This is a genomic window from Kitasatospora sp. NBC_01250, assembly GCF_036226465.1.
Classification (GTDB): Bacteria; Actinomycetota; Actinomycetes; order Streptomycetales; family Streptomycetaceae; genus Kitasatospora.
The window spans coordinates 1942749-2000419 of sequence record NZ_CP108476.1 but is presented as its reverse complement, the minus strand read 5'-3'; the positions used below and the strand labels follow the sequence as shown (position 1 = coordinate 2000419).

The window sequence follows — 57671 nt, the reverse complement described above, 5'->3', positions numbered from 1 at the left end:
TGGCCGTGGTGCTCTTCGCGGCCTACCTGAGCTGGACCGCGGGCCGGCTGGACCGGCTGCACGCGCGGATCGACGCCGCCCGCGCGGCGCTGGACGCCCAACTGCTGCGCCGCGCCTCGGTGGCGCAGGAGCTGGCCACGTCCTCGCTGCTCGACCCGGCCACCTCGATCGTGCTCTACGAGGCCTCGCACGCCGCGCGGCAGGCCGACGAGGAGCACCGGGAGGTGGCGGAGAGCGAGCTGAGCCAGGCGCTGCGCGCGGTCTTCGCCGAGCCCGAGCAACTGGCCGAGCTGCGGGCCGCGCCCGGCGGCGAGGAGGCGGTGCGCGATCTGACCTCGGCGGTGCGCCGGGTACCGATGGCCCGCCGGTTCCACAACGACGCGGTGCGCGCGGCGCGCGCGGTGCGCACGCACCGGCTCGTGCGGTACTTCCGCCTGGCCGGCCGGGCGCCGTTCCCGCTCGCCTTCGAAATGGACGACGAGCCTCCGGCGGCCCTGGTACCGCAGGGGACGGTGGCCTAGACCGGGGCTCGGCGGGGCACCGTACCCTGGCCGCGGGCTGCTCGGAAACGGACTGATTGTCGTATCGATTTGGTGTGCCTGGACTCGGTGGCGCATCGATCACGTACCCGAACGGCCTACCATAGGGCGATAGCACACCGGTTCGTCTTCGAGTGAGGTCTCACGTGTCCACCAGCACTCCCGCTTCCGCCGACCAGCCGCAGATCGGTACCGCCCGGGTCAAGCGCGGCATGGCCGAGCAGCTCAAGGGCGGTGTGATCATGGACGTGGTCAACGCCGAGCAGGCCAAGATCGCCGAGGATGCCGGTGCCGTCGCCGTCATGGCCCTGGAGCGGGTCCCGGCCGACATCCGCAAGGACGGCGGCGTGGCCCGGATGTCCGACCCGGACATGATCGACGGCATCATCAACGCGGTCTCCATCCCGGTCATGGCCAAGTCCCGCATCGGCCACTTCGTCGAGGCCCAGGTCCTGCAGGCGCTCGGTGTCGACTACATCGACGAGTCCGAGGTCCTCACCCCGGCCGACGAGGTCAACCACTCCGACAAGTGGGCCTTCACCACCCCCTTCGTCTGTGGCGCCACCAACCTCGGTGAGGCGCTGCGCCGCATCGCCGAGGGCGCGGCCATGATCCGCTCCAAGGGCGAGGCCGGCACCGGCAACGTCGTCGAGGCCGTGCGCCACATGCGCCAGATCAACGCCGACATCCGCCGCCTGACCACCCTGGACGAGAACGAGCTCTACGTCGCGGCCAAGAACCTGCAGGCCCCGTACGAGCTGGTCAAGGAGGTCGCGCAGCTCGGCAAGCTCCCCGTCGTGCTGTTCTCCGCCGGTGGTGTGGCCACCCCGGCCGACGCCGCGCTGATGATGCAGCTGGGCGCCGAGGGCGTCTTCGTCGGCTCCGGCATCTTCAAGTCCGGCGACCCGGCCAAGCGCGCCGCCGCCGTGGTGAAGGCCACCACCTTCTACGACGACCCGAAGGTGATCGCGGACGTCTCCCGCGGCCTGGGCGAGGCCATGGTCGGCATCAATTGCGACACCCTGCCCGAGACCGAGCGCTACGCCAACCGCGGCTGGTAGTCAGCCCGCGCCTGTCGGCCCGCCGCGCACCCCTGGGGTCGCGGCGGGCCGCTCCGTGCGGATGTGGCCGCACCGAACCGCAGTACCGACGTGAAGAGGAATTCCACCGTGTCGAGCAGCACTCCCGTCATCGGCGTCCTGGCCCTGCAGGGCGATGTCCGTGAGCACCTGATCGCGCTCGCCGAGGCGGACGCCCTGGCCCGTCCGGTCCGCCGGGCCGAGGAGCTGGCCGAGGTCGACGCCCTGGTGATACCCGGCGGCGAGTCCACCACGATGTCCAACCTGGCGCTGGCCTTCGGCCTGATGGAGCCGCTGCGCGCCCGGGTGGCGGCGGGGATGCCGGTCTACGGCTCCTGCGCGGGCATGATCATGCTGGCCGAGAAGATCCTGGACGGGCGCGAGGACCAGCAGAGCGTGGGCGGCATCGACATGACGGTGCGCCGCAACGCCTTCGGCCGGCAGAACGAGTCCTTCGAGTCCGCGGTCTCCTTCGCGCACCTGGAGGGCGAGCCGGTGCACGGCGTCTTCATCCGGGCCCCGTGGGTGGAGTCGGTGGGCGCCGGTGTCGAGGTGCTGGCCGAGCTGCCGGCGGCCGACGGCGCCGAGAGCCGGATCGTGGCGGTGCGCCAGGGCAACCTGCTGGCCACCTCCTTCCACCCCGAGCTGACGGGGGACCACCGGGTGCACGCGTTCTTCGTGCGGATGGCCGAGCAGGCGCTGGAAGCGGCGCGGGTCTGACCGGTGACCGGTGCGCCGGTTCGACACCGGTAAGATCTCCCCTGTTTCATTTCCCTTTGGCGACGTAAAGGAGCTGGTGATGTCCGGCCACTCTAAGTGGGCTACCACCAAGCACAAGAAGGCCGTGATCGACGCCAAGCGCGGCAAGCTCTTCGCCAAGATGATCAAGAACATCGAGGTGGCGGCGCGCACCGGCGGCGGTGACCCGGCCGGCAACCCGACGCTCTACGACGCCATCCAGAAGGCCAAGAAGAGCTCGGTCCCGATCGACAACATCAACCGCGCGGTCAAGCGCGGTTCGGGTGCCGAGGCCGGCGGGGCCGACTACTCGACGATCATGTACGAGGGCTACGGCCCCAACGGCGTCGCGGTGCTGATCGAGTGCCTCACCGACAACCGCAACCGCGCCGCCTCCGACGTGCGCGTGGCGATGACCCGCAACGGCGGTTCGATGGCCGACCCGGGCTCGGTGTCGTACCTGTTCAACCGCAAGGGCGTGGTGATCGTCCCGAAGAGCGACGGCGTGGACGAGGACAAGGTCCTGGACATCGTCCTCGAGGCCGGCGCCGAGGAGGTCAACGACCTCGGCGACACCTTCGAGGTGATCTCCGAGGCGACCGACATGGTCGCGGTGCGCACCGCGCTCGTCGACGCCGGTCTCGACTACGACTCGGCCGACGCCAACTTCGTGCCCAGCATGCAGGTCGAGCTGGACGTGGACGGCGCCCGCAAGATCTTCAAGCTGATCGACGCGCTGGAGGACAGCGACGACGTGCAGAACGTCTTCGCCAACTTCGACATCTCCGACGAGGTGGGTGCGCAGCTCGACGCCGAGTGAGCTGAGGGCTCGTCAGCGTGACGTCCACCGGCCCGGCGGTCCTACAGGGACCGCCGGGCCGGTGTCATTGGCGGCGCTGTCGCAGCGGGCGGCTATGGTCTGACCTGGTTGGACCGATGCTGATCCGGTCGGACCGACTCTGGGCCGGCAGGACTGACGGAGGGTGGGAGCGTGCGGGTGCTGGGCGTGGACCCTGGGCTGACCAGGTGCGGCGTCGGCGTGGTCGACGGCGCGCCGGGCCGGCCGCTGCGGATGGTCGGGGTCGGCGTGGTGCGCACCCCGGCCGAGGAGGAGGTCCCGCGCCGGCTGCTGGCGATCGAGGAGGGGCTGGAGAGCTGGCTCGACGCCCACCGGCCCGACATCGTGGCCATCGAGCGGGTCTTCGCCCAGCACAACGTGCGCACCGTGATGGGCACCGCGCAGGCCAGCGCGGTCGCCATGCTCTGCGCCGCCCGGCGCGGCCTGCCGGTGGTGCTGCACACCCCCAGTGAGGTCAAGGCCGCCGTCACCGGCTCGGGCCGGGCCGACAAGGCGCAGGTCACCGCGATGGTGACCAGGCTGCTGCGGCTGGACGCGCCTCCCAAGCCGGCCGACGCCGCGGACGCGCTGGCGCTGTCGATCTGCCACATCTGGCGCGGCGCGGCGAGCGGCAGGATCGCCGCCGCGCTGGCCGCCACAACCACTTCCGCCCGTCAGGTTCCCAAGGAGTACCGCGCGTGATCGCCTTCGTCCAGGGCCCGGTTGCCGCCCTCGCCCCCGGCAGTGCCGTCGTCGAGGTGGGCGGCGTGGGGCTCGCGCTGCAGTGCACCCCGAACACGCTGGCCGCGCTGCGCCTCGGCGAGCCGGCCAGGCTGGCCACCTCGCTGGTGGTCCGGGAGGACTCGCTGACCCTCTACGGCTTCGCGGACGAGGACGAGCGGGCCACCTTCGAGGTGCTGCAGGCCGCCCCCGGGGTCGGACCGCGGCTGGCGCAGGCGATGCTCGGGGTGCACAGCCCCGAGGCGCTGCGGGTCGCGGTGGCCGGCGGGGACGAGCGGGCCCTGATCAAGGTGCCCGGCATCGGCAAGGCCAAGGCGGCCAAGCTGCTGCTGGAGTACAAGGACAAGCTCGGCCACCCGCACGGCACCGTGGTCCCCGCGCAGCAACCGGCCGCCGCCGGCCCCGCGCCGTGGAGCGAGCAGCTGCACGCGGCCCTGGTCGGCCTCGGCTACGCGCCGCGCGAGGCGGACGAGGCGGTGCTCGCGGTCACGCCGGAGGCCGAGGCGCAGCCGCGCACCGACGTCGGTGCGCTGCTCAAGGCCGCGCTGCGCAGCCTGAACCGCACCCGCTGACCGTCCCCTTATCCCCCTGACGACTCGTCACTTTGTCGACTTGGAGCCCGCCCTGATGAGCCCGTACGACTCCGATCCCGAAGGCCGGCTGGTGGCAGCCGCTGCCGACGACGCGGACCAGGCGGTCGAGGCGGCGCTGCGTCCCAAGCTGCTGGACGAGTTCATCGGCCAGGAGCGAGTGCGCGAGCAGCTCTCGCTGGTGCTGCGGGCCGCCCGCAAGCGCGGTGCGGCGCCCGACCACGTGCTGCTCAGTGGCCCGCCCGGGCTCGGCAAGACCACCCTGTCGATGATCATCGCGGCCGAGCTGAACGCGCCGATCCGGATCACCTCGGGCCCGGCCATCCAGCACGCCGGCGACCTGGCCGCGATCCTCTCCTCGCTGACCGAGGGCGAGGTGCTCTTCCTCGACGAGATCCACCGGATGTCGCGGCCCGCCGAGGAGATGCTCTACATGGCGATGGAGGACTTCCGGGTCGACGTGATCGTCGGCAAGGGTCCGGGCGCCACCGCGATCCCGCTGGAGCTGCCGCCCTTCACCCTGGTCGGCGCCACCACCCGGGCCGGACTGCTGCCGCCGCCGCTGCGCGACCGTTTCGGCTTCACCGGGCACATGGAGTTCTACGCGCCCGCCGAGCTGGAGCGGGTGGTGCACCGGTCGGCCGCGCTCCTGGACGTGGAGATCGATCCGGTCGGCGCCGCCGAGATCGCCGGACGCTCCCGGGGCACGCCGCGCATCGCCAACCGGCTGCTGCGCCGGGTGCGCGACTACGCGCAGGTGGAGCACGACGGGCGGATCACCCGGCAGATCGCCGCCAAGGCCCTCGCGGTCTACGAGGTGGACGAGCGTGGTCTGGACCGGTTGGACCGGGCGGTGCTGGACGCGCTGCTGCGGCTGTTCGGCGGCGGCCCGGTGGGCCTGTCCACGCTGGCCGTCGCGGTGGGGGAGGAGTCCGAGACGGTCGAGGAGGTCGCCGAGCCGTTCCTGGTCCGCGAGGGCCTGCTGGCCCGCACCCCGCGCGGGCGGATCGCCACCGCGGCGGCCTGGCAGCACCTGGGCCTGACCCCGCCGCCGCAGTCGCAGTCCGGCCGCTCGGGAGTGCCGGGGCAGCAGAACTTCTTCGCGTCCGAACCGGTCTCCGGACCGGGTGCGCAGGAATCCGCCGAGGACTGACCGTGTCGGGGACTCGCCACCTTCGGCGGCAGGATGCGATGCTTGGCGTTGTCCGATCAGAGCGGGTCTCCTAGACTTCGCCGGACCGTCCCGTCTCACCTGCCGGGTCGACCATCGCCACTGGCCGTTTATCGGATGGCCTGTTTAAGGACCTTGCTGCTGTGCAACTCATCATTCTTCTCCTCCCGATCGCCGCGATCTTCCTGATGTTCCGATCGCAGAAGAAGCGGCAGGCGCAGGCCCAGCAGATGCAGTCGGCCATGGAGCCGGGCTCGGCGGTGCGCACCATCGGCGGCATGTACGCGCAGGTCAAGTCGATCAACGACAGCACCGTGGAGCTGGAGATCGCTCCCGGCGTGGTGGCCCACTTCGCCAAGAGCGCGATCGCCGCGGTGATCGACCCGCAGGAGTACGACGAGATCATCAACGGCCGTCCCGAGGAGGACGAGTCCGTCGAGCTCGCCGATGACGAGTCCGTCGAGGAGATCGACGCCATCGAGGCCGACTCCCTCGAGGACGCGCGCGAGCAGGAGAGCATCAGCCTGGCGAAGGCCGACGGCGACAAGCCCGCAGCCAAGTAGCACGGACGGTCTGCAGCACTTTCACGGTTGTCCGCGGTCAGCGCCGCCTCCTGCCTCAGTGCGGGCTGGCGGCGCTGGGCCAGCGGCATGGGACAGGGAGAAACGAGCAAGGTGGCAGCACCCAAGTCGCGTCCGCGCGACGGTTATCCAGGAAGGGCGCTGGCCCTGATCCTGGTGGTCACCGTCGGACTGGTCGCCCTCATGTTCGGGACAGGCCACAAGACGCCTCGCCTCGGGATCGATCTCGCCGGTGGCACCAGCATCACGCTGACCGCCTCCTCGCAGGACAAGGCCGCGATCAACCAGTCCAACATGGACATCGCGGTCGGGATCATCCAGAAGCGCGTCAACGCTTTCGGTGTCTCCGAGGCCGAGGTTCAGACCCAGGGCAACGACAACATCATCGTTGACATCCCCAAGGGCACGAACAGCGCGCAGGCTGCCAAGCAGGTCGGTACCACGGCCAAGCTGTACTTCCGCCCGGTGCTGGCCGAAGCGCCCACCGGTGTGACCCTGCCCCCCGCCAGCCCGAGCGCGCAGCCGAGCGCCAGCGGTTCGGCCAGCCCGTCGGCCGGTGCCTCCGCCTCCGCCAGCGGTTCGACCGCTGCCAGCGCCAGCGCCGGTTCGCCCAGCGCCGGTGCGGGCACGCCCAGCGCCTCCGCCAGCGCCAGCAAGGCCGGCAAGGCGCTCTCCGAGGGCCTGCTGGCCGCCGACCCGAGCGGTACGCCGAGCGCCGGCGCCTCCGGTGCCGCCACGCCGCCCAGCGGCGCCGCGGCCTCCGGCAGCCCCTCCGCCCCTGCCTCCGCGCTCCCGCCCGTGCCGACCGCCCCGGCCGACATCTCGGCCGCGCTGACCTCGGGCACCGTGCCGCCGGACCTGGCGCAGCAGTTCACCGCGCTGGACTGCTCGAACCCGACCCAGCGGATCGACTACCAGCAGGCCGACCCGACCAAGAACACCGTCGCGTGCTCCTACGACAAGGAGAAGCTCGCCACCGGTGGCAACGGCTGGTACAAGTTCGCGCTCGGCCCGGTCCAGGTCAAGGGCCAGGACGTCACCAAGGCCACGGCCGGCTTCGACACCCAGCAGGCCGCCGGCTGGCAGGTGCAGCTCTCCTTCAACGACGCCGGCTCCAAGGCGTTCGCCTCCACCACCGGTGCCCTGGCCGCCCAGCAGTCGCCGGCCAACCAGTTCGCCATCGTGCTGGACGGCCAGGTCGTCTCGCACCCCATGGTCAGCCAGTCGATCACCGGCGGCAACGCGGTGATCAACGGCAGCTTCAGCCAGGACGACGCCACCAGCCTGGCCAACGTGCTGAGCTTCGGCGCGCTGCCGCTGAGCTTCAACCAGAGCGACGTCACCACCGTCAGCCCGCAGTTGGGCGGTGACCAGCTGCACGCCGGTCTGCTGGCCGGTGCGATCGGCCTGGCGCTGGTCGTCCTCTACTCGCTGATCTACTACCGCGGCCTGGGCCTGGTCTCGATCGCCGGTCTGGTGGTCTCCTCGATCCTGACCTACACGATCATGTGCCTGCTCGGTGCCAGCATCGGCTTCGCGCTGAACCTGCCGGCCGTCTGCGGTGCGATCGTGGCGATCGGTATCACCGCCGACTCCTTCATCGTGTACTTCGAGCGCATCCGCGACGAGGTCCGTGAGGGTGCCCAGCTGCGTCCGGCCGTGCAGCGCGCCTGGCCGCGGGCCCGGCGCACCATCCTGGTCTCCGACTTCGTGTCGCTGCTCTGTGCCGCGGTGCTGTACATCTGCTCGGTCGGCAAGGTCCAGGGCTTCGCGTTCACGCTGGGTCTGACCACGGTGCTCGACGTCGTGGTGATCTTCCTCTTCACCAAGCCGATGATCACGCTGCTGGCCCGCCGCAAGTTCTTCGCCAGCGGCCACCCGTGGTCCGGCCTGGACCCGAAGCGTCTGGGCGCCCGCCCGCCGGTGCGCGGCGGCCGCCGTCGCCCCGCCACCTCCGCCGCCGTCAAGGAGGCCTGACGTCGTGTCACGCTTCAGCAACCTCGGCCACCGTCTCTACCAGGGCGAGGTCAGCTTCGACTTCGTCGGCCGGCGCAAGCTCTGGTACAGCATCTCCGCGGTGATCGCCGCCGCGGCGCTGTTCGGCCTGACCGTGGTCGGCCTCAACCTGAGCATCGAGTTCAAGGGCGGCTCGGTCTACACGGTCAAGAAGCCCGGCCTGACGATCAGCCAGGCGCAGGACTCGGTCAACAAGATCGTCGGTGACTCGACCCCGCAGGTGCAGTCCACCGGTGACGGTCAGATCCGGATCCAGGTCAGCGCCAACGAGAAGATCCCCTCGGCCGAGGTCACCCAGAAGCTCGCCAGTGACCTGTCGATCCCCGAGGCGAACATCAACGCCCAGGTGGTCGGCCCGAGCTGGGGCCACCAGATCTCCCAGAAGGCGCTCACCGGCCTGGTCATCTTCATGATCCTGGTCACCGCCTACCTGGCGATCGCCTTCGAGTGGCGGATGGCGCTGGCCGCCCTGGTCGCGCTGCTCCACGACCTGGTGATCACCATCGGTGTCTACGCCCTGGTCGGCTTCGAGGTCAGCCCGGGTACGGTGATCGGCTTCCTGACGATCCTCGGTTACTCGCTCTACGACACGGTCGTCGTCTTCGACACCGTGCGCGAGAACACCAAGGGCATCGAGAAGCAGAACAAGCTCACCTACAGCGAGGCGGCCAACGCGGGCCTCAACCAGACCCTGGTCCGGTCGATCAACACCACCGTGGTCGCCCTGCTGCCGGTCGCGGCGCTGCTGTTCATCGGTGGCGGCCTGCTCGGCGCCGGCACCCTGAACGACATCTCGCTGGCCCTCTTCATCGGCCTCTCCGCCGGTGCCTACTCCTCGATCTGCGTCGCCACCCCGCTGCTCGCGCAGCTCAAGGAGCAGACCCCGGAGATGCGGGCGCTGGCCAAGCGGGTCGCGCAGCGGCGCTCGGCCGACGCCAAGGCGGCGGCCAAGGCCGCCGAGGCGGGCGAGGCGCCGCTGGACGACGCTGACGACGAGTCGGCGCAGGGTCAGGCGGCCGGCGTCGCGGCGGGTATGGTCGGACAGCGCAACCAGCCGGTCAGTCGCGCCCGCGGCAAGGGCCGACCGTCCGGCAAGCACTGACGACCAAAGGACTCCTGTGACCTCCGCTGACACCGCCTTGACCGAGCTGCTCAACAGCCGGATCAAGGACGTGCCCGACTACCCGAAGCCCGGGGTGCTGTTCAAGGACATCGCCCCGCTGCTGGCCGACGCCGAGGCGTTCGCCGCGCTCACCCGGGCGCTGGCGGACCGGGCGCGGGAGCTGGGCGCGACCAAGGTGGTGGGCCTGGAGGCACGCGGGTTCGTGCTCGCGGCCCCGGCGGCGTTCGCCGCCGGGCTCGGCTTCGTGCCGATCCGCAAGAAGGGCAAGCTGCCCGGCGAGGTCTTCGAGCAGTCCTACGACCTGGAGTACGGCTCGGCCACCCTGGAGGTGCAGTGCGACGCCTTCGCGCCCGGTGAGCGGGTGCTGGTGGTGGACGACGTGCTGGCCACCGGCGGCACCATCGCGGCCTCGCTCGACCTGGTGCAGCGCGCCGGGGCGACGCTGGTGGGCGTGGTGGTGCTGATGGAGCTGGGCTTCCTGGACGGCCGCGAGCGGCTCTCCACCCACCTGGCCGGTGCTCCGCTGGAGACGCTGATCACGGTGTGAGCGGCGCGCTCGGGCACGAGCGCCGGACGGCTTCGGGAGCGGTGACCGCCTGTGCGGTCACCGCTCCCGGCATGTCAGGCACGGGCGGCGGAACACCCGCGGGTCACGCTCGGTACCATGAAGGTTCAACCGGTGCGTACCGAGGAGTGTCTTTGCCCGACGAGGTAGTGCCCACGGCCGCAGCCCAGGACGGCCAGCCGGCCGGCCAACCGCCGGCGGGCGACAAGCCCGCGCCCGCCGGGGCCACTCCGATGCGCCCGGCGGCGTCCCCGTCCGGCCTGGCCCGCGCGGTCACCCCCGCCCTGCGCCAGGCCTCCTCCTCCGGCGGCATGCGGGCCCGCCTGGCCCGCTTCGGCGGTCAGCGCCAAGCGGTGCTCAACCCGGTCCTGGAGCCGCTCTTCCGGACCATCCGGGCGGGCGACCCGAAGGCCGACCCGGCGCTGCTGCGCGACATCGAGCGCGCCTACGCGGTCGCCGAGCGCTGGCACCGCGGCCAGAAGCGCAAGAGCGGCGACCCGTACATCACCCATCCGCTGGCGGTCGCCACCATCCTGGCCGAGCTCGGGATGGACGCGCCGACCCTGATGGCCGGCCTGCTGCACGACACCGTCGAGGACACCGACTACGGCCTGGAGACCCTGCGCCAGGACTTCGGCGACTCGGTCGCCCTGCTGGTCGACGGCGTCACCAAGCTGGACAAGGTCAAGTTCGGCGAGGCCGCGCAAGCGGAAACGGTTCGCAAGATGGTCGTCGCGATGGCCAAGGACCCCCGGGTCCTGGTGATCAAGCTCGCCGACCGGCTGCACAACATGCGCACCATGCGCTACCTCAAGCGGGAGAAGCAGGAGAAGAAGGCCCGCGAGACGCTGGAGATCTACGCCCCGCTGGCGCACCGGCTGGGCATGAACACCATCAAGTGGGAGCTGGAGGACCTGGCCTTCGCCATCCTCTACCCGAAGATGTACGACGAGATCGTGCGCCTGGTGGCCGAGCGCGCCCCCAAGCGGGACGAGTACCTGGCCACCGTGATCGACCAGGTCCAGGGCGACCTGCGCGGCGCCCGGATCTCCGCCTCGGTGACCGGTCGGCCGAAGCACTACTACTCGGTCTACCAGAAGATGATCGTCCGAGGCCGCGACTTCGCCGAGATCTACGACCTGGTGGGCATCCGGGTCCTGGTCGACACCGTCCGCGACTGCTACGCGGCGCTCGGCACCATCCACGCGCGGTGGAACCCGGTCCCCGGCCGGTTCAAGGACTACATCGCGATGCCCAAGTTCAACATGTACCAGTCGCTGCACACCACGGTGATCGGTCCCGGCGGCAAGCCGGTCGAGCTGCAGATCCGCACCTTCGACATGCACCGCCGCGCCGAGTACGGCATCGCCGCGCACTGGAAGTACAAGCAGCGCGCGGTGGCCGGTGCCTCCAAGGTGCGCACCGACACCCCGGCCCAGGTCCGCAAGGACGACAAGGCCGGCGCGGTCAACGAGATGGCCTGGCTGCGCCAGCTGCTGGACTGGCAGAAGGAGACCGAGGACCCGAGCGAGTTCCTCGAGTCGCTGCGCTTCGACCTGTCCAACAACGAGGTCTTCGTCTTCACCCCCAAGGGCGACGTGATAGCGCTGCCCGCGGGCGCCACCCCGGTGGACTTCGCCTTCGCGGTGCACACCGAGGTCGGTTACCGCTGCATAGGGGCCCGGGTCAACGGGCGTCTGGTGCCGCTGGAGTCGACGCTGGAGAACGGCGACCTGGTGGAGGTCTTCACCTCCAAGGCCGAGGGCGCCGGGCCGTCCCGCGACTGGCTCGGCTTCGTCAAGTCGCCGCGCGCCCGGAACAAGATCAAGGCGTGGTTCTCCAAGGAGCGCCGCGAGGAGGCGATCGAGCAGGGCAAGGAGTCGATCGCCCGTGCGATGCGCAAGCAGGGCCTGCCGATCCAGCGGATCCTGACCGGCGACTCGCTGGTCACCCTGGCGCACGAGATGCGCTACCCGGACATCTCCTCGCTCTACGCGGCGATCGGCGAGGGCCACGTCTCGGCGCAGTCGATCGTGCAGAAGCTGGTCCAGGCGCTCGGCGGCGAGGAGGGCGCCACCGAGGAGTTCGCCGAGACCGCCACCGTGCCGACCCAGGACGGCCGCGCGGCGCGCCGTCGGCGGGCCAAGGGCGACCCCGGGGTCATCGTCAAGGGCGTGGACGACGTCTGGGTCAAGCTGTCGCGCTGCTGCACCCCGGTGCCGGGCGACCCGATCGTCGGCTTCGTCACCCGGGGCAACGGCGTCTCGGTGCACCGGGCGGACTGCGTCAACGTGGACTCGCTGACCCAGCAGCCGGAGCGCATGATCGAGGTCGAGTGGGCGCCGACCCAGTCCTCGGTCTTCCTGGTGGCCATCCAGGTGGAGGCGCTGGACCGCTCGCGGCTGCTCTCGGACGTCACCCGGGTGCTCTCCGACCAGCACGTCAACATCCTGTCGGCGGCCGTGCAGACCTCCCGGGACCGGGTGGCGATGAGCCGGTTCACCTTCGAGATGGGCGACCCCAAGCACCTGGGGCACGTGCTCAAGGCGGTGCGCGGGGTGGAGGGCGTCTACGACGTCTACCGGGTCACCTCGGCCCGCAAGTAGTCCATGCGAGAGGGGCCCCGCCGTTCAGTCGAACGGCGGGGCCCCTCCCGTGTCGGCGGCGGATCAGCCGCTGAACTCCTCCAGGCTCTTCAGCGCCTGGTCCAGCAGCGCCTGGCGGCCGGCCAGCTCGTTCTCCAGCTTCTTGGCCTTGGCCTCGTTGCCGGCCGCGCGGGCCTTGTCCAGGTCGGCCTTGAGCTTGTCGACCGCGCCCTGCAGCAGCCCGGTCATGCCGGCCGCGCGGGCCTTGGCCTCCGGGTTGGAGCGCTGCCACTCGGCCTCCTCGGCCTCGCGGATGGCCCGCTCGACCGTGTTCAGCCGGGCGTCCAGCTTCGGCCGGGCGTCGCGCGGCACGTGGCCGATCGCCTCCCAGCGCTCGTTGACCTCGCGCAGCGCCGCCTTGGCCGCCTTGAGGTCGGTGATCGGCAGGATCGCCTCGGCCTCCAGCAGCAGGGCCTCCTTGAGCTTCTGGTTCTCACCCTGCTCGGCGTCGCGCTCGGTGAAGATCGCCGAGCGGGCCTGGAAGAAGACGTCCTGGGCGCCGCGGAACCGCGCCCACAGCTCGTCCTCGGCGTCGCGCTGGGCGCGGCCCGCGGCCTTCCACTGCGCCATCAGGTCGCGGTAGCGGGCGGCGGTGTCACCCCAGTCGGTCGAGTCCGACAGCGACTCGGCCTCGGCGACCAGCCGCTCCTTGACCGCCCGGGCCTGGTCGCGCTCGGCGTCCAGTGCCGCGAAGTGCGCCTTGCGGTGCTTGGAGAAGACCGACCGGGCGTGCGAGAACCGGTGCCACAGCTCGTCGTCGCTCTTGCGGTCCAGCCGCGGCAGGCCCTTCCAGATGTCCACCAGCGCGCGCAGCCGGTCGCCGGCCTCCCGCCACTGGGTGGACTCGGCGAGCTGCTCGGCCTCGGCGACCAGTGCCTCCTTGGCCGTGCGGGTCTCGTCGGCCGCCTTGGCGCGAGCCGCCTTCCGCTCCACCTGGCGCGACTCGATCTCGCCGGCCAGGGTGTCCAGCCGGTGGGCGAGCGCGGCCAGGTCGCCGACCGCGTGCGCCTCGGTCACCTGGGCGCGCAGGTGGTCCAGCGCGGTCTGCGCCTCCTTGGCGGCCAGGTCCGTCTTGCGCACCCGGTGCTCCAGCAGGCCGATCTCGGCCGCCAGACCCTGGTACTTGCGCTCGAAGTAGGCGAGAGCCTCCTCGGGGGAGCCCGCCTGCCAGGAGCCGACGACGCGTTCGCCCTCGGCGGTCCTGACGTAGACGGTCCCCTGCTCGTCGACACGGCCCCACGGGTCGCTGCTCACAGCGCCTCCTCCACATGACGGTTCGCCCACGGCTCGGTGGTGCGGATCCGTCGTCCACAGTTGAATGTGCGGCGGACCGATGGTCCGCCGTCCCCGCCCGCCCGATCGGTTCGGCTGCCGAGGGTGACGGCGAGCGGGTCAGGGCACCCTATACAACAGCAACATAGGCGACCAGGCCCGGTGCTGTCCGCATCCGGGCCGGGCCAATTCACGCGCCGATCGCTTCGGGCTCACGACACCGGTCAGGCCTTGGTCGCGGTCACCGAGTTGAGCACGACGTTCGCGTTCGGCGCACCGTCGCCGCCACCGCCCTGGACACCGCCGGCGGCGATGTTGTTCAGCACGTCCATACCGCCGGTGATCTTGCCGAACGGGGTGTAGCTGGGCGGCAGCTGGGTGTCCTTGTAGACCAGGAAGAACTGGCTGCCGTTGGTGTTCGCGCCCGCGTTGGCCATCGCCACGGTGCCGGCCGGGTAGGTGGCGCCGCTCAGGTTCTCGTCCGTGAACGAGTAGCCGGGGGTGCCGCTGCCGGTGCCGGTGGGGTCGCCGCACTGCAGGACGTAGATGCCCTGGGTGGTCAGGCGGTGGCACTTGGTGTGGTCGAAGTAGTTCTGACCGGCCAGGAAGACAAAGGAGTTGACCGTGTGCGGGGCCTTGGACGGGTCCAGCTCCAGGTTCACGGCGCCGCAGCTGGTGTTCAGCGTGACGTCGTACTTGGCGTTGGTGTCCACCGACATGGCCGGCTCGGTCTTCCACTGCTTGCCGTTCGGCGAGCCCGCCGCCGGGGTGCTGCAGCCCTTGACCGCCACCGGGCTGGCCGCCGGCGCGGTGGCCGGCTGGCTGGGTGCCGACTGCGCGTCGGTCTTCTTGGCGTCGGACTTGAACGCACCGCCCGCCCAGGCACCGCCGGCCGCGAGCACCACCACGGCCAGTGCGGCACCGAGAATGGCGTTGCGGCGCTTGGCCTTGGCCACGGCCTCGGCGCGGTTCTTCTGCTGCCGCTCGTACTTCTCGCGGGCGAGCTGCCGTCGCCGCTGTTCGCTGCTGACCACCGGCCGTGTCTCCTCTATCGCACCGAATGTGGATGTTCGGGGGATCATCGCATCCACCGGCCGCCAAGTGTAGGGACCTTGTCTGTAAGCACGCGGTCAAGTGGCCCGATGGACGTAGCAGGGCGGCCCGCCGAGGGGGGATCTGGTTCGCTACCGACCCCTTACCGCCGGTAGGCTGCACCGGGAGACTCTTCCGCCCGACCTGCAGAGCCACCCGAACGATCCCGCCGACCCCCGCCTGAGAAGGACTGCCGTGTTCATCGCCGGATTTCCCGCCGGAGCGTGGGGCACCAACTGCTACCTCGTGGCGCCGGCCGCCGGCGAGGAGTGCGTGATCGTCGACCCGGGGATGGACGCCACCGAGGGTGTCGAGGCGATGATCCGCGAGCACCGGCTGAAGCCGGTCGCGGTGGTGCTCACCCACGGCCACATCGACCACGTGGCCTCGGTGATGCCGATCTGCGGCGCCAAGGGCGTGCCGGCCTGGATCCACCCCGACGACCGGTTCATGCTGACCGACCCGGAGAAGGCGCTGGGCCGCTCGCTCGGCGCGCAGCTGCTGGGCGAGCTGACCATCGGCGAGCCGGACGACGTGCGGGAGCTGACCGACGGCTCGGTGCTGGAGCTGGCCGGCCTCGAGCTCACCGTCGACCACGCGCCCGGCCATACCAAGGGGTCGGTGACGTTCCGGACGCCTGCCACCGAAGAGATCCCGCCGGTTCTCTTCTCGGGCGACCTGCTCTTCGCCGGCTCCATCGGGCGCACGGACCTGCCCGGCGGCGACCACGACGCGATCATGCGCTCGCTGGCCCGGGTGTGCCTGCCCCTCGACGACGCCACCGTGGTCCTGTCCGGCCACGGCACCCAGACCACCATCGGCCGCGAGCGCGCCACCAACCCCTACCTCAGGCAAGCGGCGGGGGCGATCCCCCAGGCGGGCGGCGCAGCTCCCGCGGCCGTGCGACGAGGAATGTGACGGAAGACCAGTTGAGCACCTTCACCGCCCCCAAGGGCACCTACGACCTGCTGCCGCCCAGCTCCGCGACCTTCCTGGCCGTGCGCCAGGCGCTGGCCGCACCGCTGCGCCGGGCCGGCTACGGCTACATCGAGACCCCGGTCTTCGAGGACGTCAAGCTCTTCTCCCGCGGCGTCGGTGAGTCCACCGACATCGTCACCAAGGAGATGTTCACCCTCACCAAGCGCGGCAAGGAGGACCTCGCGCTGCGTCCCGAGGGCACCGCCTCGGTGGTCCGCGCGGTGCTCGAGGGCAACCTGCACAAGCTCGGCAACCTGCCGGTCAAGGTCTGGTACTCGGGCAACTTCTACCGCTACGAGCGGCCGCAGAAGGGCCGTTACCGGCAGTTCTCCCAGGTCGGCGCCGAGGCGCTGGGCGCCGAGGACCCCGCGCTGGACGCCGAGCTGATCATCCTGGCCGACGACGCGTTCCGCTCGCTGGGCCTGCGCGAGTACCGGCTGCTGCTCAACAGCCTGGGCGACAAGCAGTGTCGCCCGGTCTACCGCGCCGCGCTGCAGGAGTTCCTGCGCGGCCTGGACCTGGACGAGGACACCCGCAACCGGGCGGAGATCAACCCGCTGCGGGTGCTGGACGACAAGCGCGAGGCCGTGCAGGCCCAGCTGACCGGCGCCCCGCTGCTGCGCGACTTCCTCTGCGAGGACTGCAAGGCCTACGACGAGCAGGTCCGCGCGCTGCTGACCGCGGCCGGCGTGGCCTTCGTCGACGACCCCAAGCTGGTCCGCGGGCTGGACTACTACACCCGCACCACCTTCGAGTTCGTCCACAACGGCCTGGGCGCGCAGTCCGCGATCGGCGGCGGTGGCCGCTACGACGGCCTGTCCGAGATGCTCGGCGGCCCCGCGCTGCCCTCGGTCGGCTGGGGCCTGGGCGTGGACCGGATCTACCTCGCGCTGGAGGCCGAGGGCGTCGAGCTCGACGTGCCCGCCACCACCTCGGTGTACGCGGTGGCCCTCGGCGAGGAGGCCAAGAACGTGCTCTTCGCCAAGGTGACCGAGCTGCGCCGGGCCGGGGTGGCCACCGACCTCGCTTTCGGCGTCAAGGGCATCAAGAACGCCATGAAGTCCGCCGACCGCTCCGGGGCCCGCTTCGCCCTGGTCGCCGGTGACCGTGATCTCGCCGAAGGGGTCGTCCAGCTCAAGGACATGACCACCGGCGAGCAGAACCCGGTCGCACTCGAAGCACTCGTCACCACCCTGAAGGAGAAGCAGCTGTGATCCGCACGCACGACGCGGGCACCCTCCGCGCGGAGCACGCCGGAGCGACCGTCACCCTGGCCGGCTGGGTCGCTCGCCGCCGCGACCACGGCGGGGTGGCCTTCATCGACCTGCGCGACGCCTCCGGCACTGTGCAGGTCGTGGTCCGCGACCTGGAGTCGGTGCACGGCCTGCGCGCCGAGTACTGCGTCAAGGTGGTCGGTGACGTCCGGGTCCGCCCCGAGGGCAACGAGAACCCGGACATCCCGACCGGTGCGGTCGAGGTCGTGGTCAGCGCGATCGAGGTGCTCTCCGAGGCCGCGCCGCTGCCCTTCCAGGTCGCCGAGTACGAGCCCGGCACGGTCAACGAGGAGGTCCGGCTGCGCTACCGCTACCTGGACCTGCGCCGTGAGGGCCCGGCCCGCGCGCTGCGGCTGCGCTCGAAGGTGAACAACATCATCCGCCGGGTGATGGAGGAGAACGACTTCCTCGACATCGAGACGCCGTACCTGACCCGCTCCACCCCCGAGGGTGCCCGCGACTTCCTGGTCCCGGTCCGCCTGCAGCCCGGTCACTGGTACGCCCTGCCGCAGTCGCCGCAGCTCTTCAAGCAGCTGCTCATGGTGGCCGGCATGGAGCGGTACTACCAGATCGCCCGCTGCTTCCGCGACGAGGACTTCCGCGCCGACCGGCAGCCGGAGTTCACCCAGCTGGACATCGAGGCCTCGTTCGTCGACCAGGAGGACATCCTGGCCCTCGGCGAGAAGCTGGTCGCCGCCGTCTGGCGCGAGGTGCACGGGTACGAGATCCCCAACCCGCTGCCCCGGATGAGCTACGCGGACGCCATGAGCCGCTACGGCTCCGACAAGCCGGACGTCCGCTTCGGCCAGGAACTCACCGACCTCACCGAGTACTTCAAGGGCACCGAGTTCCGGGTCTTCCAGGCGCCGTACGTCGGCGCCGTGGTGATGCCCGGCGGCGCCTCGCAGCCGCGCAAGGCGCTGGACGCCTGGCAGGACTGGGCCAAGGCGCGCGGCGCCCGCGGCCTGGCCTACGTGATCATCGACGCGGAGACCGGCGAGCTGCGCGGCCCGGTGGCCAAGAACCTCTCGGCCGAGCACCTGGCGGGCCTGGCGGACGCGGTCGGCGCCAAGAACGGCGACGCGGTCTTCTTCGCGGCCGGCAAGGCCACCGCCTCGCAGGAGCTGCTGGGCGCCGCCCGTCTGGAGATCGGCCGCCGCTGCGAGCTGATCGACGAGTCCCAGTGGGCCTTCCTCTGGGTCGTCGACTTCCCGATGTTCGAGCCGATCGAGGACGACAAGGGCGTCTTCCAGGGCTGGCACGCGGTGCACCACCCGTTCACCGCGCCCACCGCCGAGTCGCTGGCGACCTTCGACACCGACCCGGGCAGCGCCCTGTCCAACGCCTACGACCTGGTGCTCAACGGCTCGGAGCTGGGCGGCGGTTCGATCCGTATCCACCAGCGGGACGTGCAGAAGCGGGCCTTCGACGCGATCGGGCTCTCCGAGGAGGAGGCGCAGTCGCAGTTCGGCTTCCTGCTCGACGCCTTCAACTACGGCCCGCCGCCGCACGGCGGGGTGGCCTTCGGCCTGGACCGGATCGTCACGCTGCTGGGCGGCTACGACACGATCCGCGACGTCATCGCCTTCCCGAAGACGTCCACCGGTGGCGACCCGCTGACCGGGGCGCCGACCCCGATCACCCCGGCCCAGCGCCGCGAGGCCGGTGTCGACGCCAAGCCGAAGTCCGAGGCTCCGCAGGAGTCCTGACATCTGATCAGCCATCTCCGGCCGGTGTGCACCTCGCGCACCGGCCGGAGTGCGTTCCACGAAGGGGTGGGCCGTGAAAGTACGCACCAGAGTCGAGGAGCCCGCGGACGCGCCCGCCGTCAGACGGGTGCACATGGCAGCCTTCCCCGGCCCCGAGGAGGCCGACCTGGTGGACGCGCTGCGCCGGGACCCGGCCTGGCTGCCGGGCCTGTCCGTGGTGGCCGTCGACGGCGGCGGGCTGGTGGTGGCGCACGCGCTCCTCACCCGGCTGAGGGTCGGCCGGGGCAAGGGCCTGGCGCTGGCCCCGGTCGCGGTGGCGCCCGAGTGCCAGCGCCGCGGGGTCGGCGAGCGGGTGGTGCGGGCCGCGCTGGAGTTCGCCGAGGAGGCGGGGGAGCGGCTGGTCGTGGTGCTCGGCGACCCCGCCTACTACGGCCGGTTCGGGTTCACCCCGGCGGCCCGGCACGGGGTCACCGGGCCGTTCGAGGTCCCGGAGGAGGTCTTCCAGGTGCTGCCGCTGACGGCCTACGACGGCAACCCGCGCGGGCACTGCGGCTACCCCGAGCCGTTCGAGGCGGCGGCCGTCGGGAGCTGATCCCGAGCTGCGGAGCCCGGCGAGCGGCCCTAATGTGAAAGGTCGTCAGCTCCGCTCCCCGGGAGGCGCCGCCATGTCCGACCAGCCCGCCAGGCAGCCGCGTCTTGCCAAGGCGCCCTATGAGACCGAACTGCTCAGGCTGCAGAACGAGTTGGTGAAGCTGCAGGAGTGGGTGCGGGTCGAGGGGGTGCGCCTCGTGGTGGTCTTCGAGGGGCGCGATGCGGCGGGCAAGGGCGGCGTCATCAAACGGGTGACCGAGTACCTCAACCCGCGCGTGGCCCGGATCGCCGCGCTGCCCGCCCCCACCGAGCGCCAGCGCGGCCAGTGGTACTTCCAGCGCTACGTGGAGCAGCTGCCGGCGAAGGGCGAGATCGTCCTGTTCGACCGCAGCTGGTACAACCGGGCCGGGGTGGAGAAGGTGATGGGCTTCTGCACCGACGAGGAGTACTGGCAGTTCCTGCACCAGTGCCCGACCTTCGAGCGGATGCTCATCGAGGCCGGCATCGAGCTGCGCAAGTACTGGTTCTCGGTCAGCGACACCGAGCAGGAGCGCCGGTTCCAGTCCCGGCTGGACGACCCGATGCGGCGCTGGAAGCTCTCCCCGATGGACACCGAGTCGATCAGCCGGTGGGAGGACTACTCGCGGGCCAAGGACGAGATGTTCGTCTACACCGACATCCCCGAGTCGCCGTGGAACGTGGTGGAGAGCGACGACAAGCGCCGGGCCCGGATCAACATGATCGCCCACCTGCTCTCCACGCTCCCCTACACCGACGTCACCAAGCCGCCCGTCGCCCTGCCCCCGCGCCCGGCCTCCAAGGGCTACCAGCGTCCCCCGCGCGATCTGCAGAAGTACGTCCCGGACCACGCCGCCGCGCTGCGCGAGGTCAAGCTCCCGACGGGCCGGCGCAAGCACAAGCACAAGCACGACTGAGCCTGTCGGTCCACTCGCATAGGGTGGCGGGGTGGACGAACCGGACCTCTTCACCGCAGCCGCCGAGGACCGCCAGGCGCAGGAGCCCGGGCGCGCCCCGCTGGCGGTGCGGATGCGCCCGCGCACCCTGGACGAGGTGGCCGGGCAGCGCCACCTGCTGGCCGACGGCTCACCGCTGCGGCGGCTGGTGGCCGGCTCGCGCGGGCCGGCGGCGACCAGCTCGGTGATCCTCTGGGGGCCGCCCGGCACGGGCAAGACCACCCTCGCGCACGTGATCAGCCAGGCCGTGGAGGGCCGCTTCGTCGAGCTGTCCGCGATCACCGCCGGGGTCAAGGAGGTGCGCGCGGTGATCGAGGGCGCGCGCCGCGCGGTGGGCATGAGCGGCAAGGAGACGGTGCTCTTCCTGGACGAGATCCACCGCTTCTCCAAGGCCCAGCAGGACTCGTTGCTGCCCGCCGTGGAGAACCGCTGGGTCACCCTGATCGCCGCCACCACCGAGAACCCGTACTTCTCGGTGATCTCCCCGCTGCTCTCCCGCTCCCTGCTGCTGACCCTGCAGTCGCTCACCGACGAGGACATCCGCGCCCTGCTGCGCCGCGCGGCGGCCGACGAGCGCGGCCTGGCCGGCAGCGTGGTCCTCGGCCAGGAGGCCGAGGACCACCTGGTGCGCCTGGCCGGCGGCGACGCCCGGCGGGCGCTGACCACGCTGGAGGCGGCGGCCGGGGCCGCGCTGGAGCAGGGCGAGGCCGAGCTCACCCTGGCCACCACCGAGACCGCCGTCAACCAGGCCGCGGTGCGGTACGACAAGGACGGCGACCAGCACTACGACGTGGCCAGTGCGCTGATCAAGTCGATCCGGGGCAGCGACGTGGACGCCACCCTGCACTACCTGGCCCGGATGATCGAGGCGGGGGAGGACCCGCGGTTCATCGCCCGGCGCCTGATGATCTCCGCCAGCGAGGACATCGGCCTGGCCGACCCGACCGCGCTGCCCACCGCCGTCGCGGCGGCCCAGGCGGTGGCGCTGATCGGGTTCCCCGAGGCCCGGATCATCCTCTCCCAGGCCGCCATCGCGCTGGCCCTCGCGCCCAAGTCCAACGCCGCCTACCTGGCCATCGACGCGGCGCTGGCCGACGTGCGCCAGGGCCTGGCCGGCGCCGTTCCGCCGCACCTGCGCGACGGCCACTACGCCGGCGCCGCCAAGCTGGGCCACGCGCAGGGCTACCAGTACCCGCACGACCTGCCCGGCGGCATCGCCGCCCAGCAGTACGCGCCGGACACGGTGCACGGCAAGGCCTACTACCAGCCGACCCGGCACGGCGGCGAGGCCCGGTACGCGGACATCGTGGAGTGGACCAGGGCCCGCCTCAAGGGGGAGCGGCCCAAGCCCTCGGGTGAGTGAGCGGGCGGCCCTGCGGTCATCGGCCCGGTGATCAGCCGGTATACTCGGCCGAAGTGCCTTGTTCCGGGTCCGGCAGCCGTACGGCTGACCGGCCGCACCAGCGGGACAACGGCCCGCGGCTTCCCCTGCGGGAGCCGCCAGGAGCGTCGCGCACCTTCACAGGTGTCGCGGGCGGCCCGTCGCCTTCACCGGATGACGCAGCCGCGCGTGTGCATGCACGTCAGTGCCCGGCCTCGGAGAGCGGCTGACCACCCCTGGTGGTTTTTCTCCGGACCGCGAGAGGCGACCTCCGTCAACACCTGGTGAAGCCGTATTCGCACACTGAAAGAGGTTTGGTTCCATGGCGAACCAGAAGCGTCCCAAGGTCAAGATCGCGCGTGCTCTTGGCGTGCCGCTGACCCCGAAGTCCGTCAAGTACTTCGAGGCCCGCCCGTACCCGCCCGGCCAGCACGGCCGTGGCCGCAAGCAGAACTCGGACTACAAGGTCCGTCTGCTCGAGAAGCAGCGTCTGCGCGCCCAGTACGACCTGAGCGAGAAGCAGATGGCCCGCGCGTTCGACCGCGCGAAGAAGGCCGAGGGCAAGACCGGTGAGGCGCTGGTCGCCGAGCTCGAGACCCGTCTCGACTCGCTGGTGCTGCGTTCGGGCATCGCCCGGACCATCTACCAGGCCCGCCAGATGGTCGTGCACGGTCACATCGAGGTCAACGGCGGCAAGGTCAACAAGCCGTCGTTCCAGATGAAGCCGGGCTACGTCGTCACGGTCAAGGAGAAGTCCAAGGAGAAGGTCCCGTTCCAGGTCGCCCGTGAGGGTGGCTACGCGGGTGAGGGCCAGACCCCGAAGTACCTCGAGGTCAACCTCAAGGCCCTGGCCTTCCGCCTGGACCGCGCCCCGCAGCGTCGTGAGGTCCCCGTGATCTGCGACGAGCAGCTGGTCGTCGAGTACTACTCGCGCTGACCCGCGAGCCCGGTACCCCGGTACCGGGGCGGGAGCCCCCGCGGCCTTCGGGCCGCGGGGGCTTTCGCGTTCCCGGCCCGGCCCCTCGGCCGGCCCGGTACGACCCGCGCGGCCAGCGCTTTATCCGGTCCGACCACGGTCCGCGGCGCGATAGGGTTCCACTCTGAGGAGTGAAGGGAGCACGCGGGTGTCCGTGGGAGAGCTGGCCGGCCTACTGGTTGCCGTGGGCTGGGTCGTGCTGGTCACCCTGCTCGCCGTCGTCCTGGTCCGCCTGTCCAAGGTGTTGCGCGAGGCCACCGTGCTGGTCTCGGCCGTCACCGAGCAGGCCGTCCCGTTGCTCTCCGACGCCAGCGCCGCCGTGCGCAGCGCCCAGGAGCAGCTGGAGCGGGTCGACGACATCACCGCCAACGTGCAGGACGCCGCCGCCAACGCCAACGCGCTCTCCTCCACCGTGGCCGCCACCCTGGGCGGACCGCTGGTCAAGATGGCGGCGTTCAGCTACGGCGTGCGCAAGGCCGTCGGCCGCCAGCAGGCCGGGCTGACCGTGCCCGCGCAGAGCAGCGAGCGCGAGGCGCTGGCCCAGCTGATCCGTGCCGAGGTGCGGGCCGCCACCGCCCCCAGGGGCGGGCTGCTCTCCCGCGTCCGGCGAGCCGTGAAGGGCTGATGCACCGTGGTACGTCGCATCTTCTGGATGACGGTCGGCGCCGGCGCCGCCGTCTGGGCCATGAACAAGGCCAACGAGGCCACCCGCCGGCTCACCCCTGACAGCCTCTCGGGCGCCGCCGCCCGCAGCGCGCTGCACCTGGGCGACACGGCCAAGCGCTTCGCCCTGGAGGTCCGGGCCGGCATGGCCGAGCGCGAGGAGCAGCTGCGGGCCGACCTCGGCCTGGACGGCACCGCGGTGGTCGAGCCACCCGCCCGCCGCGCGGCGCGAGCTATCGAGGCGGCACCGGGCCCAGGCCAGGTCGCCGCCCTGCCCCCGTCGCGCGTCATCACCCCCTATGTCATCGCGTCAACGCCCCGTCAGCTCGAGCAGCGCCGGGACAAGCACCCTTAACCGGAAGGACCACTCATGGAGTCGGCAGAGATCCGCCGCCGCTGGCTGCGCTTCTTCGAGGAGCGCGGCCACACCGTCGTTCCGTCGGCGTCCCTGGTCGCCGACGACCCCACCCTGCTGCTGGTCAACGCCGGCATGGTGCCGTTCAAGCCGTACTTCCTGGGCGAGGTCAAGCCCCAGTTCTCCCGTGCCACCAGTGTCCAGAAGTGCGTGCGCACGCTGGACATCGAGGAGGTCGGCAAGACCACCCGGCACGGCTCGTTCTTCCAGATGTGCGGCAACTTCTCCTTCGGCGACTACTTCAAGGAAGGGGCCATCAAGTTCGCTTGGGAGCTGCTCACTTCCTCCGTCGCGGACGGCGGCTACGGCCTGGAGAAGGAGAAGCTCTGGATCACCGTCTACAAGGACGACGACGAGGCCGAGCAGATCTGGCGGGACGTCATCGGCGTGCCCTCGGAGCGCATCCAGCGCCTGGGCATGAAGGACAACTTCTGGTCGATGGGCGTGCCGGGACCGTGCGGCCCCTGCTCGGAGATCAACTACGACCGCGGCCCCGCCTACGGCGAGGAGGGCGGCCCGGCCGTCAACGGCGAGCGCTACCTGGAGATCTGGAACCTGGTCTTCATGCAGTACGAGCGCGGCCACGGTGACGGCAAGGACGGTTTCGAGATCCTCGGCGACCTGCCGAGCAAGAACATCGACACCGGTCTCGGCCTGGAGCGCCTGGCCGCGATCCTGCAGGGCGTCGACAACCTCTTCGAGATCGACACCAGCCGCCTGATCCTGGACCGGGCCGCCGAGCTGACCGGCCACACCTACGGCGCCGACCACAAGTCCGACGTCTCGCTGCGCGTGGTCACCGACCACATCCGCACCGCCGTGATGCTGATCGGCGACGGCGTCACCCCGGGCAACGAGGGCCGCGGCTACGTGCTGCGCCGCATCCTGCGCCGCGCGATCCGCAACATGCGCCTGCTCGGTGCCACCGCCCCGGTGGCCAAGGAGCTGGTCGACATCACCATCGAGGCGATGTCCCCGCAGTACCCCGTGCTGGAGACGGACCGCAAGCGGATCGACACCGTCGCCGTCGCCGAGGAGTCCGCCTTCCTGCAGACCCTGCGCAGCGGCACCCAGCTGCTGGACGCCGCGGTCACCGAGACCAAGCAGGCCGGCCACGCCGCGCTCAGCGGTGAGCAGGCGTTCAAGCTGCACGACACCTACGGCTTCCCGATCGACCTCACCCTGGAGATGGCCGAGGAGCAGGGTCTGGCCGTCGACGAGGCCGGCTTCCGCCGCCTGATGCAGGAGCAGCGCGACCGCGCCAAGGCCGACGCCAAGGCCAAGAAGATGGGCCACGCGGACGTGGCCGCCTACCGCGAGGTGGCGGACCGGTCCGGCGCCTCCGTCTTCACCGGCTACAACAGCACCGAGGGCGAGGCCACCGTCGTCGGCCTGCTGGTGAACGGCGCCCCGGCGCCGGCCGCCACCGAGGGCGACGAGGTCGAGATCATCCTCGACCGCACCCCCTTCTACGCCGAGGGCGGCGGCCAGCTCGCCGACCACGGCCGGATCCGGCTCGACTCGGGTGCCGTCGTCGAGGTCCGCGACGTCCAGCAGCCGGTGCCCGGGGTGGTCGTGCACTCCGGCGGGGTGCTCTTCGGTGAGGTGGTGCTCGGGGCCTCGGCCTACGCCACCATCGACATCGAGCGCCGCCGCGCGGTCTCCCGCGCCCACAGCGCCACCCACCTGACCCACCAGGCGCTGCGCGACGCGCTCGGCCCCACGGCCGCCCAGGCCGGTTCGGAGAACGCCCCCGGCCGCTTCCGCTTCGACTTCGGCTCGCCGGCCGCCGTCCCCGGCACCGTGCTGACCGACGTCGAGCAGAAGATCAACGAGGTGCTGACCCGCGAACTCGACGTCACCGCCGAGGTGATGACGATGGACGAGGCCCGCAAGCAGGGCGCCATCGCGATGTTCGGCGAGAAGTACGGCGACTCGGTGCGCGTGGTCACCATCGGCGACTTCTCCAAGGAGCTGTGCGGTGGTACGCACGTCGGCAACACCGCCCAGCTGGGCCTGGTGAAGCTGCTCGGCGAGTCCTCGATCGGCTCCGGCGTGCGCCGGGTCGAGGCGCTGGTCGGCGTGGACGCCTACAAGTTCCTGGCCCGTGAGCACACCGTGGTGGCCCAGCTGACCGAACTGGTCAAGGGCCGTCCGGAGGAGCTGCCGGAGAAGATCTCCGGGATGCTCACCAAGCTCAAGGACGCCGAGAAGGAGATCGAGAAGTTCCGCGCCGAGAAGGTGCTGGCCGCGGCTGCCGGTCTGGCCCAGGGCGCCGAGGACGTCCGGGGCGTGGCCCTGGTCGCCGCCCGGGTCGCCGACGGCACCGGCGCGGACGAGCTGCGCAAGCTGGTCCTGGACGTGCGCGGCCGCCTGGGCTCGCGCCCGGCCGTGGTCGCCGCGTTCACCGTGGTGAACGACCGTCCGCTCACCGTGATCGCCACCAACGAGGACGCCCGCTCGCGCGGCGTCAAGGCCGGCGAGCTGGTGCGCGCCGCCGCCAAGACCCTCGGCGGCGGCGGTGGCGGCAAGGACGACGTGGCCCAGGGCGGCGGCACCGACCCGGCCGCCGTCGGCGCGGCCATCGAGGCCGTGCGCGCCCTGGTCGCGGAGCGCGCCGCCTGATGGAGCCGCAACTCCAGGAGCCCAAGCCCTGGCGCCGGGGCCGGCGGATCGCCGTCGACGTCGGTGACGCCCGGATCGGGGTCGCCTCCTGCGACCCCGACGGGCTGATCGCCACGCCCGTGGAGACGGTCCCCGCCGGGGGCCGTTCCCAGGGGCGGCTCAAGGCCATCGTCGAGGAGTACGACGCCATCGAGGTGGTGGTCGGCCTGCCGCGCTCGCTGAGCGGCAAGGAGGGCCCGGCGGCTGCGAAGGTCCGCGGCTACGCGGGCCGGCTGGCCGCGCTGCTCGCCCCGGTGCCGGTGCGGCTGGTGGACGAGCGGATGACCACGGTGACCGCGGCCCAGGGCATGCGCGCCGCGGGCGTGAAGGCCAAGAAGGGCCGGTCGGCGATCGACCAGGCCGCGGCCGTGGTGATCCTGCAGAGTGCCCTGGAGGCTGAACGAGTGAGCGGTCGGCCGCCCGGTGAGAGTGTCGCACCAGTCAGCTGATCACTCTTCCTAATGTGTGCTCAGGGGCCCGCCCGGACGCGTCCGGGCGGGCCTCCTCGCTGACCGGGCAAGGGCACACAAGGGGCAGAGGCGATGGACCAGGACGCGGTGCCCGGGCTGAGCCCGGGTCATCTCGGGGCCCCGGCCTTCGAGCCGGCCCCGGCTCCCGACGACCTGTGCACCGGAGCCGACCCCGCCGACGAGCTGCCCGCCGAACCGCCGTCGAAGCACCCCGACCGCACCGGTCTGGCCTGCGGGCTCACCCTGCTGCTGCTCGCGCTGCTGGCCGGCGGCACGCTGCTGGGCCTGCGGGCCGTGTTCGTCCACTCGGGGCCGACCCGCCCGGCCGACTACGCGGGAGGCGGCCACGGGACCGTGATCCAGATCTCGGTGCCGACCGGCGCCAGCCTCACCCGGATCGGCCAGATCCTGCAGCAGAACCAGGTGGTGGCCAGCGTCAAGGCGTTCACCTCCGCCGCGGCCAACAGCACCGCCAGGATCCAGCCCGGCACCTACGCGCTGCGCCGCCGGATGTCGGCCGGCGCCGCGCTGGGGGTGCTCGGCAACCCGGCCAACGCCAATGCGCTGACCATCCCGGAGGGCCGTCGGGCCAGCCAGGTCTACACCGCCATCGACCAGCGGCTGAACCTGCCGCCCGGCACCGCCCAGCACACCGCCGAGCAGCACCTGGCCGACCTCAACCTGCCGGACTACGCGGGCGGCAACCCGGAGGGTCTCTTCTACCCCTCCACCTACAGCGTGACCGGCGACACCACGGCGCTCGGCCTGCTCCAGCAGATGGTGGCCCGGGCCGGCCACGAGTTCGGCGCCGACGACCTCGACCACCCCGAGATCAGCGGGCTGACCGGTTACCAGGCGCTGGTGGTGGCCAGTCTGGTGCAGGGCGAGTCGGACAACCCGGACGACATGGCGAAGGTGGCCCGGGTCATCTACAACCGGCTGGCCCGCTCGATGCCGCTCCAACTGGACTCCACCATCAACTACGCGCTGGGCCGCACCACCCTGCACACCACGGTGAGCGACACCCAGCTCGACTCGCCGTTCAACACCTACCGGGTGCCCGGCCTGCCGCCGACCCCGATCGACAACCCCGGGCACGACGCGATCCAGGCCGCGCTGAACCCGGCGCCGGGGGACTGGATCTATTTCGTCACAGTGCGCCCCGGCGACACCAGGTTCACCGACAGTGAGCAGCAGCAGCGCAAGAACGTCGACGAGTTCAACGCCTACCAGGCCCGGCACTCCGCCTCCCCCAGCCCCAGCGGTGCCGTTCCGCCCCCACTGAGCGGGCACTGACGGGCCGTCGGCCGCGGCGCTGAGGCGCGGTCGGGGCCTGACGCGGCGATGAGGGAACAGGGAGTACCGTGCGGTACGGTAACGTCTCCCCTCAGCCGTCGCGCTAGCACGCCGGTTCGAGGTACTGCCGGGACGCCGTCCCGGACGGCCGGTCCGATCAACCGTCCGTCTCCGTCGGCCTAAGGGATTTCATGACTGATCTGGGTCGGGGCTACGGCTCCCAGCCGTGGCACGCCACCGAGCCCGGCTACGGTGAGCAGCCGGCGCAGGCCGCCACTGCCGGTGAGTCGGAGTACCTCCCGCAGGATCCGTACGGGCAGCAGAACCACCAGTACCAGGTGCAGGGCCAGGAGCAGTACGGGCAGCAGCAGGCCTACGTGCCGCAGGACCCGTACTCCCAGCAGCAGTGGCAGCAGCAGGCCTTCCAGCAGCAGTACCCGCAGCAGCAGGGCTACCCGCAGCAGGGTGGCTACGTCCAGCAGACCGGCTACCCGCAGCAGGCCGAGTACCAGCAGCAGGGCCACCCGCAGCAGGACGGCGGCTACCAGCAGGTGCCGCAGCAGTACGTCTCGCAGCAGTTCGACACCGGTCAGTTCGCGACCGGGCCGTTCGACACCGGGCAGTTCCCCCAGCAGCAGCAGTTCGCCGGTCAGCAGCAGGGCTTCCAGCAGCAGCCGCCCCAGCAACAGGCCGTCCCCCAGCAGGTCGCCCAGCCCCAGCCCCAGCCGCAGGCCCAGCCCCAGCCCCAGCGGACCGCGCCGCAGCAGGCGCCGCGGCCCGCGGGGCCGGGGCCGGACGGCATCGACTGGGAGGCCGAGGCCGCCGCGCTGGAGGCCGGCGCGCACCCGGGTGCCGCGGCCCGGCAGGCCGCCGAGGGCGAGGAGAGCGCCGAGGGCGAGGGCACCGAGGGCGAGTACGCCGACGATGAGTACGAGGAGTACCCCGAGGACGGCGAGCACACCGAGGACGACTTCGCCGAGGAGGGGCACGAGGGCTTCCTCGGCCCGCAGGACCTCAGCCAGGAGGCCGAGGCCGAGCGCAAGGCCAAGGGCAAGAAGTCCGGACGCCGCAACGGCGGCGCCTGCCTGCTGGTGGCCCTGGTGCTGCTCGGCGGCCTGGGCGGCGCCGGGTGGTGGGGCTACGGCTTCTACCAGAGCACCTTCGGCCCGCCGCCGGACTTCACGGGCGCCGGCACCGGCAAGGTCCAGATCCAGATCCAGGACGGTGCCTCGGCCGGCGACATGGGGCAGGTGCTGCAGAAGGCCGGCGTGGTCAAGAGCGTGGGCGCCTTCAACAACGCCTACACCAAGGCGAACAAGACCATCCAGCCCGGCTACTACTCGATGCAGCTGCAGATGTCAGGCGACGCGGCGGTGGCGCTGATGGTCAGCGAGGCCGGCGGTGACTCGCTGATCGTCCCCGAGGGCAAGAAGTCCTCGGACATCTACGCGATGATCGACACCAAGCTGAAGCTCTCCCCGGGCACCACCGCGAACGCGGCCAAGGCGAACGCGGCCAACCTCGGCCTGCCCGCCTACGCGAACAACAACCCCGAGGGCTTCCTGTGGCCGACCAAGTACTCGGTGGCCCAGGGCATGAAGCCGGAGGACCTGCTCAAGCAGATGGTGAGCAACGCCCTGGCCGAGTACAGCCAGCTCAACCTGGACACGGCGGCCCAGAGCGTCGGCCTGAAGAACGCCTACGACGTGGTCAACGAGGCGAGCATCCTGCAGGCGGAGGGCAACAACGTCGCCGACTTCGGCAAGATGGCCCGGGTCATCAGCAACCGGCTCGCGTCCAACGACATGCACCACGCGCTCGGCATGGACACCACGCTGCAGTACGCGCTGGGCACCAAGACCCTGACCTATGCGCAGATCCACGACGGGTCGAACAAGTACAACAGCTACATCAACCCGGGCCTGCCGCCGACCCCGATCTCCAACCCGGGCGAGGACGCGATCAAGGCGGTGCTCAACCCGACGCCGGGCGACTGGACGTACTTCCTCGCGATGACCCCGACGAACACGGTGTTCTACAACAACAGGGGAGACTTCTCGGCGGGCGTGAAGCAGTACTGCACCGCGCACGGACAGGCCTTCGACGCCAGCGACACCACCTGCAAGTAGCGGGCGCGCGGCGGCCGGTAGGTTGGTCCGGCTCTGTCCGGCAGGAAAGGTGACCAGGCTCGTGACCATCCACCACCGCGCGGCCGTGCTCGGCTCGCCCATCGCGCACTCGCTCTCCCCGGTGCTGCACAACGCCGCCTACCGGGCGTTGGGGCTGGACGCCTGGGAGTACGGCCGCTTCGAACTGGACGAGGCCGGGCTGCCGGGTTTCCTGGCCGGCCTCGAACCGGGCGGCTGGGCCGGCTTCTCGCTGACCATGCCGCTGAAGCGGGCGGTGATCGGGCTGCTGGACGAGGTGAGCGAGACCGCCCTTGCGGTGGACGCGGTGAACACCCTGGTCCTCGAGGCCGACGGCCGGCGCACCGGTGACAACACCGACGTGCCGGGCCTGGTCGCGGCGCTGCGCGAGCGCGGCATCGAGCAGGTGCCCGCGGCGGCGGTGCTGGGCGCCGGTGCCACCGCCTCCTCCGCGCTGGCCGCGCTGGCCCGGCTCGGCGCCGAGCAGGTGACCGTCTACCTGCGCAGCCCGGAGCGGGCGCGGCAGATGCGGGAGCTGGGGGAGCGGCTGGGGGTGGCGGTGCGCACCGCCGACTGGGCGCGCGGCGCCGAGGCGCTGGCCGGCCCGCTGACCGTCTCCACCACCCCGGTGGGCGCCACCGACGGCTTCGCGGACGGGCTCACCGCCACCCCGGGCGCCCTGTTCGACGTGCTCTACCACCCCTGGCCGACCGCGCTCGCCGCCGCCTGCGCCGAGCGCGGTGCCACCGTGCTCGGCGGTCTCGACCTGCTGGTCCATCAGGCGGTGCTGCAGTGCGAGCGGTTCACCGGGATCACCCCGGGGCCGCTGGCGGCGATGCGGGCGGCGGGCGAGGCGGCGCTGGCCGGGCGTTAGGGCCCTCGGGCCTCAGTGCTGCGCGCCCGGCTCCCGGCCGCGCAGCACGGCCACCAGGCCGAGCAGTGAGACCACCGCCCAGACGCCCTCCAGCAGCAGGAACCCCCACTGCGAGGTCAGCGCGGCCTGGGTGGCCAGGATCGCCGAGCCGCACAGGTTCAGCAGCAGGTAGCCGCGCGAGCGCGCGTCGAGCTTGCCCCACTGGGCGAGTGCGAACGGGATCAGGATGAGAATCGAGCCGAAGATCTGCACGGCCTGTTCCATGACGGGGACCCCTCCACGGGTCTGCGTCGTCTTGTCGGTCCGGGTACGGCGCGTCTCGTCCGGTGGCCGCCGGGAAGCGGTCGAACACCATTGTGCCTGATCAAACGCGGGACGGACATGTCCGCTCCCCGGACCGTGGCCCGCGTGCGGGCGAGGTCGTGAAAGGATTCACCGCAGGGCTCGCCGCACGGGCCCGCAGACCGAACCCCGGCCCGGAGCGCCGCGCGAGCGCCGTGAACCGGACCGCTGACGAAGGAGCACCGTTGGGTACGTTGCGCTGGCTCACGGCGGGGGAGTCGCACGGCCCCGCTCTCGTTGCCACCCTGGAGGGCCTGCCCGCGGGCGTGCCCGTGACCACCGCCGCGGTGGCGGATGCGCTGGCCCGGCGCCGGCTGGGCTACGGGCGCGGCGCCCGGATGAAGTTCGAGCAGGACGAGGTGACCTTCCTCGGCGGGGTGCGGCACGGCGAGACCATGGGCAGCCCGGTGGCGATCATGGTGGGCAACACCGAGTGGCCCAAGTGGCAGCAGGTGATGGCGGCCGACCCGGTCGACCCCGACATCCTCGCGGGCCTGGCCCGCAACGAGGCGCTGACCCGCCCCCGCCCCGGCCACGCCGACCTGGCCGGCATGCAGAAGTACTCGATCGACGAGGCCCGCCCGATCCTGGAGCGCGCCAGTGCCCGCGAGACGGCCGCCCGGGTCGCACTCGGCGTGGTGGCCCGCGCGTTCCTCAAGGAGACCTGCGGCATCGAGATCGTCTCGCACGTGGTCGAGCTGGGCGCCGCCAAGGCCCCGGCCGGCGTGCTGCCGCAGCCCGCCGACGAGGCCCGCCTGGACGAGGACCCGGTGCGCTGCCTGGACGCGGCGGCCTCGGAGGCGATGGTCGCCGAGATCGACCAGGCCCACAAGGACGGTGACACGCTCGGCGGCGTGGTCGAGGTGCTGGCCTACGGCGTGCCGGTGGGCCTGGGCTCGCACGTGCACTGGGACCGCCGGCTGGACGCGCGGCTGGCCGCCGCGCTGATGGGCATTCAGGCGATCAAGGGCGTCGAGGTCGGCGACGGCTTCGAGCTGGCCCGGATCCCCGGCTCGCAGGCGCACGACGAGATCGTGCCGACCCCCGAGGGCGTCAAGCGCACCTCCGGGCGCTCCGGCGGCACCGAGGGCGGCCTGTCCACCGGCGAGCTGCTGCGGGTGCGGGCCGCGATGAAGCCGATCGCCACCGTGCCGCGCGCGCTGCGCACCATCGACGTGCGCACCGGCGAGGAGGCCAAGGCGCACCACCAGCGTTCGGACGTCTGCGCGGTGCCGGCCGCCGGCATCGTCGCCGAGGCGATGGTCGCGCTGGTGCTGGCCGACGCGGTCAGCGAGAAGTTCGGCGGGGACCACGTCAGTGAGACCCGGCGCAACGTGCAGGGCTACCTCGACAACCTGATCGTCCGATGAGCGGTGTCATGCCCGCGGGGCCTTCGTCCGGCGGGCCCAGGGCCGTGCTGGTCGGTCCTCCGGGGGCCGGCAAGAGCACCGTGGGCCGACTGCTCGCCGAGCGGCTCGGCTGCGGCTTCCGGGACACCGACGCCGACATCGAGCAGCGGGCCGGCAAGCCGATCCCGGACATCTTCATCGAGGACGGCGAGCCGCACTTCCGCGAGCTGGAGGCCGCCGCGGTCGCCGCCGCGCTGGCCGGCCACGACGGCGTGCTGGCGCTCGGCGGCGGCGCGGTGATGGCGGACGCCACCCGGGCGCTGCTGGCCGGCCGCCCGGTGGTCTACCTGGAGGTGGCGCTGCACGACGCCGTCAAGCGGGTGGGCCTGGACGCGCCGCGCCCGCTGCTCGCGGTCAACCCGCGCCAGCAGTGGCGCGAGCTGATGGAGCGTCGCCGACCGCTCTACCTGGAGGTGGCCGCCGCCACGGTGGCCACCGAGGGGCGCACCCCGGAGCAGGTCGTGGACGCCGTACTGGAATCTCTGGAGTTGAAGGACGCATGAGCAGCACCGACACCGTCACCATCCACGTCGGCGGCTCGGCCGGCCACGCTCCGTACGACGTGCTCGTCGGCCACCAGCTGCTGGGGGAGCTGAGCGGGCTGATCGGCAACCAGGCGCGCCGGGTGGCGATCATCCACCCCGAGGCGCTGTCGGCCACCGGCGAGGCGATCCGCGAGGACCTGGCCGCCGAGGGCTACGAGGCGATCGCGCTGCAGGTGCCGAACGCCGAGGAGGCCAAGAGCGCCGAGGTCGCCGCCTACTGCTGGTCGGTGCTCGGCCAGACCGGGTTCACCCGCTCCGACGTGATCGTGGGCCTGGGCGGCGGCGCCACCACCGACCTGGCCGGCTTCGTGGCCGCCAGCTGGCTGCGCGGCGTGCGCTGGGTCGCGATGCCCACCACGCTGCTGGGCATGGTGGACGCGGCGGTCGGCGGCAAGACCGGCATCAACATCGCCGAGGGCAAGAACCTGGTCGGCGCCTTCCACCCGCCGGTGGGCGTGCTCGCCGACCTGGCCACCCTGGAGACCGTGCCGAAGCACGACTACGTCTCCGGCCTGGCCGAGGTGATCAAGTGCGGCTTCATCGCCGACCCGGTCATCCTCGACCTGGTGGAGGCCGACCCCGCCGGTGCCGCGACCCCCGCCGGGCCGCACACCGTGGAGCTGATCCGGCGCGCCATCCAGGTCAAGGCCGACGTGGTCTCCGGCGACCTCAAGGAGTCGGGCCTGCGCGAGATCCTCAACTACGGGCACACCCTGGCGCACGCCATCGAGCGCAACGAGCGCTACAAGTGGCGGCACGGCGCCGCGGTCTCGGTCGGCATGGTCTTCGCCGCCGAACTGGGCCGGCTGGCCGGGCGGTTGGACGACGCGACGGCCGACCGGCACCGCACCGTGCTGGCCTCGGTGGGCCTGCCGCTGAGCTACCGGGCGGACGCCTGGCCGAAGCTGCTGGACGCCATGAAGGTCGACAAGAAGTCGCGCGGCGACCTGCTGCGCTTCATCGTGCTCGACGGCCTGGGCAAGACCTCCGTGCTGGAGGGCCCGGACCCGTCGCTGCTGGTCGCTGCCTACGCGGAGGTCTCCGGATGAGCCGGGTGCTGGTGCTGAACGGTCCCAACCTGGGGCGCCTGGGCAGCCGGGAGCCGGACGTCTACGGCGCCACCTCCTACGCCGGGCTGGTCGAGCGCTGCACCAAGCTCGGCCGGGAGCTGGGCTTCGAGGTGGAGGTCAAGGAGACCAACTCCGAGCAGCAGATGATCGAGTGGCTGCACTGGGCGGCCGACGAGAAGACCCCCGTGGTGATCAATCCGGGTGCCTTCACGCACTACTCGTACGCGCTGCGCGACGCGGCGGCCCAGCGCACCGCGCCGCTGATCGAGGTGCACATCTCCAACCCGTACGCCCGCGAGGAGTTCCGGCACACCTCGGTGATCGCCGCGATCGCCTCCGGCACCATCGCCGGCTTCGGCCTGGGCTCCTACGAGTTGGCGCTGCGCGCCCTGGCCGAGCAGCTCACCACCCGCTGACGGCGCGCGCCTCGGTTCTGCACGCAGGCCCGGCCCCGGCCCGCAACTGGGCTCGGCGCCGGGCCTGCGTGTAATGTCCCCGCCGGGAGGTGTGTCCGTGACGCAGCAGTACGCAGGGGGAGTGCCCCCGCGCCCGGTCGTGCCGCCGCCGGTGGCGCCGCGCCAGAGCGTGCAGCCGTATCCGGCCACCCAGGGCGCTCCCGTGCCGCCCCCCGCACTGCCTCCGGCGCCGCCGCAGGCCGCCGAGCCGGACACCGTGCCGCTGGTCACCGTCCCGCCCGCGCCGCAGCCCGCCGGTCCGCCGGGCGCCGCGGCGTCGCCCGGCGGCGCGACCGGGCACTTCGTGATGCCCACCGGTGCGCCGGTCCAGCTGCCGGCTGCCGCGCAGCCCCAGCAGGTGGGGCCGCTGGCGGTGCTGCTGATCGGCCCGGCCGGCGCGGGCAAGACCACGGTGGCCCGGCACTGGGCCGAGCGCCGGCCCACCGCCACCGCGCACATCAGCCTGGACGACGTCCGCGAGTGGGTGTGCTCCGGTTTCGCCAACCCGCAGTCCGGCTGGAACAACGCCTCCGAGGCCCAGTACCGGCTGGCCCGCCGCACCTGCGGCTTCGCCTGCCGCAACTACCTGGCCAACGGCATCTCCTGCATCATCGACGACGCGGTCTTCCCGGACCGGCCGGCGATCGGCCTGGGCGGCTGGAAGCGGCACATCGGCCCCGGCATGATCCCGGTGGTGCTGCTGCCCGGTCTGGACTCGGTGCTCGCCCGCAACGCCCGGCGCTCGGGCAACCGGCGGCTGAGCGACGAGGAGGTCGCGCTGATCCACGGCCGGATGGCGGGCTGGTACAACTCCGGGCTGCCGATCATCGACAACTCGCAACTGGACGTCGCCGCCACTGCCGAGGCGCTGGACCGGGTGATCGCGGCCCGGCTGGCCGGCCGGCCGGTGCGCTGAACCGAGGCGCCTGCGCCGCCGACGCCAACTCAACTCCGAGAACCGAGAACTGAGAGCCCCGATGCCCGAAGGCCACATCCTGCACCGGCTCGCCGCCCAGCACCAGGCGGCCTTCGGCGGCCGGCCGGTGGCCGTCGCCAGCCCGCAGGGCCGCTTCGCCGAGGGCGCCCGGCTGGTCGACGGCCACCCGCTGGAGCGTGCCGAGGCCGACGGCAAGCACCTCTTCCTCGGCTTCGGCGAGGCCTGGATCCACATCCACCTGGGCCTGTACGGCGTCGTCACCTTCGGCCCGGCCCCCGCGCCCGCGCCAGTGGGCCTGATCCGGCTGCGGCTGGCGAACGAGGACCAGTACGCCGACCTGCGCGGCCCGACCACCTGCGAACTGCTCACGCCCGCCGAGAAGGGCGCCGTGCACGCGCGCCTGGGCCCGGACCCGCTGCGCGCGGACGCCGAGCCGGACCGCGCCTGGCAGCGGATCGCGCGCAGCCGCAGCACCATAGCGGCGCTGCTGATGGACCAGAAGATCCTGGCGGGGGTGGGCAACGTCTACCGCGCCGAGGTGCTCTTCAGGCACGGCATCGACCCGCACCGGGCCGGTCGCGATCTGGCACCGGCCGAGTGGCAGCTGATCTGGCACGACCTGGTGGAACTGATGCGCGAGGGAGCGGCGGTCGGACGGATCGACACCGTGCGCCCCGAGCACACGCCCGAGGCGATGGGCCGCCCGCCGCGGGTGGACGACCACGGCGGCGAGGTCTACGTCTACCGGCGGGCCGGGCAGCCCTGCCTGGTCTGCGGCACCGAGGTGCGCACCGAGCAGCACGCGGCCCGCAACCTGTTCTGGTGCCCGGGCTGCCAGCAGCGCTGATCCGACGTCAGGAAACCCTGACCGCACGGTGGTTGGCCGCATCCGCCGCTCGCGTGACGGATGCCGGTGCCGCTGCCAGCCGCCGCAGGCAGGCCCGCCGCTGCACCAGCGCGAGCCCCGCGATCACCGTGCCGAGCGCCAGCCAGCCGGCCGGCCCGGCCGTCATCACCGCGCCGGTCAGCAGCAGCGGGCCGACCGACTTCTGCACGGACTGGGACATGCCGGCCACCCCGAGGTAGGAGGCGCGGGCCCGCGGCGGTGCCAGCCGCACCGCCAGCTCCCAGGAGCTCACCGAGCGCATCAGCTCCGCCAGGGTGACCAGCGCCGCCGCCCCGAGCAGCGCGAGCGAGGCGGCCCAGGACCCGCCGCCGGTGGCGACCGCCAGCACCGCGCAGCAGGCGAGCATCGTCACGCCGTACACCGCCACCGCTCCCGCGGCCCGGCGCGCTCCCTCGGCCCGGGCCGAGACCCGCAGTTGGAGGGCCACCACCAGCACGGTGTTGAGCACCAGGAAGGCCGGCACGAAGGCCTGCGGCGCGCGGGTGTGGTGCACCAGCCACAGCGGCAGGCCGACGTTCAGCACGGAGTCGTCGAGGTTCATCGGGACGTCCAGCAGGACGAAGAGCAGGTAGCCGCGGTCGCGCCACGGGCTCGGTGCACGCTCGTCCTGGCGGCCGCCGCCCGTGCCGTCCGGCCGGGCCGCGGTCTGCTCGTGCGCCCGCGGCTCCCGGGTGCGCCGCACCAGCGCCGCGGCCAGCGCGAAGGAGAGCGCGTTGCCCAGGATCAGCGCCCGGTAGGCGTCCCTGGTGCCCACCGCCAGGCCGAGCGCCGCGATCCCGGCGCCCAGCGCGTAGCCGGCGTTGGCCGCGCTGCGGGAGAGCGCCTGGTAGGTGGTGCGCCGCTCGCCCGCGACCCGGGTGGCGAAGAGCATTTCCAGCGTCTTGGCCGCCCGCTCGCCCAGGCAGGTCACGGCGACCACGGGCAGCAGCGTCGCGAAGCCGTCGCAGACCAGCAGCAGGCCCATGGTGCACAGGCGCAGCAGGTGGCAGCCGATCAGCAGTCCGCGCACCGGCAGTCGCCCCGCCAGCCGCCCGGCCAGCGGTGAGCCGGCGATGCCCGCCACCGCGGCGACGCCCAGCAGCAGCCCCACCTGACGGGCGTCCAGGTGGCTGACGACGGTGAAGTACAGCACCGAGGCCGCACCCCACACCCCGGTCCCGGTCCGGTCGAGGAACTGGGTGAGCAGCATGGTCCGCGCGTCCCGGCCGCCCGGTGGCCGGCGCAACTGCGCCACCAGCGTCTGTCCGTTCCCGCTCCGCCGCACGACCGGCCCCCGCTCCGCTCCGGACGCCGCGAAGCCACCGTGGTCGCAGGGGAGCAGGAAGCAGCCTGGCCGATATCAATCTTGATGTCAAGATACTTGATGTCAAGACACTGCTTGGGGCTCCTCAGCAGCGGCCCTCGATCACCTTCGCCACCAGTGACAGCAGCAGCTCCCGCTCCTCGGGGGCCAGCGGCGTCAGCAGCTCCTCGTTCGCCGTGTCGCCGAGCCGCTCCAGCCGGGTCAGCAGCTCGGCGCCGGCCGGGGAGAGTGCGATCGCGTTCTTCCGGGCGTCCCGGGGGTCCCTGTCGCGCAGCACCAGGCCCTTGGTCTGCAGGTCGTTGAGGATGCCCACCACATCCTTCGGGTCGATCCGCACGGTGCGCGAGAGTTCGGCCTGCGCGAGCGGGCCGAACTCGGCCACCGCGCAGAGCACCGCGTGGTGGCCCATCCGCACCCCCTCCTCGCCGAGCGCGTCGGCTACCAGGCGGTGGGCGAGGGCTCCGGCGCGGCCGAGGAACCAGCTCGGGAGGGTCTGCAGGCGGGAGAACGGGGCTTCGGTCATGGAGTCCTTCAGGGGATCCGTCATGAGGTCATCCTAAAGTCGTTGGGGATCCCAATGAAAGCTGCTAGCGTTGGGGTCACCAACGGTTTTCGAGGGGGAGCGAACCATGCGCAAGGTCAGGTTTCACCGCTACGGCGGTGCCGAGGTGCTGCGGCTGGACGAGGTCGCCGCGCCGGTGCCCGGCTCGGGTGAGGTGCTGGTGGCGGTGGAGGCGGCCGGGGTCAGCCTGATGCTGCTGAAGATGCTCGCCGGCGTCGGCGGGAGCCCGCTGTCCGGCTCGCCCGGTGGCGGCTTCGTCGGCCGGATCACCGCGCTCGGTCCGGATGTGACGGAGTATCAGATCGGTGACCGGGTCGGCGGGGTCGCCGCCGAGGTCTACGCCGACCAGCTGCTCGCGGCGCCCGCCCTGATCACGCCGGTGCCCGAGAGCGCGAGCGCCGCCGACGCGCTCTGCCTGGTCCACGGGGGGTTGGTGGCGCTCGCGGCGCTGCGGACCGGTGCGCTGGAGCCGGGGCAGTCCGTCCTGGTGACCAATGCGGCGGGCGGGGTCGGCCACCTGATCGTCCAGCTGGCCAAGCTCCTCGGCGCCGCCCGGGTGGTCGCGGCGGTCGGTGGCCCGGGCAAGGACGACTTCCTGCGCTCGCTCGGCGCGGACGAGGTGGTCCGCTACCAGGACGCGCACTGGGGCGAGCCGGTGGACCTGGTCCTGGAGGGGACGGGCGGTGAGGTGCTGCCGCGCGCGCTGGCCGCACTGGTGCCGTTCGGCCGGCTGGTCACCCTGGCCGGTCACGGCGGCACCCTGGACGCCGGGGCCGTGCTCGGCTCGGCGGCCACGGTCACCGGCCTGTCGATGGGGCAGTTGGCCCGCCACCGGCCCCAGGTGGTCGCCGACTGCCGCGCCGAGCTGTGGCGGCTGCTCGCCGAGGGCCGGCTGCGGCCGGTCAGCCAGGTCCTCCCGCTGGCGCGCGCGGCCGAGGCGGCGGCGCTGCTGGAGTCCAGGCGCAACCTCGGCAAGGTGGTGCTGGCGGTCAATCCCTAGGGCCGGACAGGTGCTGGCGGGCCTCAGCGCCGGCGCGCCATCGGGGCCAGGTAGACCCGCAGCCTGGTCCGGTGCCACCAGGCGCCGGTGGCCCGCCGCTCCGGACGGCTGGTGAACCGGTAGCGGTAGAGCACCGCCCGGACATGGGTCGGCGGTGCGTCGGGGAAGGGGTTGTGCCGCAGCAGCCGCAGGGTCGCCCGGTCGCCCGCCAGCAGCCGCTCGGCGAACGGCCGCAGCCACGGGCGCGCGTAGGCCGGGGAGATCGCCGCGAACCACATCAGCCAGTCCAGCCGCAGGTGGTAGGGCGCGTACTGGCGCGGCCGGTGCCGCACGTCGCCCGGCTTGCCGCGGAACTCGTACGCGCGCCACACCGTGTGCGGCGTCAGCCGCTCCTCGTCGGTGCCCTCGACGACCACCTCGAAGCGGATCCGGCTGATGCTGCCGAAGGCGCCGTAGGTGTTGACCAGGTGCAGCCGGTTGAAGGAGTAGTTCATCAGCTGGCCGCGCGAGAGCAGGTTGCGGGCCGGCCGGTAGCTGAGCCAGACCACCAGCGCGGTCGCGGCCAGCACCACCACCTCGTACCAGAGCGGTGCCCGCGCGGTGGCCGGCCGGCCGGCCCCGGGCAGCCGCAGGGCGCCGAAGGCCAGCGCGATGGTCAGCCAGTTGAGCCAGGCGAAGTTGCCCGAGGCGACCAGCCAGAGCTGGGTGACCACCATCGCCGCGGCCGCCCAGGAGGCGACCGGCTGCGGGGCGAACAGCAGCACCGGCAGGCCGAGCTGGGCCAGGTGGTTGGCGGCCGCCTCCACCCGGTGCAGCGGCATCGGCAGGTGGTGGAAGTACCAGCTCAGCGGTCCGGGCATCGGCTGGGTCTCGTGGTGGTACTTCAGGCAGGTCAGGTCCCGCCAGCAGCGGTCGCCGCGCAGCTTGATCAGCCCGGCGCCGAACTCCACCCGGAACAGCAGCCAGCGGAACAGGAAGAGCACCAGGACGGGCGGGGCGACCTTGTCGTTGCCCAGGAAGACCGCCAGGAACCCGGCCTCCAGCAGCAGCGACTCCCAGCCGAAGGAGTACCAGGTCTGCCCGACGTTGACGATCGACAGGTACAGCAGCCAGAGCAGCGCCCACAGCAGCATGGCGGCCCACAGCGGCACCAGGTCGGCCAGCCCCGCCGCCACGGCGGCGGCGAGCAGCGCCCCGCCCCCGGCGAGGGCGGCGAAGGCGCGGTCCGAGTAGCCGAACTGGAACAGGCTCGGCGCCTCCCGGAAGGGCCGGTGGCGCAGGTAGCGCGGCACCGGCAGCATCCCGTGCTCGCCGATCAGCGCCCGGAACTGCCGGGCCGCCGCCAGGAAACCGACCAGGTAGACGAGGGCCAGCAGGCGCAGCAGCACCAGCCGGCTGAGCGCGTACCCGGGCGCGGTGAACCACTCCACCCGTCCATCTGACCACCCGTGGCCGCGGCACGCCGTCCGGGCGCGGCGCCCGGCCCGCGTGGAACGGCCCAGTAGAACAGGCGCGCCGGGGACGGCCTCCCTAGGCTTCCAGACATGTCCGATGCGCACGCGGCCCGCCGGGAGCGGCTCAGCGAGTACTGCAGCGCCAGTGGGGCGGACGCGGCGCTGATCAGCAAGCCCGCCAACGTCCAGTACCTGACCGGCTGCCCGCCGTGCGGCGCGGCCCTGTTGCTGACCCGGGAGCGCGCACTGCTGGTGCTGCCCGCCGATCTGCCGCCCGACGACAGCGGCGAGCGGCCCGACGAGTCCGGTCTGCCGCGGCTGGCCGCCGCCGCGGGCCAGGACACCACGGCGGCCGCCGCCGCGGCGGCCGCCCGCTTCGGCGTGGCGGAGCTCGTGGTGGAGGAGCACGACCTGACCGTCAGCCGGCACCGCACGATCGCCGAGTCGGCCCCGGGGGTGCGGCTGGCCGACGTCAAGCGCGCGGTCGAGCGGCTGCGGGTGGTCAAGGACGAGCAGGAGCTGGCCGGACTGCGGATCGCCGCCGAGATCGGCGACCAGGCGCTCGGCGAGCTGCTGGAGTCGATCCTGGTCGGCCGCACCGAGCGCCACCTGGCGATGGAGCTGGAGCGCCGGATGATCGACCACGGCGCGGACCGGGCGGGCTACCCGGTCTCGGTGGGCACCGGCAGCCACTCCGGGCGGGCCGACCACCGGCCCACCGACCGCCGGGTCGAGGAGGGCGACTTCCTGACCGTCTCGCTCGGCGCCCAGTACCGCGGCTACTCGGTCTGCACCACCCGCACCTTCGTGATCGGCGCGGCCCCCGCGGCCTGGCAGGTGGAGCTGCACCGGCTGGTCTTCGAGGCCCAGCGGGCCGGGCGCGAGGCGCTGGCCCCGGGGGTGCCGGGCAGCGAGCCGGACCGTGCGGCGCGCGAGGTGCTGCGGGCCGGCGGGTACCAGGAGGAGCGGCCGCAACCGTTCGGGCACGGCGTGGGCCTCGAAGTCCGGGAGGCGCCGCAGCTGGGGCCCGCCGAGATGGGTAAACTGGACAACCGCGTGCCGGTCACCGTCGGTCCAGGGGTACACCTCCCGGGCCGCGGCGGAGTCCGGATCGAGGACACGCTCGTGGTGCGCCCCCTCGAAGAGGGCGGACCTGAGCTGCTCACCATCACCACCAAGGAGCTCCTCGCCCTGTGACCACCGCTCCCGGTGGGGGCAGGCCCGCACCCTTGGTTCCTTGACAGCTATATCAGGAGTAAGTGCGCCCGTGGCTTCCACGAACGATCTCAAGAACGGCATGGTCCTCAAGCTCGAAAACGACCAGCTCTGGTCCGTCGTCGAGTTCCAGCACGTCAAGCCGGGCAAGGGCCCCGCCTTCGTGCGCACCAAGCTCAAGCACGTGCTGAGCGGCAAGGTCGTCGACAAGACGTTCAACGCGGGCACCAAGGTCGAGACCGCGAACGTCGACAAGCGCGGCATGCAGTTCTCGTACAAGGACGGCGAGCAGTTCGTGTTCATGGACATGGACACCTACGACCAGCTGTTCATCGGCAAGGAGGTCGTCGGCGACGCGGCCAAGTACCTGCTGGAGGGCTTCGAGGCCCTGGTGGCGGTCTACAACGGCGCCCCGCTGTACATCGAGCTCCCGGCCTCCGTCGAGCTGGTCATCGAGGAGACCGAGCCCGGCCTGCAGGGCGACCGCTCCACCGGTGGCACCAAGCCCGCCAAGCTGGAGACCGGCGCCGAGATCGCCGTCCCGCTCTTCATCACCACCGGTGAGAAGATCAAGGTCGACACCCGTGACGGCAGCTACCTCGGCCGGGTGAACAAGTAACCGTGGCGTCAGCACGCACCAAGGCGCGCACGCACGCCTTCCAGATCCTCTTCGAGGCCGACGGCCGGGGCGTCGACCCGCTGTCGGTGCTCGCGAGCTGGGTTGCCCGCGCCCGCGAGCCCAAGCCCGACGAGGGTGTGCCGCAGGTCGGCGAGTACACCATGCAGCTGGTCGAGGGCTATGTGCAGCACGCCCGCCGGATCGACGAGCTGATCTCGACCTACGCGGTCGGCTGGACGCTCGACCGGATGCCGGTCGTGGACCGCAACGTCCTGCGGCTCGGCGCCTACGAGCTGATCTGGGAGGACGGCGTCCCGGACGCGGTCGTCCTGGACGAAGCGGTGGAGATCGCCAAGGAGTTCTCCACGGACGACTCTCCGGCCTTCGTGAACGGCATGCTCGCCCGTTTCATGCAGCTGAAGAGCACGATCCGCCGCGACTGAGCGATCGCCCTCCCGCCCCTTCGATGGCCGTCGGACCTTTTGGTCCGGCGGCCATCGCGCGTATGTTGTTACTGACCAGTAGCCAATTGCGAAGGGCGTTCCGCCATGACGACTGCGACCCGGACCGACAGCGAGTTCGACCAGGCGATCGCCCTGGAACCGGACCCCGGCACGCCGGGGCGCCACCGCGGTGAGCTGGGCGCCGGCTGGCAGATCGGCGGTGGGGTCAACGGCGGGCTGCTGCTCGCGGTGGCCGCCAACGCGCTGCGCCAGGAGCTGCCCGAGCACCCCGACCCGCTGTCGATCAGCGGCTACTACCTGGAGACCTCGCACCCCGGCCCGCTGACGGCGCTGACCTCGACGGTGCGCCGCGGCCGTTCGCTCTCCACCGCCACCGCTTCGCTCTACCAGGACGGCGCGGACGGCACGCCGGTCGAGAAGCTGAGAGTGCTGGCCAGCTACGGCGAGCTGGCCGCGCTCACCGGTGAGGTGCACACCTCGGCCGTGCCCCCGCAACTGCCGCCGGTGGAGCAGTGCGTGGGCATGGAGCACGCGCCCCCGGCGCTGCTGGAGCAGGCCGCCCTGCTGGAGCGCTTCGACCTGCGGCTGGACCCGGCCACCGTCGGCTGGGCGCTGGGGCAGCCGGCCGGGGCGGGCCGGATCCAGGGCTGGTTCCGGCTCGCCGACGGGCGCGAACCCGACCCGCTGGCGCTGCTGCTGGTGGCCGACGCGCTGCCGCCGGTCACCTTCGACCTGGGGCTGCCCGGCTGGGCGCCGACCGTCGAACTGACCGTCCACCTGCGGGCGGTGCCGGCCGCGGGCTGGCTGCGGGTCAGCCACGCCACCCGCAACCTGGCCGGCGGCTACTTCGAGGAGGACTGCGAGATCTGGGACTCGGCCGACCGCCTGGTGGCGCAGTCGCGCCAGCTGGCCCGTGCGCCCCGCGGGCGGGCCTGAGCGGCCCAGGGGCGGGTCTGGCACCTGACGGGCCGGTCCGGCCCGTCACGGCGGCCGGACACGCCGACGGCGCGGTCCCCCCGGGGACCGCGCCGTGACGTTTCTGCAGCTTGCGAGGGTGTTCCCGCGCTCAGCTCGCGTCCTCGTCGCGCACCGCGCGACGAGCGTCCGAGTTGAGCACACCCCAGCTGATCAGCTGCTCGGTGAGGATGGACGGCGACTGGTCGTAGATCACGGCCAGCGTGCGCAGGTCGTCCTGGCGGATCGAGAGCACCTTGCCGTTGTAGTCCCCGCGCTGGGACTGGATGGTGGCCGCGTAGCGCTGCAGCGGGCCGGCCTTCTCGGAGGGGACCTGGGTCAGTCTCTCCAGGTCCAGCACCAGGCGCGGCGGCGGCTCGGCCGCACCGCCCGGCGTGCCGCCGGGCAGCAGCTCCTGCACCGGGACACCGTAGAACTCGGCCAGTTCGGCCAGCCGCTGCACCGTCACAGCACGGTCGCCACGCTCGTAGGAGCCGACGACGACCGCCTTCCAGCGTCCCTGGGACTTCTCCTCGACACCGTGCAGGGAGAGACCCTGCTGAGTGCGGATAGCGCGGAGTTTTCCTCCGAGCTGCTTCGCGTAGTCGCTGGACATTGTTCTCCCCGGACGAGAATTTCCTGATCATGACGGTCACGGGGGAGTGGGGGTGATCCCGCGTCCCAAAGAGCGTCCTACCGGTGGGTTCGACGTCTGTTCCGTAACTCACTGTGAGGTTACGTAGAGTAAGGTAGCTGCGTCAAGCCGAATGGGGCAGTCGTGCGAATGGTCTGCTACCTCTGCGTGAACACGACACGACGGATGGCGGGCGGCCCATGATCGCCCTGGTAGCATGGCCAAGGCTCCGGGTGCGACCCGGCGGCCACTCCCGACATCCTTTAAGACCCGTCCCGTGAGGCGGGGAAGGAGGTCCGCTTCGGCATGACCACATCACAGACAGACATTCCGCGTCCGCCGCACCAGGTGCTGGACGGCGCCGACATCTCCCGGGTGATCACCCGGATCGCGCACGAGATCGTGGAGCGCGCGAAGGGCGCCGAGGACGTCGTCCTGCTCGGCATCCACACCCGCGGTGTCCACCTCGCCCGCCGGTTGCACGCCAAGCTGATCCAGATCACCGGGCGCGAGATCCCGCTCGGCACGCTGGACATCACCATGTACCGCGACGACCTGCGGCTCAAGCCCGCCCGGGCGCTGGAGCACACCGAGATCCCGGCCGGCGGTATCGACGGCCGCCTGGTGATCCTCGTCGACGACGTGCTCTTCTCCGGCCGCACGGTGCGCGCCGCGCTCGACGCGCTGGGCGACATCGGCCGCCCCCGGGCCGTGCAGCTGGCCGTCCTGGTCGACCGCGGCCACCGCGAGCTGCCGATCCGCGCCGACTACGTGGGCAAGAACCTGCCGACCTCGCTGCGCGAGGCGGTCCAGGTCCAGCTCGCCGACGCCGACGGGCAGGACGCCGTCCTGGTCGGCGACCGCGACTACGCCGCCCGCAGCTCGCAGGCACTCGCCACCCCGAACCGCCCGGACCCCCAGATTTCGGAGTAATGGTCCCGTGAAGCGCCACCTCGTCTCCGCCGCCGATCTCAGCCGCGACGACGCGCTGCTGATCCTGGACACCGCCGAGGAGCTGGCCCAGCTCTCCGGACGGGCCGTCAAGAAGCTCCCCACGCTGCGCGGTCGCACCGTCGTCAACCTCTTCTTCGAGGACTCCACCCGCACCAAGACCTCCTTCGAGGTCGCCGAGAAGCGGCTGAGCGCCGACGTCATCAACTTCGCCGCCAAGGGCTCCTCGGTCTCCAAGGGCGAGAGCCTCAAGGACACCGCGCTGACCCTGCAGGCGATGGGCGCCGACGCCGTCGTCATCCGGCACCACGCCTCCGGTGCGCCGGCCCGGCTGGCCCAGTCCGACTGGCTGCACGGCAGCGTGATCAACGCCGGCGACGGGACCCACGAGCACCCCACCCAGGCCCTGCTGGACGCGCTCACCATGCGCCGCCACCTCAACCCTGGCCTGGGCAACGACCTGAGCGGCCGGCGGATCACCATCGTCGGCGACGTGCTGCACAGCCGGGTGGCCCGCTCCAACGTGCTGCTGCTGCAGACGCTCGGCGCGCAGGTCACCTTCGTGGCCCCGCCCACCCTGCTGCCGATCGGCATCCCGAACTGGCCCTGCGAGGTCAGCTACGACCTGGACGCCGCGCTCGCCAAGACCGACGCGCTGATGATGCTGCGCGTCCAGCGCGAGCGGATGAACGCCGCGTTCTTCCCCACCGAGCGCGAGTACGCGCGCCGCTACGGGATGAACGGCCAGCGGATGGCCAAGCTGCCCGAGCACGCCGTCGTCATGCACCCCGGGCCGATGGTGCGCGGGATGGAGATCACCGCCGAGGTGGCCGACTCCCCGCGCTGCACCGCCGTCGAACAGGTCGCCAACGGCGTCTCGATCCGGATGGCCGTCCTGTACCTGCTGCTTGGCGGGGCCGTCTTCAACGACGGTCCCACCGACGCCCCCCGCACCGAAACCAGTGAGGCCGCCCAGTGACCAGCTACCTGATTCGCAACGCCCAGATCCTCGGCGGCCCCGCGCAGGACATCCTCATCACCGACGGTGTGATCAGCGAGATCGGCACCGGCCTGAGCGCCGAGGCCGACGTCGACATCGACGCGCACGGCCTGATCGCCCTGCCGGGCCTGGTCGACCTGCACACCCACCTGCGCGAGCCGGGCCGCGAGGACGCGGAGACCGTGCTGACCGGCACCCAGGCCGCGGCCATGGGCGGCTACACGGCCGTGCACGCGATGGCCAACACCTTCCCGGTGGCCGACACCGCGGGCGTGGTCGAGCAGGTCTGGCGGCTCGGCCGGGCCTCCGGCTACTGCGACGTGCAGCCGGTGGGCGCCGTCACCGTGGGCCTGGAGGGCAAGAAGCTCGCCGAGCTGGGCGCGATGCACGACTCGGCCGCCGGTGTGCGGGTCTTCTCCGACGACGGCAAGTGCGTGGACGACGCGGTGATCATGCGCCGCGCGCTGGAGTACGTGAAGGCCTTCGACGGCGTCGTCGCCCAGCACGCCCAGGAGCCGCGGCTCACCGAGGGCGCCCAGATGAACGAGGGCCAGGTCTCCGGCGAGCTCGGGCTCGGCGGCTGGCCGGCGGTGGCCGAGGAGGCGATCATCGCCCGCGACGTGCTGCTCGCCGCGCATGTCGGCTCGCGGCTGCACGTCTGCCACGTCTCCACGGCGGGCTCGGTGGAGATCATCCGCTGGGCCAAGGCCAAGGGCTGGAACGTCACCGCCGAGGTGACCCCGCACCACCTGCTGCTCACCGACGAGCTGGTGCGCAGCTACGACCCGGTCTACAAGGTCAACCCGCCGCTGCGCACCGCCGAGGACGTGCAGGCGCTGCGCACCGCGCTGGCCGACGGCACCATCGACGCGGTCGCCACCGACCACGCCCCGCACCCCGCGGAGGACAAGGACTGCGAGTGGGCCGCCGCCGCGATGGGCATGGTGGGCCTGGAGACCGCGCTCTCGGTGGTCCAGCAGGCGATGGTCGACACCGGCATGCTGACCTGGGAGGGCGTCGCGGACCGGATGTCGCACCGCCCCGCCCGGATCGGCCGTCTCAGCGGGCACGGACGGCCCGTCTCGGTCGGTGAGCCGGCCAACCTGGTGCTGTTCGATCCCGCGTACCGTGGCAGCGTGAATCCGGACAGCTTCGCCTCCCGCAGCCGCAACACCCCCTACCGCGGGCTCGACCTGCCCGGCCGGGTGCACGCCACCTTCCTGCGCGGGGTGGCCACCGTGCTGGCCGGCGAGCTGGTCGAGCAGGGCGAGCTCGCATGAGCGCCGTGCCCGCCCTGCTGGCCATGGAGAAGGCCAAGGTGCACGACTGGCCGAATTACATCGGCTGGTCGGTCGGCCTGCTGATCGTGATCGCGGTCGTCTACTGGCTGATGCGCCAGGGCTGGAACTGGCGGCGCACCCTGCAGTCCGACCTGGCGGCGCTTCCCGCCGTGCCGGCCGAGACCGGCACGGCCATCCTGGAGAGCAGCGGCCGGTACCACGGCAGCACCATCGCCGGGAGCTGGCTGGAACGGGTCGTGGCGCACGGCCTGGGCGCCCGCAGCCTGGCCGACCTGACCCTCACCGAGCGCGGCCTGCTGGTCCGCCGCCCGGGCCAGGCGGACCTCTGGCTGGCCGCCGGGGACCTGACCGGCGCCCGGACCGACTCCGGCATCGCCGGCAAGGTGGTCCCGGCCGGCCTGCTGGTGGTCGGCTGGCGGCTGGCCGGCCCCGGCGGGGAGACCGGCACCGAGCTGGAATCCGGCTTCCGGCTGGACCACCCGGACGACCACGCGGCCTGGGTCACCGCGATCGCACAACTCGCAACACAGCCGGCCCCGGCCGGTACGACGAAGACGGAAGGCGTAACACCATGACCGCACCTGCCCCCACCGCGCCGCGCCCCTGGCGCGACCGCGTGCCCGCCGTGCTGGTGCTGGAGGACGGTCGCACCTTCCGCGGCCAGGCGTACGGCGCGATCGGCGAGACCTTCGGCGAGGCCGTCTTCAACACCGGCATGTCCGGCTACCAGGAGACCCTCACCGACCCCTCCTACCACCGCCAGGTGGTCGTGATGACCGCCCCGCAGATCGGCAACACCGGCGTCAACGACGAGGACCCCGAGTCCAAGCGGATCTGGGTGGCCGGTTACGTCGTGCGCGACCCCGCCCGGGTCCCGTCCAACTGGCGCTCGCAGCGCTCGCTGGACGCCGAGCTGATCGAGCAGGGCGTGGTCGGCATCAGCGGGATCGACACCCGCGCCCTCACCCGCCACCTGCGCGAGCGCGGGGCGATGCGGGTGGGCATCTTCTCCGGACCGGCGCTGGCCGAGCCGGCCGAGCTGCTGAGCCGGGTGCTCCGGGCGCCGGAGATGAAGGGCGCCGACCTGTGCGCCGAGGTGGCCACCAACGAGCCGTACATCGTCCCGGCGATCGGTGAGAAGAAGTTCACCGTGGCCGCGGTCGACCTCGGCATCAAGGCGATGACCCCGCAGCGGATGGCCGAGCGCGGCATCGAGGTGCACGTGCTGCCCGCGAACGCGACGGCCGAGGACATCTACGCCGTGCAGCCCGACGGCGTCTTCTTCTCCAACGGCCCCGGCGACCCGGCCACCGCCGACCACCAGGTCGCGGTGCTGCGCGAGGTGCTGAGCCGCCGGACCCCGTTCTTCGGCATCTGCTTCGGCAACCAGATCCTGGGCCGCGCGCTGGGCTTCGGGACCTACAAGCTCAAGTACGGCCACCGCGGCATCAACCAGCCGGTGCAGGACCGCACCACCGGCAAGGTCGAGGTCACCGCGCACAACCACGGCTTCGCCGTCCAGGCCCCGCTGGACCAGGTGAGCGACACCCCGTTCGGGCGCGCCGAGGTCTCCCACGTCTGTCTCAACGACGACGTGGTGGAGGGCCTGCAGTGCCTGGACACGCCCGCCTTCAGCGTGCAGTACCACCCCGAGGCGGCGGCAGGCCCGCACGACGCCGCCTACCTGTTCGACCGCTTCGTCGAGCTGATCGCCGCTGCCCCGACCCGCACCACCGCAGGGAGCTGACCCGTGCCGAAGCGCACTGACATCAAGTCCGTCCTGGTCATCGGCTCCGGCCCGATCGTCATCGGCCAGGCGGCCGAGTTCGACTACTCCGGCACCCAGGCCTGCCGGGTGCTGCGGGCCGAGGGCCTGCGGGTCGTGCTGGTGAACTCCAACCCGGCCACGATCATGACCGACCCGGAGATCGCCGACGCCACCTACGTCGAGCCGATCACCCCCGACTTCGTCGAGCGGATCATCGCCAAGGAGCGCCCCGACGTGCTCCTGCCCACGCTGGGCGGGCAGACCGCGCTGAACACCGCCATCTCGCTGCACGAGAACGGCACGCTGGCCAAGTACGACGTCGAGCTGATCGGCGCCAACGTCGAGGCGATCCACAAGGGCGAGGACCGCCAGCTCTTCAAGGGCGTGGTGGAGGCCGTCAACGCCAAGATCGGCCACGGCGAGTCGGCCCGCTCGGTGATCTGCCACTCGATGGAGGACGTGCTGGCGGGCGTCGAGACGCTCGGCGGCTACCCCGTCGTGGTCCGCCCCTCCTTCACCATGGGCGGCGCCGGCTCCGGCTTCGCGCACGACGAGGAGGACCTGCGCCGGATCGCCGGCCAGGGCCTGGCGCTGTCGCCGACCACCGAGGTGCTCCTGGAGGAGTCCATCCTCGGCTGGAAGGAGTACGAGCTCGAGCTGATGCGCGACCGCAACGACAACGTCGTGGTGGTCTGCTCGATCGAGAACTTCGACCCGATGGGCGTGCACACCGGCGACTCGATCACGGTCGCGCCGGCCATGACGCTCACCGACCGCGAGTACCAGACGCTGCGTGACATCGGCATCGCGATCATCCGCGAGGTCGGCGTCGACACCGGTGGCTGCAACATCCAGTTCGCGATCAACCCGGTCGACGGCCGCATCATCGTGATCGAGATGAACCCCCGGGTCTCCCGCTCCTCGGCGCTGGCCTCCAAGGCGACCGGCTTCCCGATCGCCAAGATCGCCGCCAAGCTCGCCGTCGGCTACACGCTGGACGAGATCCCCAACGACATCACCGAGGAGACCCCGGCCTCCTTCGAGCCGTCCCTCGACTACGTGGTGGTCAAGGTCCCGCGCTTCGCCTTCGAGAAGTTCCCGAGCGCGGACGCCACGCTGACCACCACCATGAAGTCGGTCGGCGAGGCGATGGCGCTGGGCCGCAACTTCCCCGAGGCGCTCAACAAGGCGCTGCGCTCGCTGGAGAAGAAGGGCTCGCAGTTCACCTGGGTCGGCGAGGTGGGCGACAAGGCGGAGCTGCTGACCAAGGCGCAGGTGCCCACCGACGGCCGGATCAACACCGTGATGCAGGCGATCCGGGCCGGCGCCACCCAGCAGGAGGTCTTCGAGGCGACCCGGATCGACCCGTGGTTCGTCGACCAGCTCTTCCTGCTCAACGAGATCGCCGTCGAGCTGGCCGAGAGCGACAAGCTCGACGCCGAGCTGCTGCGCCATGCCAAGCGGCACGGCTTCTCCGACCAGCAGGTCGGTGAGATCCGCGGCCTGAAGCCGGACGTGGTCCGCGAGGTGCGGCACGCGCTCGGCATCCGTCCGGTCTTCAAGACGGTCGACACCTGCGCCGCCGAGTTCGCCGCCAGGACCCCGTACTTCTACTCCTCCTACGACGAGGAGAGCGAGGTCGCCCCGCGCACCAAGCCCGCGGTGATCATCCTGGGCTCGGGCCCGAACCGGATCGGTCAGGGCATCGAGTTCGACTACTCCTGCGTGCACGCCTCCTTCGCGCTCGCGGACGCCGGCTACGAGACCGTCATGGTCAACTGCAACCCGGAGACCGTCTCCACCGACTACGACACCTCCGACCGGCTCTACTTCGAGCCGCTCACCCTGGAGGACGTGCTGGAGATCGTCCACGCCGAGCAGCAGGCCGGTCCGCTGGCGGGTGTGATCGTGCAGCTCGGCGGCCAGACCCCGCTGGGCCTGGCGCAGGCGCTGAAGGACAACGGCGTGCCGATCGTGGGCACCCAGCCCGAGGCGATCGACCTTGCCGAGGAGCGCGGCGCCTTCGGCCGGGTGCTGCGGGACGCCGGCCTGCCGGCGCCCAAGCACGGCACCGCCTTCTCCTTCGAGGAGGCCAAGGCCATCGCCGACGAGATCGGCTACCCGGTGCTGGCCCGCCCCTCCTACGTGCTCGGCGGGCGCGGCATGGAGATCGTCTACGACGAGCCCTCGCTCGCCTCCTACCTGGAGCGGCACGCCGGTCTGATCTCCGAGCACCCGGTGCTGATCGACCGCTTCCTCGACGACGCGGTGGAGATCGACGTCGACGCGCTCTACGACGGCACCGAGCTCTACCTCGGCGGCGTGATGGAGCACATCGAGGAGGCCGGCATCCACTCCGGCGACTCGGCCTGCGCGCTGCCGCCGATCACGCTGGGCGGCCACGACATCAAGCGGCTGCGCACCTCCACCGAGGCGATCGCCAAGGGCGTCGGGGTGCGCGGTCTGATCAACATCCAGTTCGCGCTCTCCGGGGACATCCTCTACGTGCTGGAGGCCAACCCGCGCGCCTCGCGGACCGTGCCGTTCACCTCCAAGGCGACCGCCGTGCCGCTGGCCAAGGCGGCGGCCCGGATCTCGCTCGGCGCCACCATCGCCGAGCTGCGCGCCGAGGGCCTGCTGCCGGCCGAGGGCGACGGCGGCACGCTGCCGGCCGACTGCCCGATCTCGGTCAAGGAGGCCGTGATGCCGTGGAGCCGCTTCCGCGACATCCACGGCCGCGGCGTGGACACCGTGCTCGGCCCGGAGATGCGTTCGACCGGTGAGGTCATGGGCATCGACAAGGTCTTCGGCACCGCGTACGCCAAGGCCCAGGCCGGTGCGTACGGCGCGCTGCCGACCAAGGGCAAGGTCTTCGTCTCGGTGGCCAACCGCGACAAGCGCAACCTGGTCTTCCCGGCCCGGGCGCTGGTCGAGCTGGGCTTCGAGGTGCTCGCCACCGCCGGCACCGCCGAGGTGCTGCAGCGCGGCGGGATCCCCTCCACCCTGGTGCGCAAGCACAGCGAGGGCGAGGGCCCGAACGGCGAGCGGACCATCGTGCAGCTGATCCACGACGGCGAGGTCGACCTGATCATCAACACCCCGTACGGCACCGGCGGCCGACTGGACGGCTACGAGATCCGCACCGCGGCCGTCTCCCGCGGGGTGCCCTGCCTGACCACCGTGCAGGCGATGGGCGCGGCCGTGCAGGGCATCGACGCCCTGACCCGTGGCGACGTCGGGGTGATGTCGCTGCAGGAGCACGCGGCGATGATCAACTCCGCCCGCCAGTAGGACGATCCTGTGTGGGGGGCACCGTGCCTCGGTGCCCCCCACAGCCATGCGAGGAGCCCCCTGTGTACAAGCTGCTGTTCAATCTGGTCTTCCGGAAGATGGACCCCGAGAAGGCCCACCACCTGGCGTTCTTCTGGATCCGGCTGGCCGCCTCGGTGCCGGGCCTGCGGCAGCTGGTCGCCCTGGTGCTGGCCCCGCGCGACAAGGCGCTGCGCACCACCGCGCTCGGCCTGGACCTGCCGGGCCCGTTCGGCCTGGGCGCCGGGTTCGACAAGAACGCGGTGGGCATCGACGGTCTGGCGATGCTCGGCTTCGACTACGTGGAGATCGGCACGGTCACCGGTGAGCCGCAGCCCGGCAACCCGGCGCCGCGGCTGTTCCGCCTGGTGGACGACCGTGCGCTGATCAACCGGATGGGCTTCAACAACCAGGGCTCGGCCCGGATCGCGGCCCGCCTGGCGCAGCGCCAGCGCGGCTCGCTCTCGCCGGTGGTCGGCGTCAACATCGGCAAGACCAAGGTGGTCGAGGAGGCCGACGCGGTGGCCGACTACGTCAAGAGCACCGAGCGCCTGGCCAAGTACGCGGACTACCTGGTGGTCAACGTCTCCTCGCCGAACACCCCGGGGCTGCGCAACCTGCAGGCCGTCTCGCACCTGGGCCCGCTGCTGAGCGCCGTGCGCGAGGCCGCCGACCGGTCCACCCCGCACCACGTGCCGCTGCTGGTGAAGATCGCGCCCGACCTGGCCGACGAGGACGTGGACGCGGTCGCCGACCTGGCGCTCGAGCTGGGCCTGGACGGCATCATCGCCACCAACACCACGATCGGCCGCGAGGGGCTGCGCGAGCCGGCCGCCCGGATCGAGGAGATCGGGATGGGCGGGCTCTCCGGGGCGCCGCTGAAGGAGCGCTCGCTGGAGGTGCTGCGGCGGCTGCGCAAGCGGACCGACGGGCGGCTCACGCTGGTCTCGGTCGGCGGGATCGAGACCGCCGAGGACGCCTGGCAGCGGATCATCGCCGGGGCCGACCTGGTGCAGGGCTACAGCGCCTTCATCTACGAGGGGCCGTTCTGGATGCGCCGGGTGCACAAGGGCCTGAGCCTGCGGTTGCGCCGCGCGGGCTTCGGGAGCCTGGCGGAGGCCGTGGGTTCGGCGGCCTGATCCGGCAGCCCGGCCCGGCAGCCCCGACCGACAGTGTGATCATCTGACGGTATGTCATAAATCGGGGGGATGTGACAGCCGACAGCCTGGTTTGGGAGAGTTCCGGGAGCCAGCCAACCCAGAAGCAGCCAGAGCGGTCGAAAGGGGCCTGTCCATGGCCAACCCCCTGCAGCTGCGGGCCGAGGTGCTCGCCAACCATCCCGAAGGGGCGTACCACCGCCTGGTGCTGCACGCCCCAGGGGTGCCGCAACGGGTGCGGCCCGGCCACTTCGCCACCCTGGCGGTGGGCGGGCCCGGCTCGGCCCTGGTGCTGCGCCGGCCCTTCGCGATCCACCGGGCCGACCCGCAGGCCGGCACGATCGAGCTGGTGATCGCCCCGAAGGCGGCCGGCAGCCGGGAGCTGGCCGGCGCCCGGGTGGGCGAGCGGCTCGACCTGATCGCCCCGCTCGGCACGCCGTTCCCGCTGCCCGAGCAGCCCGTCAGTGCCCTGCTGGTGGCCGGCGGCTACGGCAGCGCACCGCTGTTCGCACTGGGCGCCGAGATCCGGCGGCGCGGCGGGCGGATCGGCTTCGTCCTCGGCGCGGCCGGCACCGGGGGGCTCTACGGCGCCGACCAGGCCCGCGCACTCACCCAGGACGTCCTGCTGCTCACCGAGGACGGCTCGACGGGGCTGGCCGGGCGGGTCACCGACCCGCTGGCCGAGGCGATCCGGGCGATCGGGGCCACCGTGGTCTACGCCTGCGGCCCGATGGCGATGCTGCGGGCCGTCAGCGAGATCGCCGTCGCCCACGAGGTGCGGGTGCACACCGCGGTCGAGGAGGCAATGGCCTGCGGGACGGGCATCTGCATGACCTGCGTGCTGCCGGTGGTCGGCGAGGACGGGCGCAGCCGGTTCGTCCGCTCCTGCACCGAGGGACCGGTCTTCGACGGGGCCCGGGTGCGCTGGGCGGACATCGGCAGCGTCCCCGACGACCTGGAGGGCGCCGCCGCGATGGGAGGAGGGCTGCGATGACGGCACGGTTCACGGCTACCGAGGTCGACCCCGAGGACGTCGACCTCAGCGCACCACTGGGCAGCCGCACGCTGCCCAACCCGCTCAGCACCGCCTCCGGTTGCGCCGGGTACGGGCGGGAGCTGGCCCGGTTCGTCCCGCTGGACGCGCTGGGCACCGTGACCACCAAGACGATCATGCCCTACCCGCGCTCCGGGCAGGCCACCCCGCGGCTGGCCGAGACGCCCTCCGGCATGCTCAACGCGATCGGCCTGCAGGGCGCGGGGATCGAGCACTTCGTGCGCCACGAGCTGCCCTGGCTGGCCGAGCGCGGCGCCCGGGTGCTGGTGTCGATCGCGGGGGAGCGGCTGGAGGAGTTCACCGAGACCGCCGAGCGCCTGAACGGGCAGCCCGGGGTGGTCGGCCTCGAACTCAACATCTCCTGCCCCAACGTGGCCGACCGCGGGCTGGTCTTCGCCCGCAACCCCGCCACCTCGTACGACGTGGTGCGCGCGGTGCGGAAAATCACCGACGCCGAGCTGCCGGTCTATGCCAAGCTCTCGCCCGACGTCACCTCGATCACCGAGATCGCGGCGGCCTGTGTGCAGGCCGGGGCCGACGGCCTGTCGATGATCAACACCTCGCTCGGCCTGGCCGTCGACCTGGACACGCTGCGCCCCGCGCTGGCCGGCGGCACCGGCGGCCTCTCCGGGCCCGCGCTGCGGCCGATCGCCGTGCGCTGCGTCTACCAGGTGCACGCCGCGATGCTGGCCGGCCGGATCCCGCAGGTGCCGATCCTGGGCATGGGCGGGATCCGCAGCGGGCGCGACGCCCTCGAGTTCACCCTGGCCGGCGCCAGCGGGGTGGCCGTGGGGACCGCGCTCTTCCAGGATCCGGCCGCTCCCCAGCGCATCCTCGCCGAGCTGCGCGCCGAACTGGCGACGCGCGGCTTCGCCAAGTACACCGACGCGGTGGGGTACGCCCACCGCCCCTCCTCGCCCGCGGGCCCGCCCCGCCGGCCCTCTTCCACCGAAAGGCCCTCATGACCCTCGCTCCCTTCGGCGCCCGGCTGCGCCACGCCATGGACGACCGCGGCCAGCTCTGCGTGGGCATCGACCCGCACGCCGCCCTGCTCTCCGCCTGGGGACTGGGCGACGACCTGGCGGGCCTGACGACCTTCAGCCGCACCGTGGTCGAGGCGCTCGCCGACCGGGTGGCCGTGCTCAAGCCGCAGGCCGCCTTCTTCGAGCGGTTCGGCAGCAAGGGCGTCGCCGTCCTGGAGCGGACCGTGGCCGAGGCCCGGGCGGCCGGCGCGCTGGTGGTGATGGACGCCAAGCGCGGCGACATCGGCTCCACCATGGCCGCCTACGCCGAGGCCTTCCTGCTGCCCGACAGCCCGCTGTTCTCCGACGCCCTCACCGTCAGCCCCTACCTCGGCTTCGGCTCGCTGCGCCCGGCGCTCGACCTGGCCCGCGAGCACGGCTGCGGCATCTTCGCGCTCGCGCTGACCTCCAACCCCGAGGGCTTCGAGGTGCAGCGCGCGATGGCGCCGAACAACGTCAGCGTCGCCCAGCAGGTGCTGCGGCACCTGGCCGCGGAGAACGCCGGCGCCGAGCCGCTCGGCTCCTTCGGTGCGGTGGTCGGCGCCACGCTGGCCGACGCGGGAGTGGAACTGGCCATCAACGGGCCGCTGCTGGCTCCCGGGATCGGCGCCCAGGGCGCGACGATGGCCGACCTGCCGCGGGTCTTCGGTGCGTCCGTACCCGACGTAGTGCCGAGCGTGAGTCGCGACGTACTCAAGCACGGACCGTCCGTGACGGCCCTGCGGGAGGCCGCGCAGCGCTTCGTCGACGATGTGAGGGCTGTCACACTCGCTTGACGAGGAGGGCCCAAACCGGGCCGTTTTCTCCCGAAAAGTCCTGGCCTACCTGTGCTGACCA

The 57671-nt window shown here is 72.1% G+C and carries 54 protein-coding genes and 1 riboswitch (1 of these 55 only partly in view); of the genes, 47 read left to right on the top strand and 7 right to left on the bottom strand.

The features are described 5' to 3' along the window. From OG500_RS08045 to OG500_RS07990, 12 genes are all read left to right on the top strand, one after another. Positions 1 to 521 carry the 3' portion of a hypothetical protein gene (locus tag OG500_RS08045; RefSeq protein ID WP_327065724.1) on the top strand. The gene continues 25 nt to the left of window position 1, outside the view, so 521 of the gene's 546 nt are visible here — the last part of the coding sequence; its start codon lies off the left edge, out of view; its stop codon occupies positions 519 to 521. A gap of 164 nt (positions 522 to 685) precedes the next feature. Next, positions 686 to 1600 carry a pyridoxal 5'-phosphate synthase lyase subunit PdxS gene (gene pdxS / locus OG500_RS08040; RefSeq protein WP_327065723.1) on the top strand — a complete coding sequence of 305 codons (915 nt, stop codon included), beginning with the start codon at positions 686 to 688 and terminating at the stop codon, positions 1598 to 1600. 108 nt (positions 1601 to 1708) lie between these two features. Continuing rightward, the gene (gene pdxT, locus OG500_RS08035) at positions 1709 to 2338 is read left to right on the top strand and encodes a pyridoxal 5'-phosphate synthase glutaminase subunit PdxT (protein ID WP_327065722.1); all 630 of its coding nucleotides are present in this window, start codon (positions 1709 to 1711) and stop codon (positions 2336 to 2338) included. A gap of 79 nt (positions 2339 to 2417) precedes the next feature. Further along, positions 2418 to 3176, top strand: coding sequence for a YebC/PmpR family DNA-binding transcriptional regulator (locus OG500_RS08030; protein WP_327065721.1), 759 nt, complete (start codon positions 2418 to 2420; stop codon positions 3174 to 3176). 171 nt (positions 3177 to 3347) lie between these two features. After that, positions 3348 to 3896 (top strand): crossover junction endodeoxyribonuclease RuvC, encoded by a 549-nt coding sequence (gene ruvC, locus OG500_RS08025; RefSeq protein ID WP_327065720.1) that lies wholly within the window; start codon positions 3348 to 3350, stop codon positions 3894 to 3896. After that, positions 3893 to 4507, top strand: a complete 615-nt coding sequence (gene ruvA / locus OG500_RS08020) for a Holliday junction branch migration protein RuvA (protein WP_329578114.1) — start codon at positions 3893 to 3895, stop codon at positions 4505 to 4507. The genes ruvC and ruvA overlap by 4 nt, the downstream gene beginning before the upstream one ends. Before the next feature lie 55 nt (positions 4508 to 4562). Further along, on the top strand, positions 4563 to 5678 hold the full coding sequence (ruvB, locus tag OG500_RS08015) for a Holliday junction branch migration DNA helicase RuvB (protein WP_327065718.1): 1116 nt from the start codon (positions 4563 to 4565) through the stop codon (positions 5676 to 5678). A gap of 161 nt (positions 5679 to 5839) precedes the next feature. Further along, on the top strand, positions 5840 to 6259 hold the full coding sequence (yajC, locus tag OG500_RS08010) for a preprotein translocase subunit YajC (RefSeq protein WP_327065717.1): 420 nt from the start codon (positions 5840 to 5842) through the stop codon (positions 6257 to 6259). A gap of 111 nt (positions 6260 to 6370) precedes the next feature. Beyond that, complete coding sequence (gene secD / locus OG500_RS08005) at positions 6371 to 8254, top strand: protein translocase subunit SecD (protein ID WP_442907014.1); 1884 nt, start codon at positions 6371 to 6373, stop codon at positions 8252 to 8254. A gap of 4 nt (positions 8255 to 8258) precedes the next feature. Continuing rightward, positions 8259 to 9395 carry a protein translocase subunit SecF gene (secF, locus tag OG500_RS08000; RefSeq protein ID WP_327065716.1) on the top strand — a complete coding sequence of 379 codons (1137 nt, stop codon included), beginning with the start codon at positions 8259 to 8261 and terminating at the stop codon, positions 9393 to 9395. Between the two features lie 16 nt (positions 9396 to 9411). After that, positions 9412 to 9963, top strand: coding sequence for an adenine phosphoribosyltransferase (locus OG500_RS07995; protein ID WP_327065715.1), 552 nt, complete (start codon positions 9412 to 9414; stop codon positions 9961 to 9963). 152 nt (positions 9964 to 10115) lie between these two features. Next, entirely contained in the window at positions 10116 to 12587 is a 2472-nt protein-coding gene (locus OG500_RS07990) for a RelA/SpoT family protein (protein WP_442789119.1), read from the top strand. A 63-nt stretch (positions 12588 to 12650) separates the two neighbouring features. Here OG500_RS07990 and OG500_RS07985 read toward each other — a convergent pair whose 3' ends face one another. Continuing rightward, entirely contained in the window at positions 12651 to 13880 is a 1230-nt protein-coding gene (locus OG500_RS07985) for a DUF349 domain-containing protein (RefSeq protein ID WP_329578112.1), read from the bottom strand. A 242-nt stretch (positions 13881 to 14122) separates the two neighbouring features. Next, positions 14123 to 14932, bottom strand: a complete 810-nt coding sequence (locus OG500_RS07980; protein WP_327065713.1) for a peptidylprolyl isomerase — start codon at positions 14930 to 14932, stop codon at positions 14123 to 14125. A 253-nt stretch (positions 14933 to 15185) separates the two neighbouring features. On the opposite strand from OG500_RS07980, the gene OG500_RS07975 reads away from it, so the two are divergent. The 14 genes from OG500_RS07975 (at position 15186) to OG500_RS07910 (ending at position 31402) form a co-directional block, all read left to right on the top strand. Then, the gene (locus OG500_RS07975; protein WP_327065712.1) at positions 15186 to 15908 is read left to right on the top strand and encodes an MBL fold metallo-hydrolase; all 723 of its coding nucleotides are present in this window, start codon (positions 15186 to 15188) and stop codon (positions 15906 to 15908) included. Between the two features lie 11 nt (positions 15909 to 15919). Then, a complete protein-coding gene (hisS, locus tag OG500_RS07970; RefSeq protein ID WP_327065711.1) occupies positions 15920 to 17182 on the top strand; it encodes a histidine--tRNA ligase in 1263 nt (420 codons plus the stop codon). After that, entirely contained in the window at positions 17179 to 18951 is a 1773-nt protein-coding gene (aspS, locus tag OG500_RS07965; protein ID WP_327065710.1) for an aspartate--tRNA ligase, read from the top strand. The genes hisS and aspS overlap by 4 nt, the downstream gene beginning before the upstream one ends. Before the next feature lie 73 nt (positions 18952 to 19024). Next, a complete protein-coding gene (locus OG500_RS07960; RefSeq protein ID WP_329578109.1) occupies positions 19025 to 19543 on the top strand; it encodes a GNAT family N-acetyltransferase in 519 nt (172 codons plus the stop codon). 73 nt (positions 19544 to 19616) lie between these two features. After that, complete coding sequence (gene ppk2, locus OG500_RS07955) at positions 19617 to 20477, top strand: polyphosphate kinase 2 (protein ID WP_329578106.1); 861 nt, start codon at positions 19617 to 19619, stop codon at positions 20475 to 20477. 31 nt (positions 20478 to 20508) lie between these two features. Further along, positions 20509 to 21879 (top strand): replication-associated recombination protein A, encoded by a 1371-nt coding sequence (locus tag OG500_RS07950; protein WP_327065707.1) that lies wholly within the window; start codon positions 20509 to 20511, stop codon positions 21877 to 21879. A 340-nt stretch (positions 21880 to 22219) separates the two neighbouring features. After that, positions 22220 to 22834: a 30S ribosomal protein S4 gene (gene rpsD, locus OG500_RS07945; RefSeq protein ID WP_327065706.1), complete on the top strand. Its 615-nt coding sequence runs from the start codon at positions 22220 to 22222 to the stop codon at positions 22832 to 22834. A gap of 187 nt (positions 22835 to 23021) precedes the next feature. Then, complete coding sequence (locus OG500_RS07940; RefSeq protein ID WP_327065705.1) at positions 23022 to 23498, top strand: DUF948 domain-containing protein; 477 nt, start codon at positions 23022 to 23024, stop codon at positions 23496 to 23498. A gap of 6 nt (positions 23499 to 23504) precedes the next feature. Next, positions 23505 to 23891: a DUF6167 family protein gene (locus OG500_RS07935; protein ID WP_329578102.1), complete on the top strand. Its 387-nt coding sequence runs from the start codon at positions 23505 to 23507 to the stop codon at positions 23889 to 23891. Positions 23892 to 23906: 15 nt separating this feature from the next. Further along, the gene (gene alaS, locus OG500_RS07930; RefSeq protein WP_327065703.1) at positions 23907 to 26576 is read left to right on the top strand and encodes an alanine--tRNA ligase; all 2670 of its coding nucleotides are present in this window, start codon (positions 23907 to 23909) and stop codon (positions 26574 to 26576) included. After that, entirely contained in the window at positions 26576 to 27064 is a 489-nt protein-coding gene (gene ruvX, locus OG500_RS07925) for a Holliday junction resolvase RuvX (RefSeq protein WP_327065702.1), read from the top strand. Before alaS ends, ruvX begins: the two co-directional genes overlap by 1 nt. 93 nt (positions 27065 to 27157) lie before the next feature. Further along, the gene (gene mltG, locus OG500_RS07920) at positions 27158 to 28381 is read left to right on the top strand and encodes an endolytic transglycosylase MltG (protein WP_327065701.1); all 1224 of its coding nucleotides are present in this window, start codon (positions 27158 to 27160) and stop codon (positions 28379 to 28381) included. A gap of 191 nt (positions 28382 to 28572) precedes the next feature. Beyond that, complete coding sequence (gene mltG, locus OG500_RS07915; RefSeq protein WP_329578096.1) at positions 28573 to 30510, top strand: endolytic transglycosylase MltG; 1938 nt, start codon at positions 28573 to 28575, stop codon at positions 30508 to 30510. A gap of 49 nt (positions 30511 to 30559) precedes the next feature. Beyond that, positions 30560 to 31402: a shikimate dehydrogenase gene (locus OG500_RS07910; protein WP_442907013.1), complete on the top strand. Its 843-nt coding sequence runs from the start codon at positions 30560 to 30562 to the stop codon at positions 31400 to 31402. Positions 31403 to 31414: 12 nt separating this feature from the next. On the opposite strand, the gene OG500_RS07905 is transcribed toward OG500_RS07910, so the two are convergent. Continuing rightward, the gene (locus OG500_RS07905; RefSeq protein ID WP_327065698.1) at positions 31415 to 31666 is read right to left on the bottom strand and encodes a CBU_0592 family membrane protein; all 252 of its coding nucleotides are present in this window, start codon (positions 31664 to 31666) and stop codon (positions 31415 to 31417) included. A 20-nt stretch (positions 31667 to 31686) separates the two neighbouring features. Next, positions 31687 to 31751: riboswitch (guanidine-III (ykkC-III) riboswitch) on the bottom strand. A gap of 178 nt (positions 31752 to 31929) precedes the next feature. Between OG500_RS07905 and aroC the strand changes: the two genes are divergently transcribed. From aroC to OG500_RS07875, 6 genes are all read left to right on the top strand, one after another. Next, on the top strand, positions 31930 to 33114 hold the full coding sequence (gene aroC / locus OG500_RS07900) for a chorismate synthase (RefSeq protein WP_327065697.1): 1185 nt from the start codon (positions 31930 to 31932) through the stop codon (positions 33112 to 33114). Next, positions 33111 to 33656 carry a shikimate kinase gene (locus tag OG500_RS07895; protein WP_329578092.1) on the top strand — a complete coding sequence of 182 codons (546 nt, stop codon included), beginning with the start codon at positions 33111 to 33113 and terminating at the stop codon, positions 33654 to 33656. Before aroC ends, OG500_RS07895 begins: the two co-directional genes overlap by 4 nt. Then, the gene (gene aroB, locus OG500_RS07890; protein WP_327065695.1) at positions 33653 to 34747 is read left to right on the top strand and encodes a 3-dehydroquinate synthase; all 1095 of its coding nucleotides are present in this window, start codon (positions 33653 to 33655) and stop codon (positions 34745 to 34747) included. Before OG500_RS07895 ends, aroB begins: the two co-directional genes overlap by 4 nt. After that, the gene (aroQ, locus tag OG500_RS07885) at positions 34744 to 35184 is read left to right on the top strand and encodes a type II 3-dehydroquinate dehydratase (RefSeq protein ID WP_327065694.1); all 441 of its coding nucleotides are present in this window, start codon (positions 34744 to 34746) and stop codon (positions 35182 to 35184) included. Before aroB ends, aroQ begins: the two co-directional genes overlap by 4 nt. Positions 35185 to 35257: 73 nt before the next feature. Next, positions 35258 to 36139 carry an AAA family ATPase gene (locus OG500_RS07880; protein ID WP_329578088.1) on the top strand — a complete coding sequence of 294 codons (882 nt, stop codon included), beginning with the start codon at positions 35258 to 35260 and terminating at the stop codon, positions 36137 to 36139. A gap of 61 nt (positions 36140 to 36200) precedes the next feature. Continuing rightward, positions 36201 to 37007: an Fpg/Nei family DNA glycosylase gene (locus tag OG500_RS07875; protein WP_329578085.1), complete on the top strand. Its 807-nt coding sequence runs from the start codon at positions 36201 to 36203 to the stop codon at positions 37005 to 37007. Between the two features lie 7 nt (positions 37008 to 37014). On the opposite strand, the gene OG500_RS07870 is transcribed toward OG500_RS07875, so the two are convergent. Both OG500_RS07870 and OG500_RS07865 read right to left on the bottom strand, forming a co-directional pair. Continuing rightward, positions 37015 to 38301, bottom strand: a complete 1287-nt coding sequence (locus OG500_RS07870; RefSeq protein ID WP_329578082.1) for an MFS transporter — start codon at positions 38299 to 38301, stop codon at positions 37015 to 37017. A 154-nt stretch (positions 38302 to 38455) separates the two neighbouring features. Beyond that, a complete protein-coding gene (locus OG500_RS07865; protein ID WP_442907012.1) occupies positions 38456 to 38917 on the bottom strand; it encodes a MarR family winged helix-turn-helix transcriptional regulator in 462 nt (153 codons plus the stop codon). Positions 38918 to 38999: 82 nt separating this feature from the next. Here OG500_RS07865 and OG500_RS07860 point away from each other — a divergent pair, with 82 nt between their 5' ends. Then, entirely contained in the window at positions 39000 to 39932 is a 933-nt protein-coding gene (locus tag OG500_RS07860) for a quinone oxidoreductase family protein (RefSeq protein ID WP_329578078.1), read from the top strand. Between the two features lie 23 nt (positions 39933 to 39955). On the opposite strand, the gene OG500_RS07855 is transcribed toward OG500_RS07860, so the two are convergent. Then, positions 39956 to 41362 (bottom strand): lipase maturation factor family protein, encoded by a 1407-nt coding sequence (locus OG500_RS07855; protein ID WP_327065689.1) that lies wholly within the window; start codon positions 41360 to 41362, stop codon positions 39956 to 39958. 114 nt (positions 41363 to 41476) lie between these two features. On the opposite strand from OG500_RS07855, the gene OG500_RS07850 reads away from it, so the two are divergent. From OG500_RS07850 to OG500_RS07835, 4 genes are all read left to right on the top strand, one after another. Further along, positions 41477 to 42583 (top strand): M24 family metallopeptidase, encoded by a 1107-nt coding sequence (locus OG500_RS07850; RefSeq protein WP_327065688.1) that lies wholly within the window; start codon positions 41477 to 41479, stop codon positions 42581 to 42583. Positions 42584 to 42653: 70 nt separating this feature from the next. Further along, positions 42654 to 43220 (top strand): elongation factor P, encoded by a 567-nt coding sequence (gene efp / locus OG500_RS07845; protein WP_327065687.1) that lies wholly within the window; start codon positions 42654 to 42656, stop codon positions 43218 to 43220. A 2-nt stretch (positions 43221 to 43222) separates the two neighbouring features. Continuing rightward, entirely contained in the window at positions 43223 to 43663 is a 441-nt protein-coding gene (gene nusB / locus OG500_RS07840) for a transcription antitermination factor NusB (protein WP_329578073.1), read from the top strand. Between the two features lie 105 nt (positions 43664 to 43768). Beyond that, the gene (locus tag OG500_RS07835) at positions 43769 to 44620 is read left to right on the top strand and encodes a thioesterase family protein (RefSeq protein ID WP_327065686.1); all 852 of its coding nucleotides are present in this window, start codon (positions 43769 to 43771) and stop codon (positions 44618 to 44620) included. 130 nt (positions 44621 to 44750) lie between these two features. On the opposite strand, the gene bldD is transcribed toward OG500_RS07835, so the two are convergent. After that, positions 44751 to 45254 (bottom strand): transcriptional regulator BldD, encoded by a 504-nt coding sequence (bldD, locus tag OG500_RS07830; RefSeq protein ID WP_327065685.1) that lies wholly within the window; start codon positions 45252 to 45254, stop codon positions 44751 to 44753. Between the two features lie 324 nt (positions 45255 to 45578). Here bldD and pyrR point away from each other — a divergent pair, with 324 nt between their 5' ends. The 10 genes from pyrR to pyrF all read left to right on the top strand — a co-directional run bounded on the left by pyrR (position 45579) and on the right by pyrF (position 57610). Continuing rightward, positions 45579 to 46205: a bifunctional pyr operon transcriptional regulator/uracil phosphoribosyltransferase PyrR gene (pyrR, locus tag OG500_RS07825; protein WP_327065684.1), complete on the top strand. Its 627-nt coding sequence runs from the start codon at positions 45579 to 45581 to the stop codon at positions 46203 to 46205. Between the two features lie 7 nt (positions 46206 to 46212). Further along, positions 46213 to 47202, top strand: a complete 990-nt coding sequence (locus tag OG500_RS07820) for an aspartate carbamoyltransferase catalytic subunit (protein WP_329578068.1) — start codon at positions 46213 to 46215, stop codon at positions 47200 to 47202. Then, on the top strand, positions 47199 to 48503 hold the full coding sequence (locus OG500_RS07815) for a dihydroorotase (protein ID WP_327065682.1): 1305 nt from the start codon (positions 47199 to 47201) through the stop codon (positions 48501 to 48503). The genes OG500_RS07820 and OG500_RS07815 overlap by 4 nt, the downstream gene beginning before the upstream one ends. Then, complete coding sequence (locus OG500_RS07810) at positions 48500 to 49099, top strand: PH-like domain-containing protein (protein WP_327065681.1); 600 nt, start codon at positions 48500 to 48502, stop codon at positions 49097 to 49099. The genes OG500_RS07815 and OG500_RS07810 overlap by 4 nt, the downstream gene beginning before the upstream one ends. Continuing rightward, complete coding sequence (gene carA, locus OG500_RS07805) at positions 49096 to 50271, top strand: glutamine-hydrolyzing carbamoyl-phosphate synthase small subunit (RefSeq protein WP_327065680.1); 1176 nt, start codon at positions 49096 to 49098, stop codon at positions 50269 to 50271. The genes OG500_RS07810 and carA overlap by 4 nt, the downstream gene beginning before the upstream one ends. Positions 50272 to 50274: 3 nt before the next feature. Next, complete coding sequence (carB, locus tag OG500_RS07800; protein ID WP_329578063.1) at positions 50275 to 53583, top strand: carbamoyl-phosphate synthase large subunit; 3309 nt, start codon at positions 50275 to 50277, stop codon at positions 53581 to 53583. 62 nt (positions 53584 to 53645) lie between these two features. Then, on the top strand, positions 53646 to 54740 hold the full coding sequence (locus OG500_RS07795) for a quinone-dependent dihydroorotate dehydrogenase (RefSeq protein WP_327065678.1): 1095 nt from the start codon (positions 53646 to 53648) through the stop codon (positions 54738 to 54740). 154 nt (positions 54741 to 54894) lie between these two features. Beyond that, positions 54895 to 55752, top strand: coding sequence for a dihydroorotate dehydrogenase electron transfer subunit (locus OG500_RS07790; protein ID WP_329578060.1), 858 nt, complete (start codon positions 54895 to 54897; stop codon positions 55750 to 55752). Further along, positions 55749 to 56777 carry a dihydroorotate dehydrogenase gene (locus tag OG500_RS07785; protein ID WP_327065676.1) on the top strand — a complete coding sequence of 343 codons (1029 nt, stop codon included), beginning with the start codon at positions 55749 to 55751 and terminating at the stop codon, positions 56775 to 56777. Before OG500_RS07790 ends, OG500_RS07785 begins: the two co-directional genes overlap by 4 nt. Next, positions 56774 to 57610 (top strand): orotidine-5'-phosphate decarboxylase, encoded by an 837-nt coding sequence (gene pyrF / locus OG500_RS07780; RefSeq protein WP_329578057.1) that lies wholly within the window; start codon positions 56774 to 56776, stop codon positions 57608 to 57610. Before OG500_RS07785 ends, pyrF begins: the two co-directional genes overlap by 4 nt. Positions 57611 to 57671: the final 61 nt, after the last annotated feature.

What these genes read in the sequence shown, in the direction of transcription:
- OG500_RS07835 (WP_327065686.1), top strand. Translation starts at nt 43,769, where the DNA reads ATGACGACTGCGACCCGGACCGACAGCGAGTTCGACCAGGCGATCGCC.
- OG500_RS07880 (WP_329578088.1), top strand. Translation starts at nt 35,258, where the DNA reads ATGTCCCCGCCGGGAGGTGTGTCCGTGACGCAGCAGTACGCAGGGGGA.
- ppk2 (WP_329578106.1), top strand. Translation starts at nt 19,617, where the DNA reads ATGTCCGACCAGCCCGCCAGGCAGCCGCGTCTTGCCAAGGCGCCCTAT.
- OG500_RS07785 (WP_327065676.1), top strand. Translation starts at nt 55,749, where the DNA reads ATGACGGCACGGTTCACGGCTACCGAGGTCGACCCCGAGGACGTCGAC.
- OG500_RS07875 (WP_329578085.1), top strand. Translation starts at nt 36,201, where the DNA reads ATGCCCGAAGGCCACATCCTGCACCGGCTCGCCGCCCAGCACCAGGCG.
- OG500_RS07850 (WP_327065688.1), top strand. Translation starts at nt 41,477, where the DNA reads ATGTCCGATGCGCACGCGGCCCGCCGGGAGCGGCTCAGCGAGTACTGC.
- OG500_RS07860 (WP_329578078.1), top strand. Translation starts at nt 39,000, where the DNA reads ATGCGCAAGGTCAGGTTTCACCGCTACGGCGGTGCCGAGGTGCTGCGG.
- mltG (WP_327065701.1), top strand. Translation starts at nt 27,158, where the DNA reads ATGGACCAGGACGCGGTGCCCGGGCTGAGCCCGGGTCATCTCGGGGCC.
- OG500_RS08030 (WP_327065721.1), top strand. Translation starts at nt 2,418, where the DNA reads ATGTCCGGCCACTCTAAGTGGGCTACCACCAAGCACAAGAAGGCCGTG.
- ruvB (WP_327065718.1), top strand. Translation starts at nt 4,563, where the DNA reads ATGAGCCCGTACGACTCCGATCCCGAAGGCCGGCTGGTGGCAGCCGCT.
- OG500_RS07905 (WP_327065698.1), bottom strand. Translation starts at nt 31,666, where the DNA reads ATGGAACAGGCCGTGCAGATCTTCGGCTCGATTCTCATCCTGATCCCG.
- carA (WP_327065680.1), top strand. Translation starts at nt 49,096, where the DNA reads ATGACCGCACCTGCCCCCACCGCGCCGCGCCCCTGGCGCGACCGCGTG.
- aroB (WP_327065695.1), top strand. Translation starts at nt 33,653, where the DNA reads ATGAGCAGCACCGACACCGTCACCATCCACGTCGGCGGCTCGGCCGGC.
- mltG (WP_329578096.1), top strand. Translation starts at nt 28,573, where the DNA reads ATGACTGATCTGGGTCGGGGCTACGGCTCCCAGCCGTGGCACGCCACC.
- pyrF (WP_329578057.1), top strand. Translation starts at nt 56,774, where the DNA reads ATGACCCTCGCTCCCTTCGGCGCCCGGCTGCGCCACGCCATGGACGAC.
- ruvX (WP_327065702.1), top strand. Translation starts at nt 26,576, where the DNA reads ATGGAGCCGCAACTCCAGGAGCCCAAGCCCTGGCGCCGGGGCCGGCGG.
- OG500_RS07810 (WP_327065681.1), top strand. Translation starts at nt 48,500, where the DNA reads ATGAGCGCCGTGCCCGCCCTGCTGGCCATGGAGAAGGCCAAGGTGCAC.
- OG500_RS07790 (WP_329578060.1), top strand. Translation starts at nt 54,895, where the DNA reads ATGGCCAACCCCCTGCAGCTGCGGGCCGAGGTGCTCGCCAACCATCCC.
- rpsD (WP_327065706.1), top strand. Translation starts at nt 22,220, where the DNA reads ATGGCGAACCAGAAGCGTCCCAAGGTCAAGATCGCGCGTGCTCTTGGC.
- bldD (WP_327065685.1), bottom strand. Translation starts at nt 45,254, where the DNA reads ATGTCCAGCGACTACGCGAAGCAGCTCGGAGGAAAACTCCGCGCTATC.
- aroQ (WP_327065694.1), top strand. Translation starts at nt 34,744, where the DNA reads ATGAGCCGGGTGCTGGTGCTGAACGGTCCCAACCTGGGGCGCCTGGGC.
- alaS (WP_327065703.1), top strand. Translation starts at nt 23,907, where the DNA reads ATGGAGTCGGCAGAGATCCGCCGCCGCTGGCTGCGCTTCTTCGAGGAG.
- OG500_RS07865 (WP_442907012.1), bottom strand. Translation starts at nt 38,917, where the DNA reads ATGACGGATCCCCTGAAGGACTCCATGACCGAAGCCCCGTTCTCCCGC.
- pyrR (WP_327065684.1), top strand. Translation starts at nt 45,579, where the DNA reads ATGACCACATCACAGACAGACATTCCGCGTCCGCCGCACCAGGTGCTG.
- OG500_RS07895 (WP_329578092.1), top strand. Translation starts at nt 33,111, where the DNA reads ATGAGCGGTGTCATGCCCGCGGGGCCTTCGTCCGGCGGGCCCAGGGCC.